31 protein-coding genes and 3 pseudogenes are annotated in these 42,167 nt (G+C 66.8%); 11 read left to right on the forward strand and 23 right to left on the reverse strand.

Features of this window, described 5'->3' with window-relative positions; all coding sequences use genetic code 11:
- The 5 genes from ACFWAY_RS40725 to ACFWAY_RS40745 all read right to left on the reverse strand — a co-directional run.
- Positions 1 to 233 (reverse strand): transposase (locus tag ACFWAY_RS40725; RefSeq protein WP_378514528.1); only part of this gene is annotated, 233 nt, incomplete at its 3' end.
- 564 nt (positions 234 to 797) lie between these two features.
- A complete protein-coding gene (locus ACFWAY_RS40730; RefSeq protein ID WP_378514529.1) occupies positions 798 to 1,727 on the reverse strand; it encodes an FHA domain-containing protein in 930 nt (309 codons plus the stop codon).
- 45 nt (positions 1,728 to 1,772) lie between these two features.
- Complete coding sequence (locus tag ACFWAY_RS40735; protein ID WP_378514530.1) at positions 1,773 to 2,549, reverse strand: glycosyltransferase family 4 protein; 777 nt, start codon at positions 2,547 to 2,549, stop codon at positions 1,773 to 1,775.
- A 167-nt stretch (positions 2,550 to 2,716) separates the two neighbouring features.
- Positions 2,717 to 3,409, reverse strand: coding sequence for an aquaporin (locus ACFWAY_RS40740; protein ID WP_378514531.1), 693 nt, complete (start codon positions 3,407 to 3,409; stop codon positions 2,717 to 2,719).
- A gap of 244 nt (positions 3,410 to 3,653) precedes the next feature.
- Positions 3,654 to 4,292 carry an HD domain-containing protein gene (locus ACFWAY_RS40745; RefSeq protein ID WP_378514532.1) on the reverse strand — a complete coding sequence of 213 codons (639 nt, stop codon included), beginning with the start codon at positions 4,290 to 4,292 and terminating at the stop codon, positions 3,654 to 3,656.
- Between the two features lie 275 nt (positions 4,293 to 4,567).
- Between ACFWAY_RS40745 and ACFWAY_RS40750 the strand changes: the two genes are divergently transcribed.
- Positions 4,568 to 5,044, forward strand: coding sequence for a cupin domain-containing protein (locus ACFWAY_RS40750; RefSeq protein ID WP_378514533.1), 477 nt, complete (start codon positions 4,568 to 4,570; stop codon positions 5,042 to 5,044).
- 63 nt (positions 5,045 to 5,107) lie between these two features.
- On the opposite strand, the gene ACFWAY_RS40755 is transcribed toward ACFWAY_RS40750, so the two are convergent.
- From ACFWAY_RS40755 to ACFWAY_RS40770, 4 genes are all read right to left on the reverse strand, one after another.
- Positions 5,108 to 5,599 (reverse strand): Dps family protein, encoded by a 492-nt coding sequence (locus ACFWAY_RS40755; protein WP_378514534.1) that lies wholly within the window; start codon positions 5,597 to 5,599, stop codon positions 5,108 to 5,110.
- 227 nt (positions 5,600 to 5,826) lie between these two features.
- Entirely contained in the window at positions 5,827 to 7,281 is a 1,455-nt protein-coding gene (locus ACFWAY_RS40760; protein WP_378514535.1) for a catalase, read from the reverse strand.
- Positions 7,282 to 7,342: 61 nt separating this feature from the next.
- A complete protein-coding gene (locus ACFWAY_RS40765; protein ID WP_378514556.1) occupies positions 7,343 to 7,960 on the reverse strand; it encodes an MIP/aquaporin family protein in 618 nt (205 codons plus the stop codon).
- 216 nt (positions 7,961 to 8,176) lie between these two features.
- Positions 8,177 to 8,413 carry a hypothetical protein gene (locus ACFWAY_RS40770; protein ID WP_378514536.1) on the reverse strand — a complete coding sequence of 79 codons (237 nt, stop codon included), beginning with the start codon at positions 8,411 to 8,413 and terminating at the stop codon, positions 8,177 to 8,179.
- A gap of 234 nt (positions 8,414 to 8,647) precedes the next feature.
- Here ACFWAY_RS40770 and ACFWAY_RS40775 point away from each other — a divergent pair, with 234 nt between their 5' ends.
- A complete protein-coding gene (locus ACFWAY_RS40775) occupies positions 8,648 to 9,580 on the forward strand; it encodes an NAD(P)-dependent oxidoreductase (protein WP_378514537.1) in 933 nt (310 codons plus the stop codon).
- Between the two features lie 50 nt (positions 9,581 to 9,630).
- Positions 9,631 to 10,563, forward strand: coding sequence for a LysR family transcriptional regulator (locus ACFWAY_RS40780; RefSeq protein ID WP_378514538.1), 933 nt, complete (start codon positions 9,631 to 9,633; stop codon positions 10,561 to 10,563).
- An 11-nt stretch (positions 10,564 to 10,574) separates the two neighbouring features.
- On the opposite strand, the gene ACFWAY_RS40785 is transcribed toward ACFWAY_RS40780, so the two are convergent.
- The gene (locus ACFWAY_RS40785) at positions 10,575 to 12,164 is read right to left on the reverse strand and encodes a FadD7 family fatty acid--CoA ligase (protein ID WP_378514539.1); all 1,590 of its coding nucleotides are present in this window, start codon (positions 12,162 to 12,164) and stop codon (positions 10,575 to 10,577) included.
- Between the two features lie 309 nt (positions 12,165 to 12,473).
- On the opposite strand from ACFWAY_RS40785, the gene ACFWAY_RS40790 reads away from it, so the two are divergent.
- Both ACFWAY_RS40790 and ACFWAY_RS40795 read left to right on the forward strand, forming a co-directional pair.
- The gene (locus ACFWAY_RS40790; protein ID WP_378514540.1) at positions 12,474 to 13,322 is read left to right on the forward strand and encodes a YoaK family protein; all 849 of its coding nucleotides are present in this window, start codon (positions 12,474 to 12,476) and stop codon (positions 13,320 to 13,322) included.
- Positions 13,323 to 13,522: 200 nt separating this feature from the next.
- On the forward strand, positions 13,523 to 15,028 hold the full coding sequence (locus ACFWAY_RS40795; RefSeq protein WP_378514541.1) for a protein kinase: 1,506 nt from the start codon (positions 13,523 to 13,525) through the stop codon (positions 15,026 to 15,028).
- On the opposite strand, the gene ACFWAY_RS40800 is transcribed toward ACFWAY_RS40795, so the two are convergent.
- A complete protein-coding gene (locus tag ACFWAY_RS40800; RefSeq protein ID WP_378514542.1) occupies positions 15,006 to 15,437 on the reverse strand; it encodes a response regulator transcription factor in 432 nt (143 codons plus the stop codon). The genes ACFWAY_RS40795 and ACFWAY_RS40800 overlap by 23 nt on opposite strands.
- 263 nt (positions 15,438 to 15,700) lie before the next feature.
- Between ACFWAY_RS40800 and ACFWAY_RS40805 the strand changes: the two genes are divergently transcribed.
- The 4 genes and pseudogenes from ACFWAY_RS40805 to ACFWAY_RS40820 all read left to right on the forward strand — a co-directional run bounded on the left by ACFWAY_RS40805 (position 15,701) and on the right by ACFWAY_RS40820 (position 20,094).
- Complete coding sequence (locus ACFWAY_RS40805) at positions 15,701 to 16,675, forward strand: aldo/keto reductase (RefSeq protein WP_378514543.1); 975 nt, start codon at positions 15,701 to 15,703, stop codon at positions 16,673 to 16,675.
- Positions 16,557 to 17,588 (forward strand): annotated as a pseudogene (locus ACFWAY_RS40810) (NAD(P)-dependent oxidoreductase); the annotation flags it as partial. The gene ACFWAY_RS40805 and the pseudogene ACFWAY_RS40810, both read left to right, overlap by 119 nt.
- Position 17,589: 1 nt before the next feature.
- The gene (locus ACFWAY_RS40815) at positions 17,590 to 18,330 is read left to right on the forward strand and encodes a VIT family protein (RefSeq protein WP_378514544.1); all 741 of its coding nucleotides are present in this window, start codon (positions 17,590 to 17,592) and stop codon (positions 18,328 to 18,330) included.
- Between the two features lie 264 nt (positions 18,331 to 18,594).
- On the forward strand, positions 18,595 to 20,094 hold the full coding sequence (locus ACFWAY_RS40820) for a DUF4118 domain-containing protein (protein WP_378514545.1): 1,500 nt from the start codon (positions 18,595 to 18,597) through the stop codon (positions 20,092 to 20,094).
- Between the two features lie 82 nt (positions 20,095 to 20,176).
- Here ACFWAY_RS40820 and ACFWAY_RS40825 read toward each other — a convergent pair.
- From ACFWAY_RS40825 to ACFWAY_RS40855, 7 genes and pseudogenes are all read right to left on the reverse strand, one after another.
- Positions 20,177 to 21,839 (reverse strand): annotated as a pseudogene (locus ACFWAY_RS40825) (molybdopterin dinucleotide binding domain-containing protein); the annotation flags it as partial.
- A 31-nt stretch (positions 21,840 to 21,870) separates the two neighbouring features.
- Entirely contained in the window at positions 21,871 to 22,905 is a 1,035-nt protein-coding gene (locus ACFWAY_RS40830) for an IS630 family transposase (RefSeq protein WP_378514546.1), read from the reverse strand.
- 52 nt (positions 22,906 to 22,957) lie between these two features.
- Positions 22,958 to 23,686: pseudogene (locus ACFWAY_RS40835) on the reverse strand (molybdopterin-dependent oxidoreductase); the annotation flags it as partial.
- Positions 23,687 to 23,899: 213 nt separating this feature from the next.
- Entirely contained in the window at positions 23,900 to 25,153 is a 1,254-nt protein-coding gene (frc, locus tag ACFWAY_RS40840) for a formyl-CoA transferase (protein WP_378514547.1), read from the reverse strand.
- A 35-nt stretch (positions 25,154 to 25,188) separates the two neighbouring features.
- Positions 25,189 to 26,922 (reverse strand): oxalyl-CoA decarboxylase, encoded by a 1,734-nt coding sequence (oxc, locus tag ACFWAY_RS40845; protein ID WP_378514548.1) that lies wholly within the window; start codon positions 26,920 to 26,922, stop codon positions 25,189 to 25,191.
- A gap of 164 nt (positions 26,923 to 27,086) precedes the next feature.
- The gene (locus tag ACFWAY_RS40850; RefSeq protein ID WP_378514549.1) at positions 27,087 to 28,697 is read right to left on the reverse strand and encodes an MFS transporter; all 1,611 of its coding nucleotides are present in this window, start codon (positions 28,695 to 28,697) and stop codon (positions 27,087 to 27,089) included.
- A 356-nt stretch (positions 28,698 to 29,053) separates the two neighbouring features.
- A protein-coding gene (locus ACFWAY_RS40855; RefSeq protein ID WP_378514557.1) for an IS5 family transposase occupies positions 29,054 to 29,951 on the reverse strand; the annotation gives its coding sequence in 2 pieces (ribosomal slippage) (positions 29,054 to 29,611 and positions 29,613 to 29,951; 897 coding nt in all).
- Between the two features lie 761 nt (positions 29,952 to 30,712).
- Between ACFWAY_RS40855 and ACFWAY_RS40860 the strand changes: the two genes are divergently transcribed.
- Positions 30,713 to 32,779: a GAF domain-containing protein gene (locus ACFWAY_RS40860; protein WP_378514550.1), complete on the forward strand. Its 2,067-nt coding sequence runs from the start codon at positions 30,713 to 30,715 to the stop codon at positions 32,777 to 32,779.
- A 373-nt stretch (positions 32,780 to 33,152) separates the two neighbouring features.
- Here the strand turns inward: ACFWAY_RS40860 and ACFWAY_RS40865 are convergent, their stop codons facing one another.
- From ACFWAY_RS40865 to ACFWAY_RS40885, 5 genes are all read right to left on the reverse strand, one after another.
- Positions 33,153 to 33,593, reverse strand: a complete 441-nt coding sequence (locus ACFWAY_RS40865; protein ID WP_378514551.1) for a nuclear transport factor 2 family protein — start codon at positions 33,591 to 33,593, stop codon at positions 33,153 to 33,155.
- Positions 33,594 to 34,079: 486 nt separating this feature from the next.
- Entirely contained in the window at positions 34,080 to 34,397 is a 318-nt protein-coding gene (locus ACFWAY_RS40870) for a DDE-type integrase/transposase/recombinase (protein WP_378514558.1), read from the reverse strand.
- A 482-nt stretch (positions 34,398 to 34,879) separates the two neighbouring features.
- Positions 34,880 to 35,962 (reverse strand): Atu2307/SP_0267 family LLM class monooxygenase, encoded by a 1,083-nt coding sequence (locus ACFWAY_RS40875; RefSeq protein ID WP_378514552.1) that lies wholly within the window; start codon positions 35,960 to 35,962, stop codon positions 34,880 to 34,882.
- A gap of 46 nt (positions 35,963 to 36,008) precedes the next feature.
- A complete protein-coding gene (locus ACFWAY_RS40880) occupies positions 36,009 to 36,674 on the reverse strand; it encodes an NADPH-dependent F420 reductase (RefSeq protein ID WP_378514553.1) in 666 nt (221 codons plus the stop codon).
- The gene (locus ACFWAY_RS40885; protein ID WP_378514554.1) at positions 36,671 to 37,066 is read right to left on the reverse strand and encodes a MarR family winged helix-turn-helix transcriptional regulator; all 396 of its coding nucleotides are present in this window, start codon (positions 37,064 to 37,066) and stop codon (positions 36,671 to 36,673) included. Before ACFWAY_RS40885 ends, ACFWAY_RS40880 begins: the two co-directional genes overlap by 4 nt.
- 1,184 nt (positions 37,067 to 38,250) lie before the next feature.
- Here ACFWAY_RS40885 and ACFWAY_RS40890 point away from each other — a divergent pair.
- A complete protein-coding gene (locus tag ACFWAY_RS40890) occupies positions 38,251 to 41,742 on the forward strand; it encodes a protein kinase (RefSeq protein ID WP_378514555.1) in 3,492 nt (1,163 codons plus the stop codon).
- Positions 41,743 to 42,167: the final 425 nt, after the last annotated feature.

Consider the following 42,167-nt stretch of genomic DNA (forward strand, 5'->3'; position numbering starts at 1 on the left):
TCTCCCAACCGCGCCATCCCGTCCTCGGCGAACCGTGCCCTCCAGTTCGCCACCGATCCCGGCGATACCGACAACGCCTGCGCGATAGCCGTGTTGGCCATGCCCTCGGCCGCCATCAACAACGCCTTGGCCCGCACCACCTCCCGATGCGCACCCGACTGCGAGCGCGCCAACGACTCGAGCACAACGCGCTGCCCATCGGAAATCTCCAAAGCGGGTACCGGATTCCTCATGTACGGATTCTATCGAATCGATCAAGAATTATTTGCGAGACACACCACTAGCTGTCGCAATAGCCATGTATCGTCGTTCAATCGGCCGTCGCGGGGGCGTCATGAAAGTTCTAAATACCGGGTTAGGCAATGCAATTGATGTGTGGACAGCGATAGGATGTTGGGGGTCCTTGCTTTCCGATGCCGAGCGGCGGGCCGTGACCGCGCCGTTCGATCGGACGGCAGCGAGTGGGGCGGTGAGTCGAAGAATGAGATTCTTCGTAGCATTTCGGCTGAAACTGCCCTTCGGCATGCACTCGTCCCAAATCGGTACAGTTTCTCCGTTTTTCCGGTTTCAGAGTTGAGGCGGCGCCGACAAGGTTCGGGCGACCGGCATCACCACCTGTACGGCCCCCGTGACCGCATCCAGCGCTCTTCGCGCACCGGTCGCCGTGGTTCTCGATGTCGTCGAGGGTGTCGCTGGTGTCCGCGAGATGAGCGTGGCCGGTAGCGCCAGTGGACCGCAGGCGCCCGCACCGAGGACTGATGTGCGGGCGGCGGGTCCGACGATCGAGAGCTGGCACCCTAGCGTCGAGGCGCCCGTAGCGCGGAGGCGCGTGCGATTGCCTTCGTCGCCAGTGCCAGGGGGTCCTCACCGCAGAGTGCGTGCGTCGGCAGGTAGCCGTGGTCGAGTAGCAGGGATCCAAGAGCCTCGAATAGTGTTGCCATGCCCTCGATCACGACGCTGCCGATGAGCGGGTACCGGGTGCCTGCGGGCGTCGATGCCGGGAGCGGGTCCACTGTGATTGCCTTGCTCAGCTCCCGCACCGTGTTGATGTATATGTTCGCGAGGTCGGCGAAGGGGAGTGCGACGGGCAGAGCGCCGGCCGCTTGGGCCTCCAGCATGATCATCATCGACCGGGACAGTTTCTCGAGTAGGTCACCCGTCGAGGTCAGTGTGAACGCGTAGTAGTCACGATCTGCGGCGCTGTCAGGCATCGACTGGCGAACGCGATCGGCCAGGTCGCGCGCCTCCTGCTCGAGCCGTTCGTCGGTATACCGAAGTTGATTGTTCTCGGACGCGGCACCGTCCAGGGCGGACAGATATGCGAGGGCCACGTCCTCGTCGAAGATGAGGCGGTGTTTCGCCAGTGCTGTGATGAAGGCCCGTACCTGCGGCGTGCCGGGACCGGGGTGGTGCTGGCCGGCGAAGGTGACCGCCGTGACACCGATTTGAATGATGTCACCCGATCGGAGCCGTCTCCGTCCGGCCAGTCGTTCGCCGTTGACGAAGGTGCCGTTGCGGGACAATCCGTCGTCGATGACCGACCAGTGTGTGCCTATCCACTCGATGGCCGCGTGCAGCCGGGACACCGTACGATCCCACGTCAACGCCAGGTCGGATCGGTGAGAGCGCCCTACCGTCACCCGCCGGACGTCGGCGGACAATGTCAGCTGACGGTCACACCCCTCCCCGTCGGTGTAGCAGAGGCGGGCTCCATCAATGCGGTTCATCACTACTGCGCTCGGCCGTGGATGAGTCCGGCCGCTTCATGTCCTTTACGCATGTCCGGTATGCCCGGTCATTCCGTGGTCGAAGTGTCGCTGCCTCATGTGCTGAAAGTGGTGGGGGTGGGCGACCTCCCGGGCACGAGCGGCCATGCCGTCACGGAGCGCGGGTGTGGTGAGGAGCCGCAGTATCGCCTGGGTCATCCCGTGCACGTCCCCGCGCCGGTAGACCAGTCCCGCGCTGGTGGGTACGACCAGCCCTACGGTGTCCGGATGCTCGGGGGTGACCACCGCCCGGCCGGCGGCGAGTACTTCCAGCAGTCTCATCGCGCCCGAAGTGGTGCTGGGCACCACGAGATCGGCGGCGGCGAGTAATTCCGGCCAGCGTTGCCCGGATGAGTCCTCGACCAGGTGCATCCCGTTCCCGCCGTCGTGGGGGATGGCCCGCCGCATGGCGCCGCACCTCGATCCAGTCCCGACGAGGACGAGTTGCGCCTCACATTGCCGCCGGACCACGGTGAATGCGGCGGCCAGCTGCTCGGCGTGCTCCAGGTCGTCGAACGGGCCGACCGCGACGACGGTCGGGAGGTCCGCGAGCCCGACCAGCGCCCGCGCGGCCTTCGGATCCAGCGGCGAGGACCGTCGCTGTATTCCCGGTGGGACGGTGGTGACCGGTCCCCGAGGTGTGTGGCCACCGATGACCGCGGTCAGCTCCGCGGTCGCTGCAGTGACGCCGGCGGCGGTGACAACACGGGCCGGGTCGGGCGGGCGGTCTTCTCGCTGGATGCCGGCCTCGGTGGTTGTGGGATCGGGTTGCGTGGTGGTCATTGCCCTGCCTCCTGTGGTGGGGTCGAACCCGGCCGGGTTCGGTGCGCCGGGCACGGGTGGTCACTGCTCGGCTCTGTCATTCCTCGCGGCACCGCGGCACCGCGGCACCGCGGCACCGCGGCACCGCGGGACCGCGGCGCGCGGAACGTCGGGGTCCGCCTCGGTATTCACCGGTCGGTGACGGCTCGCAGTACGGATTGGCCGGGGCTGCGGTGCCGAAGCCGAGACCCGTTCCCGTGAGGGGCCGACGGAGAATCATGTGTCGGCGGGTTGAGGGTGAGGAGGGCGAATCCGGCGGCGGTGCCTGCGCCGGCACCGAGGGCGACCGCGGGGTGGAACGAGCCACCGGAGATGGCGCCGACCGCGAACGCACTCGCCACCACGGTGAACCCAATCGCCAGACCGGAGAACGAGTGGTCCGGCTGGGTGCGGGTGGCTACTTCGAGCACGAGGCAGCAGAGGACGAAGATGAACACCAGTTCCACCACCGACCCGGCCGCCGGGGTGTGACCGGTCATGGTCATCGCCGCCACCGCGAGCAACCCGGCGCCGAGCTGTGCGATCCAGTAACCGGCGGCATCACGCAGGCCGATGCGGTGGCGCGCCAGCGCCACCATCGTCGCGGCGGGATTGCACTGGCCTGCGGAACGGTGCCCCCCGGTGTAGATCATCACCATCAGGACCGCCCCGAGGGCGAGTGGGGGAAGCGGGCTGCCGCTGCCTTCGGCGGCGCCGACGGCGAACACCAGGAAGAACGTGCCGATCGACTCGACCGCATACCCGATACTCGGCCGTGGGGCGGGGGCCGCGGTGGCCTCTTCGCCGGTGATGGCCTCGGTGGACTGTCGGGATGGGATCATGTCCGCACTCCTGCAATTGCTTTTCAGGGACTTCCAGAATCGCCGTACGGGGGGCCGATGTCGTCACCGCTGATGCCCATCTGCGCTACCGGTCAGCCCCACCCCTCGTGTACCTGCCAGCTGCAACCGCCCCGGTCCACGCGACCGGTACCGGCATGGTGCGCAGCGTCCGCTGGGCCGCCGAGCCCCGAGCGGCCGGAACGTCTCGCACCCGTGGCACCCGGGTCTTCTCGCCGGGATCGGCCTATTCGGTCCAGCTCGAGTTCTGGATTACCTCGACGAAATCGATGTGGCGGTAGCCCGGAACGAAGTGCTCGAGAACATCGGCGTTGACGGTGCCGAAGGTGCTGTCCGGGCGATGCTGGAAGCCGTCGGTGAAGGCCCGAAGGATCTCCCGTTTGAAGTTGGGCCGCGGGTGCACCCGAGTGACCTCCGCGATGAGTTCCTCGGGCAGGTCGTCTCGTCCGATTCCGAGGACGTCGGTCTCCACTCCCGCTGTGACCAGCGCAATCTCCGGCTCGAGCCGGTACGGCACCTCCGGGGTGGTGTGCAGTGCGATCGCCTCCCACACCGTGCGGACGTCGGCTGCGTCGATGCCGTGCGCGGTGAGGAACCGCTCCGCTTCGTCGGCGCCGTCGAGTTCGAATCGCTGGGTGTCGCCGCGGAACTTCTCCGTCAGGCCGAGATCGTGGAACATCGCGCCCACGTAGAGCAGTTCGGGATCGGCTGTCCGCCCGAGCCGCCGACCCTGGAGCGATCCAAACAGGAAGACGCGCCGCGAATGGTGAAAGAGCAGCGGCGGGGCCGCTTCCCGCACCAGTTCGGTAGCTTCGTTCGCCAGGGGCGAATCGGGAATTACGACGCCGGCGATAACTTCAGTCATGACGACCTCCTGGGTTTGTTGGTCACACAGTTCTTCTGGTTTTTGCGTCGACGAGCGCCGCCGGTTCCCGGCCACACCCTCCACCGATCTAGAGGCCCCACCGTTCCCTGGTGGAGTGATCGCAGAACGTGACGCGGATCTGGCACGATCCTCGGGACTCAGCGGCCGCGTATCGAACATGCTGCGGCGCGCCCGAGGCGGGGTTTTATCCGGCATACCGCGGCGGGTAAACTCGGAAACGGCTACATCTTCGTAGACGCATGAGGCCGAGGATCATGAGCAGCGGTGACGAGTTCCATCCAGACTTGCAGGCGAGCAGCGACGAGTACGTCGATTCGTCGCTCCGTACGCGGGTACACCACATCAAAGCTTCCGAGCTGAGCTCCGAGACGGCCCAGACCGCGGGCATGCAGAGATTCGCCGCGATCACTGGAAGCTCGGTCGGGTCGGAGAAGATCTGGATGGGGGAGACCGTGGTGTCGCCGGAGACGATGTCGGACAACCACCATCATGGCGAGTCCGAAACGGCGATCTTCGTGCGGAGCGGACACCCGCAGTTCGTGTTCCACGACGTCGCCGGCGAAGTGCGGATCGCCACGAGCCCCGGCGACTACATCTTCGTCCCGCCGTACGTTCCGCATCGCGAAGAGAATCCGGACTCCGACACTCCCGCGGTGATCGTGATCGCACGCAGCACTCAAGAGGCCATTGTGGTAAATCTTCCTCAGCTGTACGCACTTTCGGAATCGTAGTCCGCGAACCACCTACCGGTGGGTTCGATTCCCTGACCCTTCTTGGGTGGCCACCGGTGCCCCTCAGATCTTCCGGTTCTCGGATTTGAGCATCCACGCGGCCTTCTCCAGGTCGTTGACGATGCTGTGCAATAGGTCGGCGCTGGAGGGATCGGCGGCGTCGACCTCGTCGTGGACCGAGCGGATGGTGTCGACTGCGGCGTAGATTCGGGAGGTGACGAGGTCGACCGTGTCGGTGGTGCTGAGGTCGGCCGGGGGTAGGGCGGGCAGCGTCGTGGACGCTGTGACGGTGTCGGATCGTCCGTCGGGGACCGCGTCGAGGGCGCGCATGCGTTCGGCGATGGTGTCGCTTGCTTCGCGTGCGGTGCCGACGATGTCGTCGAGTTGGAGGTGCAGGTCGCGGAAGTTGGTGCCGACGAGATTCCAGTGGGCCTGCTTGCCCTGCAGGTGCAGTTCGATGAGATCGACGAGGATTCTCTGCAGGTTGTGCGGCAGGCTGGGCGGGGCACTGAACTCTCGCACCTCAGTGTCGGGCCGGCGGTGTGATGTGGTCATGACGTTTCCTTTCTGGGTGCAGGCTGTCTGCTACGGCGGTGCACCATGTTTTTGGTTGACATGTGCGCCGCGCGTGATTCGTGGGCACTGGTGTTCTGGCGCGGCTCGGTACGATCGCGTTGCGCGCCAGGGCTTGTGGTGGGGGTAGTGCCTTGCTCGGTGGATCGGCTTTCGGGCGGCGGGTCAGCTGTGGTGACGACGCCGATCCGTTGTCGGTCCGATCGGGGCTATTTTCCGCGGACGCCCTTCTCGACCTGGTCGCCGAGATCCTTGTCGACGTTGCGCCAGTACTCGAAGGCGCGGTGCAGGACCGGCTCGGTGACGCCGTCCTGGAGGTGGCCGACGATGTTGTTCACCAGCCGCTCTCGCTCGGCGTCGTCGAAGACGTCGCGGACGAGGGTGCCGGCTTGTCCCCAGTCGTCGTCCTCGGTTCGGAGGGTGTAGGCGGTGCGCACCATGTCGCCGTCGGTGTGCCAGCCGGCGGGTTCGCCGTAACGCGCGGTGTCGGCTTTCGGTCCGCCCTTGGAGTTCGGCGCATACACCGGGTCCGAGACGGTGTGGTACCGCATCGCGCCGTCCTTGCTGTAACTGTGTACCGGCGTGGTGGGTGCATTCACCGGCAGTTGGTTGTAGTTCGCGCCGATCCGGGCGCGGTGCGCGTCGGGGTAGGCGAACATCCGGCCCAGCAGCATCTTGTCCGGGCTCGCCCCGATGCCGGGTACGAGGTTGCTGGGCTCGACGGCCAACTGCTCGATCTGGGAGTGGTAATCGGTTGGGTTTCTGTCGAGGGTCATCCGGCCGACGTCGATGAGCGGGTAGTCGGTGTGCGGCCACACCTTGGTCAGGTCGAACGGGTTGAACCGGTAGGTCTTGGCGTCCTCGAATGGCATGATCTGCACCTTCAGCCGCCAGCGGGGGTGGTCGCCCCGCTCGATCGCTTCGAACAGGTCGCGGGTGTGGTAGTCCCCGTCCGTGGAGGCCAGTGTGTCGGCCTCGGCCTGCGTGAGGCACTCGATGCCCTGGTCGCTGATGAAGTGGTATTTCACCCAGAACCTCTCGCCCGCCGCGTTGACCCACATGTAGGTGTGGCTGGAGTACCCGTTCATGTGCCGCCAGGTGCGGGGAATTCCGCGGTCACCCATCAGCCAGGTCACCTGGTGCGCCGACTCGGGCGAGAGGGTCCAGAAGTCCCATTGCATGTCGTGGTCGCGCAGGTTGTTGTCGGCGCGGCGCTTCTGGGAGCGGATGAAGTGCTGGAATTTCAGCGGGTCGCGAAGGAAGAACACCGGGGTGTTGTTGCCGACCATGTCGTAATTACCGTCGTTGGTGTAGAACTTGAGGGCGAAGCCGCGCGGGTCACGCCAGGTGTCGGGGCTGCCGCGCTCGCCGGCCACCGTGGAGAACCTGATCACCAGGTCGGTGGTGACGCCCGGCTGGAACAGTGCGGCCTTGGTGTAGGCGCTGACGTCGTGGGTCACCTCGAAGCGGCCGAAGGCGCCGCTGCCCTTGGCATGTGGTTGGCGCTCCGGGACGCGTTCGCGGTTGAACTGCGCGATCTGCTCGATCAGGTAGTGATCGTGCAGCAGGATCGGTCCGTCCGGGCCGACGGTGAGCGAGTGCTCGTCGCTCTCCACCGGGATGCCGGCATCCGTTGTCGTCGGTGTGAACTCGGTGTTGGTCATTATCGTGCCTCTCGGCTGGTTGTGGAACGGGAACTTGGGATGGGACGCTGTCGCGGGGCGGTCATCGGTCGTCGGGGTTGATGGCGAGGAAGGCGGCGCCGGCGGCGGCGCCGGCGACGAGTTGGGCTGCCAGGTACACCCACAGGGTCGGCCAGGCGAACAGTCCCATTACCGCTGCGCCGACCGTGACCGCCGGGTTGAACGCCCCACCGGAGATTCCGCCGACCGCGAATGCCCCTGCCACGACGGTGAATCCGATCGCCAGCCCGTAGAAGGAGTTGTCCGGGTGGCTCTTGCTGGTGGCGACGTTGAGCATCACGTAGCACAGGGCGAAGGTGAACAACAGCTCTACTACGAACGCGGCCACCAGGGTGTGACCGGACAGGTGCAGCGTCGCCGAGAGGGTGGGCTGCGCCGGATCGACGACCTCGCGGACCGCCACCGCGGCGAGCAGCCCGGCCACGAGTTGGGCGACCCAGTATCCGGCGGCGTCATGGACGCCGATTCGGTGGCGTACCAGCACGGCCAATGTCACGGCCGGGTTGTAGTGCCCACCGGAGACGTGGCCCCCGGCGTAGATCATCACCATCAGGGCCGCACCGATTGCCAACGGGGCGAACGGGCTGCCGCTGCCGGCGGCCGTCCCCACCGTGAACACCAGAAAGAACGTTCCGATCAGCTCGACCGTGTATGCCGATAGTGCCCGGCGGGCGGCGCTCGCCCCGCCGTCCCCCGATGCGGCACGGGCGGGGACTTCGCTGGTTTCTTGGGATGTGACCACGTCAAGGCTCCTCGAATTACTCTGCGGGACTATCAGAATCGACTGTCAGTGAATCGTTGCCGTGCCCGGCGTGTCTGCCGGTTACCACCCGAGGTGATCACAGAAGGCCCCATGTCAGTGACCGAAGTACGGACGGCCGGGTTCAGAAGGTCCGGACGGCCAGGGCCAGGCCCACGGGAAGCCGGTGCCCGCCACATCCGTGACAGGTCCGGTAGAGCCGGGGACGACTCGGGCCGCCGGCACCGCCCCGCCGTTGAGCGTTGGCACGGCGGCGGCGGTGCCGGCGCCGAGGACGGTCAAAGCTGCGAGTGCGGCCGCGGCAACCGCCGCGCGGACAGTGGTCCTCTTCATCGTTCTCACCTTTCCTATCCCGAATTGCGCGGCCTGCTGCCGAGCGTGTGATGGTGGGTGTGTCACTGAGCGAGGTCGGCTGAGGTCCGATCGATCAATTGAGTCAATCGTTCGCCACACCGGGCGCGACGTCTGCACCGCCAGCAGGACACCTCGGGTGCAGCTAGCAGGAATCACGATCTTCCAGGTAGCGGCGATCACGCGGCCGGTCGGTGTGGGAGAGGCTGTGGTGGTGTGACCGGCGGAGACCGCCGCCCAGAATTCGATACGACAGCGACACAGGAGGCCGCGATGGACATCGCCGTGTTGGGCATGGGACGGATGGGGCGTGCGCTCGCGGGGAGGCTGGTCGAGGGCGGACACCGGGTGACGGTGTGGAACCGGTCGGCGGGCAAGGCCGGAGAGATCGTGTCCGCCGGCGCCAGACAAGCGCAGACCATTGCCGAAGCGGTGGACCGTGTCGATGTGGTGGTCACCATGCTGGCCGACGACGCCGCAATCAGGGCCGTGGCGTTCGGGGAGCTTCGGTCGTCGATCGGTGCGCAGACCATCTATGTCGACTGCTCGACGGTGTCACGAAGGCTCAGTGGGGAACTCGCCGAGGTGTTCTCCGCTCGGTTCCTCGCCATGCCCGTTGTCGGTGGCCCCGCCGCGGTGAGGGCGGGGCAGGCGACCTTCCTCGTCGGCGGCGACGCCGGCGTCGTGGACCGTATGGGCCCGGTGATCTCGTCGCTGACCGACAACGTCCGGCGATACGACACGGCGCCGTTGGCCGTCACTGCCAAGTTGGCGACCAACCTCTTGCTGCTCTCGGAGGTGGTCGCCCTGGCCGAGTCGTTCGCCGTGGGGCGTTCGGGAGGCCTGCGGGACGACCAGCTGCGGGAGCTGCTCGGCACCAGCCCCCTGATGGCGCCCGGGCTGAAGAATCGGTTCGAGGGTGTGCTGACCGGCTCACAGGACGGGTGGTGGACCACGGTGCTCGGCGCCAAGGACGCCGGCTTGGCGCTCGACATCGCCCGCGACGCCGGCCTCGAGCTTCCGGCGGCCGCGGTGGTGCGGCACCTCTACGACACGGCGGCATCGTCCGGGCTGGGGGGCGCCGACATCGCCGCCGTCACCGAGCTCTACCGCGGCCCGGCACCCACCACTGCGCCCCAGGGGCGCTGAGCCAAGCGATTCGGTCCCGTTGGGGCTGCGCGCGGAAGAAGGAGTGGCACATGCTGTTTCGGCAGTTGGAGTACTTTGTGGCGGTGGCGCGCGAGAGACACTTCGCGCGCGCGGCGGACGCCTGTTATGTGTCGCAACCCGCGCTCTCGGCGTCGGTCGCGAAGCTGGAGCGGGAGCTGAACGTCACCCTGATCAACCGGGCACACGACTATCAGGGCCTGACCCCGGAGGGCGAACGACTCGTGGGGTGGGCCAAGCGGATCCTCGCCGAGCAAGAGGCGTTCAAGGCCGAGGTGGCCGCTGTGCAGTCGGGTATCGCGGGGCGGCTGCGGCTGGGCACCGAACCCACGGCCTCGACGACCTTGTCGCTTCCCGTGGCCGCGTTCTGTTCGGCGCATCCGCGGGCCACGGTGCTGGTCGACTCCCGGGTGTCGACGACGGAGTTGCGTCGCCGGTTGCTCGACTTCGACCTCGACGCTGCGATCGCTCATTTCGCTCCCGAGGACCGGGCGGGCTTGCAGGTGGTGCCGCTGTATCAGGAGAGGTACGTCGTGCTGGCCTCCGCTGACCAGCCGATGCCCGAGGGCCCCGACATGACCTGGGCGGAGGCGGCGCAGCTACCGCTGGCGTTGCTGACGCCCGACATGCGGATTCGTCAGGTCATCGACCGCGCCTTCGCGGAAGCCGGCGTCGTGGTGGCCCCGCAGGTGGAGACGGACTCGGTCGCCTCCCTCTATGCGCACGTGGGCCTCGGCGACTGGGCGAGCATCGTGCCCCACACCTGGTTGCGGGCCATGCCGGTGATCGGCAGGACCAGAGCCGTCCGCCTGGTCGCCCCGGACGCTCGGGCGCAGATCTCGGTGGCGACCCACGCGGCCACGCCCGGTTCGGTGACGGCCCGGGCGTTCGTGACCGCATCACAGGGCCTGTCGCTGGACGAGTTCTTCGACCAGCCACTGCCGACTGAGTCCCTCGTCGGGTGACACTCCTTGCGTCAGTGTGCGAACTGGTCCTGCACGGCTCGCCGGTCGAGTCCGCCCTTTGCAGTGTGAGGCAGAGCAGTAACCACCTCGACACGGTCGGGTATTTCGAAGGGGGCGAGCAGAGTGCGGCAGTGCCGCAGAATCTCCTCCGCCCCGACGCCCCCTCGGGGTGCGACCACGGCGGCACCGACGCGTTCCCCGTAGGTGGCGTCGGGTATGGCGAACACGGCCGCCTCGGTGACACCGCTACACCCGGCGAGAGTGGCCTCGACGTGCTCGGGCGAAATCTTCTCGCCACCGCGGTTGACGAGGTTCTTGATGCGCCCGGTCACAAACAGGTACCCGTCCTCGTCCAGTGAGCCCAGGTCACCCGTGCGAAACCACCCGTCGACGAAACTGTGCGCGGTCTCGGTAGGGTCGGCGAGATACCCGCGGGCGACCGTCGGACCGTGCACCCACACCTCGCCCACGGTGCCCGCTGGGCACCTCTGCCCGCCGGGGTCGACGACGCGAAGATCCACCCCGGTTGCCCGGCCCACCGATCCGAGCTTCGCGAGCCCGCGCCGGGGCAGCGGCTCGCTGGTCGCCTGGTGCGTGGTTTCGGTCATCCCGTAGGCCGACAGCACTGGCGCTCCGAACGTGCGCCCCATCGCCTGCGCCGTGGCGGTATTGAGCGGGGCGCTGCAGCTGCGCACGAACCTCAACGGCACGGCCTGTGGGCCCGGGTATTCGCGCGCCGACCGCTGCACAAGGATCTCATGGATGGTGGGAACCGCGGTGAACCACGTGGCGGCTGCGGCCTGCATGTCGTCCCAGAACGTGTGCGCCGAGAACCGTCCCCGCTCCGGTAGCAGCACGCATCCTCCGCTGGCCAGGGAGGCCAGCAGCACCGCGAGCAAACCGTGACCGTGGAACAACGGCATGACTGCGACCGTCGCGTCCTCTGGGCCGAGCTCGTAGTTCGCGCAGATGCCCCGCACGGAGGCCGCCACGTTGGTGTGCGTCAGCGGGACCATTTTGGCCCGGTTGGTGCTGCCCGAGGTGAACAGGACGAGGGCGTCGTGGTCCGAGAGTTCGGATGCCGTCCCCGGAGGGTGTGGCACGACACCCGAGCCGGTTTCGAGGGTGGCGGTCGCGTTGCCGCCGACGGGGATGTTCACACGGAGTTCCCAGGTGGGGATGTCGAACTGTGCGACCGGAGCGGCGTCGACCGCGGGTGGGCCGGTGAGGATTGCCTGTGCCCCCAGCCCCTCGAGCCGGGCGGACATCTGTGGGCGGGGAAGTGTGGGGTCCATCGGAGCGAGCACCAGCCCCGCGCGGGCGGCCCCCAGGAGCGCGACGACGAACTCGGCAGTGTTGGCGCAGACAAGGCCAACCGCCTCTCCGCGGCGCAGCCCTGTGCTGCCCAGATGTGCGGCCATGTCGTCGACCACGGCGGCGAGGGCACCATAGGACACGGGTATCCGATCGCCGGTGACCACCAGCGCCCGCGCGTCCGGACGATCACGCACGTACTGATCGAGCACATCGAACAGTCCCGAAATCGCCGGGCGCCGATACCGATTCGACTCGCCAACGGATCCACCGGACGGATCGGCCATGACAACCACCTCCTTGCATACTTTCACTGCAGTCACTACCTGTGAGCGTGTAGCAGCGCGGTGGGCACGTCCAATACCTGCTGGCGAACGTTCGATAACCGGAATTTATCGACGGCTGCCGCCTCGCCACCCACAACTACTGGGCCTGGATGTGGGCGGGTATGGACACATTCCGGCTGGCCGGAGGAGCGAATGGGTGTCAGCCGTGACGACACGGGGGCGCCGAAACGAGATTCTGCTGTCAGGGCACTCACGACGACCGGAACGCCGAGGACTGCCATCACCCATCGACAGAACGGACAGACGAGCATGACCAAGACAGCGGGATGTGCCGGCGTGCCCACCAATGCTGCGTCGCAACCGATCGGTGCACACGTAACGGCAACCACACAGGACGTCGAAGCCGAAACGACCGAGAACGGCCTCCACCGTCGCGACGTGCTGCTCGTAGCGTTGACAGTCGCGTCGGGAGCGGTCGACGCCATCAGCTATTTCGGCTTGGGAAAGATATTCTCGGCGTTCATGACCGGGAACATGGTGTTCCTGGGGTTCGGAATAGCGAACCTCGAGGGACCCTGCGTGCCTGTCGTTCTCGCGCTGTCGATCTACGCTGCGGGGGCCTATCTGGGCTGGCGGATCACGACTTGGCGCTCCCCGGAATCTGGTGTGTGGCCCCGACGTATGTCGGTGTTGTTAGCCCTGGTGGCGATCGCCGAGGCAGGGTTCCTCACCGTGTGGGTTGCCACGGCCGGGCAACCGTCGACTGCCATCACCGATGTTCTCATCGTCCTGTTCTCGCTGGCTATGGGGATCCAGACCGCAGCGGTCCGATCTCTCGGCGTCCAGGGGGTGTTCACGACAGCCGGGACCTTCACGTTGGTCGCGTTCGCCGAGACTCTCGCAGGATCGCGGCCGAGGTCCGAGATTCCGCGCCTGGTCGGCGTGCTCGTGGGGTTGGTCGCAGGCGCGATAGGGGGAGGGCTGCTGGTCGTGCACGCGCGCAGCTACGCCCCTGTACTGCCGCTGGTGATCACTGTCCTGGTGATCGTGGCGGGGCGGGCTGCCATCCAGGCGTCGTCGCGACGCTCGGCTCGCCGCACGGAACATCGCCGGCAGGAGCGGGTTGTTCTGGGACAACCCGGCCGCGATTCGAGCTGAACAGGACTGACTTGATGATCGCGGCGGCCAGTTTTGCGTCATACTTGTTCATAGGGCTCTGCCGTCGTGACGGGACCGTCGAGACCCCCCCAGCTTTCGCTTGGAACCACGAGGAGTGGAGGGTCGCCCTTCATCGCTTCGAGAGGTGAGTGCATGGGTGCGCGATTGCGAACATCGAGTACCGGGCTTTGAGGTCGCCGATGGCCGAGTTGGATCCACCGGACTTTCGGGGTAATCCCGCGCCACTGATCGCGGCGGATCTGGCTGCGGCCGGGTTCGACGATGCTCACGAGGTCGGGCGGGGCGGCTTCGGAACCGTCTACCGGTGCCGGCAGCGCTCACTCGTTTTTCAGGTCGGCGTCACCGAGTCGGGTCTGCCCTACATCGTGATGCAATATCACCCGCACGATTCCCTGGCCGCATTGATCCGCACAGCGGGCCCACTGCGGTGGCAGGACACCCTGCACCTGGGGGTCAAGATGGCCGGCGCTCTCGAAACGGCGCACCGCCTCGCCACTCTCCACCGCGATATCAAGCCCGCGAATATCCTGCTCACCGACTATGGCGATCCGCAGCTCACCGACTTCGGGATTGCCCGAATCGCCGGGGGCTTCGAGACCACCACCGGTGTCATCACGGGTTCACCCGCGTTCACCGCACCCGAGGTACTCGAGGGCCGGGCCCCGACGCCGGCGTCGGATGTCTACAGTCTCGGCGCCACGCTGTTTTGCGCCGTCACCGGGCACGCGGCCTTCGAGCGCCGCGTCGGTGAGCAGGTGGTCACCCAGTTCCTGCGCACCACCGACGCACCCCATCCGGATCTGGAGCGAAGACACCTTCCCGCCGACGTTCGGTCCGCCATCGAGCATGCGATGGCGACCAGTCCTCGGGGGCGGCCCGGGACCGCCGCCGAACTCGGGGACGAGCTCAGACAAGCCCAGCGCCGTCACGGCCTGACCGTCGACGACATGGCCGTGCCCGCACGCATCGGCGCGGATCATGCCGACGGCGGGCAGCAGACTTCCCGGTTGGAAGGTGGTGAGAGTCCGGTGACCACTCAGCTGCGGGTGATTCTGGTCGACGACGACGTCCTGCTCCGCGAGGGCGTGGCCAGCCTGCTGACACGCTCGGGGTTCGACGTCGTGGGGCAGGCCGGCGACGCCGTCCAACTCCTCGACCTGGTCCGCGCCACGGCGGCGGACCTGGTGGTGGTCGACGTGCGGATGCCGCCGACGCATACCACCGAGGGGCTGGACGCGGCCCGGGTGGTCCGTGAGGAGTTCCCCGAGGTCGGCATCCTGGTCCTGTCAGCGCACGCCGACGTCGAGAATGCGATGGAACTGCTGGCCAGTGGCCGCGGGATCGGTTACCTCCTCAAGAGCCGGGTCACCGACGTGGAGGATTTCGTCGACACCCTGCAGCGAATTGCCAAGGGGGCATCGGTGGTCGACCCGGCACTGGTGCAGGAGTTGGTCTCCGCCCAACGGCGCGACGATCCGCTGGCCGTGCTCAGCGTGCGGGAGCGGGAGGTGCTGGCGTTGATGGCGGAGGGACGTTCCAACGCGGGCATCGCCCGCCGTTTATGGGTCGCGGAGGGCACCGTCGAGAAGCATGTACGCAGCATTCTCACCAAGTTGAGCCTGCCGGGGACCGGTGACGATCACCGCCGGGTTCTGGCGGTGATCACCTTCCTGGAGGCCCGCTGACCGGCACGGCGGGATCGTCGTCGTCGCCGTCTCGGCTAGCGAGCAGGTCGTAGATGGCGCCGGCCGACAGGGCGGACTTGGACAGGAATCCCACCGCCGGGCTGGCGTCGATCAGGTCGGCGAGGTCCTGTTCGTCGTGGGTGGAGATCAGGATCACCGGTGACGGTGCACATCGCCCGTCGTGGTGAAGCTGCTCGGCGAGCGTGAAGCCGCTCTCCCCAGCGAGGTTCACATCGACCAGTGTGACGTCCGGTCGCAGTTCCTCGACACCCCGGAGCGCCTCGGCGCTCGTCGACGCCACGCCGACGACGGTGATCCCCTCCAGTTCGAGGAGATTCCGAGCGGCGTCACGGAAACCCGGGCTGTCATCGACGATGAAGCAGCGCAACAGCGTAATTCGCGGAACCATGATGTCAGTGTGCCCCAGCGCGCGACCGGTACACATCCCCGCTAGCGGGAATTCTGTGCGGCCACAGCGCAGCACCGAGGCATCCGGCCCCACCCGATCGGATCCGCCGCCGCCAGAGACCCCGCCGGGACCAGATTTCAGGAGCCGACGATAGACGTATTCCCGCTAGCAGGAAGGGCCGCTTGGGGGCTGGCCGTGGCGACAACAACTCGCCGACGCGCAATCGTGGAAGAGACGATGTTCACCGAAACTTGGAGAGCGACATGAAGACCACGACATTGGGACGAAGCGGGCTGCACGTCTCGCGCATTGCCTTCGGCACCTGGCAGCTCGGCGGTGAATGGGGCCGGTTCGACGAGGACGCGGCGATCGCGGCGATCCACCGTGCCCGCGAGCTGGGGGTCAATTTCTTCGACACCGCGCAGGCCTATGGTTTCGGGGAGTCCGAGCGGATCCTCGGCAAGGCACTTCGCCGTGAACTGAGCACCGAGCGTGACGAGCTCGTGATCGCCACGAAGGGCGGTCTGCGCAGGACCGACTCGGGGCTGGTCCGCGACGCGAGCCCCGGCTGGTTGCGGCGGGGGGTGGATGCCAGCCTGACGGCGCTGGGGGTCGATCACATCGACCTCTACCAGGTGCATTGGCCCGACCCGGCGGTGCCGGTCGCGGAGACGGCGGGTGCGCTGGCCGAGCTCCTCGCCGCCGGCAAGATCGGGCACGTCGGGGTGTCCAACTACACCGCCGCACAGATCGCGGAGTTCTCCGAAACTCTCCCGGTGGAGACGGTGCAGCCGCCGTATCACCTGTTCCGCCGGGAGATCGAGGACGACCTGCTGCCCGCCTGCCGGGCACACGACATCGGTGTGCTGGTGTACGGGCCGTTGGCGCACGGCCTGTTGACCGGAACCCTCACCGCGCACACCGTATTCGCCGCTGACGACTGGCGCGGCACGAGCAACGTTTTCACCGGCGACACCTACCGGCGCAATCTGGCGACGGTATCCGCACTGGAGAGGTTCGCCGCCGCACGACACATGACCGTCAGCCAGTTGGCGATTGCCTGGACGCTGGCGAATCCGGCCGTGCACGTCGCGATCGTCGGTGCCCGGCAGGCGGCCCATGTCCAGGACAGCCTCGGGGCCACCGAGGTGTGGCTCAGCGCTACGGACCTCGCCGAGATCGACACCATCATGGCGCCGGCCACGCCGGTCGCCGGGCCCTCCCCGGAGGGCATGTGATGCGCGACTTTTCGCGAAATATCGCGGTGTTGGGCACCGGAACGATGGGTGCCCCGATCGCACGCAATCTGATACGCGCCGGCTACCGGGTGAGGGTGTGGAATCGCACCACCGCGAAGGCCGCGGAGTTGGCCGCGGAGGGGCGCACCTCGCGTCCAGTCCTGCGGTCGCCACCGACGGCGCCGACGTGGTGATCACCATGCTCAGCGACGGCGCCGCCGTCGAAGAGGTGATGACCGGCCCTGCGGGCGCGTTATCCACCCTCTCTTCGGATGCGGTGTGGATCCAGATGAGCACCGTCGGCGTCGAATCCTGCACCCGTCTCGCGGACCTCGCGGCCCGGAACGGCGTCGTCTTCGTCGACGCCCCGGTCTCCGGAAGCACCGCCCCGGCCGCGGCGGGGGACCTGGTCGTCCTCGCCTCCGGTGCACGCCCGGTCCGGTCCCGGGTGCAGCCGATCTTCGAGGTCCTCGGCCGGCGGACGCTGTGGCTCGAGCGTGCCGGTGACGGCAGCCGGCTCAAACTCGCTCTCAACAACTGGCTCGCGGTGCTGGTCGAGGGAATGGCCGAAACCCTCACGCTCAGTGACGCTCTCGGAATTGACCCCGAGCGGTTCCTGGATGCCGTAACCGGGGGTCCGATGGCGTCGGACTACGCGATGAGTAAAGGCGCGGCGATGCTCGGAGCCGACTTCACCCCGGGCTTCCCGTTGCGGCTCGCCGTCAAGGACGCCGAACTCGTCTCCAAGGCCGCGCACCAGCTCGGGGTGGAAGTGGCCCTCACCAAGGCGCTGCTGCCGCGCTGGCACGACGCTGTCGCCGAGGGTCATGGAGACGACGATGTCTCCTCGGCGGTCACCGCCCCCGCGACCACCACCTCAGCCGCCAGGCGAGGAACGACGGCCGGAGCGTGACGTGACCCGCACCGAACGCGCCGACTTCCGAGGCGAGGCAACGCATCCTGCGACGGAGCCACACGACCCCCACCTGGCGGGCCGCCTGAATTGGCTGCGCGCCGGGGTGCTCGGGGCCAACGACGGGATCGTGTCCACCGCGGGTCTGGTAGTGGGTGTGGCTGCGGCCACGACGGCTACCTCGGCGATCTTCACCGCTGGATTCGCCGGCCTCGTCGCCGGCGCGGTCTCGATGGCGCTCGGCGAGTATGTCTCGGTGAGTGCGCAACGCGACACGCAGCGGGTGCTGCTGCAGCAGGAACGACGGGAGCTCGAGGAGACCCCCGCCGACGAGCTCGACGAGTTGGCGGGGTTGTACGCGGCGAAGGGACTGAGCGCGCACACCGCGCGGGAGGTGGCCGAGGAACTCACCGAACACGACGCCTTCGCCGCGCATGTCGACGTGGAGCTCGGCATCGACCCCGACGATCTGCCCAACCCCTGGCAGGCCGCCCTGTCGTCGGCGGTCGCGTTCACCCTCGGTGCGGTGATTCCGTTGATCGCGATTCTGCTGCCCCCGGTCGGACTCCGTGTCCCCGTGGCGTTCTTTTCGGTGTTGGTCGCGCTCGCGTTGACCGGGACGGTCAGCGCCGTCCTGGGCGGTGCCCGGAAGACACGCGCGGTGCTGCGCGTGATTCTCGGTGGAGCGGTCGCGATGGGCGTCACCTACGCCGTCGGTCAGATCGCCGGAACCACACTCTGACAAGCCCGTGCCCGGAGTTTGCCAGGTCCGCGCATGTTTCGTCGACCGTGCTCATGCCGTCCGCCGCACGGGTCGACTAAATAACGTCCTCCCGGCCGGGTTACGATGGGACACGACATCGAGGCCTCCTCCAGGCCGATCAAAGATCGATGTGAGCTCTGCGGCATGATGCGGAAACGACGGTCACCGGTGCGCGGCGGGCCAGCGAGCACGTCAGGTCCGCCTTCTGCACGTCGCAACGGCGATGTGCGACCACCTCCATCCGTGCGCGCGCGGTTGCTGTCGTGGTTGATGCGCCCGGCCGCCCCGCGCCTCGCGCTCGGGCTCGCGGTTGCAGCGTCTTTCATTGCGGCGGAGTCACTTCTCGTCGTGTTGCTCGAGCAGATCGCCCCCAACGAGGCTTTCGGTGTGGTCTATCTGCTCGGCGTGCTGGTGGTCTCGATGGTGTGGGGACTCGGGCTGGCGGTGGTGATGTCGGTTGCCAGCGCCATCGCCTTCGACTACTTCCGCAATTGGCCCGAGGGATTTCTTGCGGCCGGCGCCCAGAACTGGGTGGCCATTGCCGTGTTTCTGGTCGTCGCGCTGTCGGCCAACACCCTGGCCGGGGTGGCACGATCGCATGCCGACCAGCTCCGCGCGCTCGCGGAGCAACAAGCGGCGTTGCGGCGGGTGGCGACGCTGGTCGCGCGTGTCGCGACGTCGTCGGAGGTGTTCACGGCGGTGACGGAGGAGCTGGCCCGGGTACTGGGTGTGTTCAACACGGCCCTGTTCCGCTTCGAACCCGACGATGTGTCCACCCTCCTCGCGTCCCGCACCGAGCCGGGCGTGCAGCAGACACCGGTCGGCACACGCCATCCGGTCGAGGGCGAAAACGTCGTGGCGATGGTGTCACGCACCGGCCGCGCCGCCCGGATGGACAGCCACGACAATGCTGCCGGTGTTGCCGCCGCGTACATACGCAAGCTGGGCGTCCGGTCGGGGGTCGGGGCGCCGATCGTCGTCGACGGCCGCCTGTGGGGCGCGGCCACGGCCGGATCCACGCGACGCGAGCCCCTGCCACCCGACACCGAGGCGCGCATCGCCGACTTCGCGGACCTCGTCGCGACCGCGATCGCGAACGCCGAGACCCGCGCCCAACTCACCGCGTCCCGCGCCCGGATCGTCGCGGCCGCCGACGAGGCCCGGCGCCGTCTCGAACGCGATCTGCACGACGGGGCGCAACAGCGCCTCGTCTCGCTGGGGCTCGCGCTCCGCACGGTCCAGGCGTCGGTGCCGTCCGCACAGGCCGGGGTCAAGGAGCAGATTTCCGACGTGGTGCAGGGGCTGGTCGGTGTTTCGGCTGATCTGCAAGAGATTTCGCGGGGGATTCATCCGGCGATCCGGTCCAAAGGTGGACTCGGCCCGGCGCTCGAGGCGCTGGCGCGCCGTTCCGCGGTCCCGGTCGATCTCGACGTGGACCTGGACCTGGATGCGCGAGTGCCGGAGTCGACTGAAGTGGCCGCGTATTACGTTGTGGCAGAGTCGCTGACGAACGCGGCCAAGCACGCACGCGCGTCCGAAGTGAACGTGCGCGTCAGGACCGACGGTGGGAACCTCGAGCTCTCGATCCGAGACGACGGAGTCGGCGGAGCCGACCCAGCCAAAGGGTCCGGACTCACCGGTCTGCGAGACCGCGTCGAAGCCCTCGGCGGCCAGATCGAGATCGCGAGTCACGCCGGAAACGGGACGTCGCTTCTCGTCACGATCCCGTTCGCAGACGAGTAACCGCAAAGTGGTGGAACCGGTCTGGGATGTGTCGCCGCGGCCCGGCGGACCCCAGCCCAGCCCAGCGGAATTAGCAGACGGATCAGGAGCCACCTTCGGTGGGTGTACCCGTGGGAATGGTTGCCGGTCCGGTGACGGCCGGGGTGACCTCGACGATGAGCTGTTTGGTCAGCGGTTGGCCGCTCTGCTCACTGTGGTCCGCGATCGCGCACAGCACGTTCAGCTCGGGCATGTAGCCGATCACGCTGCCGGGTGGGGTGTTGTAGGCCACGGCACGGTAGCCGTACACCGAGCGGGTGCTGCCGTCACGGGCGAAGCTGGTGATGTCGATCAGGTCGAACTCGTCCAGTCCCCGTTCGCGCATGTCGTCGGCGTTCATGAACAGCGCCGTGCGCAGGTTCTTCACCCCGCGGTAGCGGTCGTTGTCGGAGTAGATGGTGGTGTTCCACTGGTCATGGGAACGCACGGTGCCCAGGGTCAACCGTCCCGGGGGCGGCACCACATCGGGCATCGGTGCGCAGGAGAACTCGGCCGCCCCGGACGGGGTGAGGAAGACCCGCTCGCGCGCGGGTTGCCGGATCCGAAAACCGAGCGGCAGTCGTACGCGGCGGTTGAAGTCCTCGAAGCCGTCGAGAACCTTGGCCATGACGTCGCGGATCCGGTCGTAGCTCTGGGTGTAGGACTTCCACGGTGTGGCGGAGGCCGGCAGCGTCGCCCGGGCCATGCCGGCGAGGATCGCGCACTCGGACTTCAGGTGCGGTGACGCGGGGGTCTTCATCCCGAATGACAGGTGCACCATACTCATCGAATCCTCGACGGTGACGCCCTGCTCGCCGGTCTGCTGCACGTCCTTCTCGGCGCCCCAGACAGGGCAGGATCAGTGCCCGACGGCCGTGTATCAGATGGCTGCGGTTGAGTTTGGTACTGACCTGAACGGTGAGCTCGCAGTTGCGCAGCGCGGCGAACGTCGTCGCCGTGTCCGGTGTGGCCAGGCTGAAGTTCCCGCCCATGCTGACGAACACCTTTACCTCGCCGGTGAGCATCGCCTCAATCGTGCCGATGGTGTCCAGGCCGTGCTCACGCGGTGGCGTGATCGAGCAGACCTGTTCGAGCCGGTCCAGCAGCAGCGTGGGTGGGCGGTGGTCGATGCCGCAGGTGCGGTTGCCCTGGACGTTGCTGTGGCCGCGGACCGGTGAGGGGCCGGCCCCTTCACGGCCCAGGTTGCCACGCAGCAGGAGCAGGTTCACGATTTCGCGGACGGTGTCGACTCCGTGTTCCTGCTGGGTCAATCCCAGACACCACGCAACCACTGTGCGGTCGGCACCCAGATATACCTTGGCCAGTTCGCGGATCGCCTTTTCCTCGACACCCGACTGGTGCACGATCTCGGCCCAGCCGGTCGCCTCGACGAGCGATCGGTAGGCCTCGAAACCGGTCGTGTAGCGCTGCAGGAACTCCCGGTCGATGGCCTTGGGGTCGGTCTCGGCGCGTTCGAGAACGATCTTCGCGACTCCGCGCAGCAACGCCAGGTCCCCGCCGATGCGGGGCTGCACGTTCATGGTGCCGGTTTTGGTGGCGTGCAGGGTACCCATCGCGAGGAAGTCGTGCGGCACGATCGTGCGGCGGCTGGCGGCCTCGATCAGCGGGTTGATGTGCACGATCTGCGCGCCGCGCCGGTGCGCCTCGGCCAGCGAGGTCAGCATCCGGGGCGCGTTGGATGCGGCATTGACCCCCATCACCAGCAGTTACTAAGGCGAGCGTAAGTATGTCGACTGATTATGCGGCTGCGCGGATGTAGGCGAGGTGGGGGTCGGCGAAGAAGCCGCGGACGAGGTGCGGCATGCGTTGCAGCCGCCGCAGAGCCCGGGTGCACAGGGTCTTGAACTGGTCGGGCCCGGTGATGCCGGATCGGCCGATGCGGTCGTGTTTGACGTTCTTCCATACCCATTCGTCCGGGTTGAGTTGCGGCGAGTAGGCGGGGATGCGGAACAGGGTCAGTCGGCCGCCCGTGGAGTCGGCGAAGGCGGTGACGGCCTTGGACCGGTGGACGGGATGCCCGTCGAGGATCAAGAACACCGGCCCGTCGTTGTCGCGGAGCAGGCGTTTGCAGAAGTCGATGAACTTCGCTGCGGTGAGGGTGCCATCGATGATCGAGAACCGCAGAGCACCTTTGGCGCTGATCGCGGAGATCATGTTCACCGAGAACCGGGCCCCGGTCACCGCAACGACCGGGGTGCGCCCGACCGGCGCCCAGGTGGTGCCGGCGTGGTAGTCGCTGCGCACGGATGCCTCGTCGGTGAAGTAGATCGTCGCTTTCGCCTTCTTCGCCTGTTTCTGGATCTTCGGGAACGTCGCGCTCTTCCACTGCTCGACGGCCTCGGGGTCGGCCTGATACGCCCGGTAGAGGGGTTTCTGCGGGGACAATCCCATCGCTTTGAGCCACCGGCCGACGGTGACCTCGGACATGGTGACCCCGAACTCGCGGCCTATCACCTCGCGAATCATGTTCCGCGTCCACAGGGCGAACTCGAACTCGAGCTGACGCGGATCGGTGCCGACGATGATCGAATACAGCCGCGCCAGCTGATCGCCGGTCAGGGTGGGCGGTCGGCCGGGCACCGGTTTCGCTTCGAGCGCCTCCCAGCCCCCGGCGCGGAACTTCGCGACCCACCCGTAGACGGTCTTGCGGTGCAGCCCCAACGTCTCGGCGACCTGTTCGGGGTGCGCCCCGGCCTGAACCTGCTCCACCGCACGCCTTCTCAACACCGCAAGGGTTGCATGGTCGAGTTTGCGGCCATCGTTATCTCGCACACCGTGATTCAATCAGACACAAGGCCAATAGTCGACATACTTACGCACTAATTAGTAGGTCTGCCTTCGCCCAATCGTCCAGGTCGCAGGTGCCCTTGCCGGTCCCCAACGACGCCGTCAGCGCGCGGCCGCTGGCCTCGTGGCACATGTTCGAGCAGTCCGGCAGGTTGTTGGTGCCGAACTCGCGCACCCACAGTTGGTATAGGAACGTCGCCTCGTTGCTGAGCCGGCCGGAGGTGTAAAACGACGCCTGATGAGGGCTGTCCAACCCCTGGAGCGTGGAGCCGACCACCTCGAAGGCCTCCGACCAGGAGATCGGCACGTACTTGTCCGACTCACGGTCATAGATCATCGGCTCGGTCAGCCGGCCCCGGTCCTCGAGCGCGAAATCCGTCCATCCCATCAGTTCGGTCACGGTGTGGCCGGCGAAGAACTCACGGTCGACCTTCTTGCGGGTCATTTCCCAGGTGACGTGCTTGATACCGTTCTCACAGATGTCGAGGTGCAGGCCCTTGCGGTCATCGGGCCATGCGCACCCCGGGCAGTCGAAGCCCCCGTCCTCGTGGTTCATCCGCTGGATCGCACGTGGGCCGGCAAGCGGCTCCCGCGTCTGCGCCAATACCTTTGCCACGCTGCGAGCCGCGCCCCACCCGGCGGACGGGTGGTGATAGTCCTCCTGGGAGAATTCGCCACCGGCGTTCGGACCGCGCCCCACTGCGGGACGGCCCGGTGCACCCTGCCCGAGTAGGTCACCGGCATCGGGGGTGTTGTTGTCCGTCATCGGGATGTCCTTTCTCCGCGTTCGACCGGCGACCGCACACAGGAGTCGGGGAGAGGTCGCCGAGCCGCAGGGGTTCCTCGAGCGGGGGTCATTTCCTGGCGCTCCCAGCTTCGCAGGCCGGATGTCGTCGTGGCCAGCGGGCATCTGCACGCACCGGCCCTCGGCGAGGAACTTGTCCACGCAGCCCACGGGTTCGACGGCTGCCCGGCGAGGTCAGATGACCTGGTTGGCGCGCATCTCGGCGATGGCGTCGGTGTCGTAGCCGAGGTCGGCGAGGATCTCGTCGGTGTGTTCGCCGAGCAGCGGTGCGCCGGTGATCGCGGGGGTGAAGTCGGAGAACTTGATCGGGGACCCGACGGTCAGGTAGCTGCCGCGTTCCTTCTGTTCGACCTCGACGACGGTGCCGCTCTTGCGGAGTGCGGGGTCGTCGGCGATTTCCTTCATGCTGAGCACGGGCGCGCAGGGCACCTCGAACGTGCGCAGCATGTCGACCGCCTGGTATTTGGTCTTGTCCGAGAGCCATTTCTCGATCTCGTCGAAGATGTCGAACATGTGCGGTTGACGGGCGGCGGCGGTGTTGTAGGCGGGGTCGTCGATCCACTCGGGCCTGCCGACGGCCCGGCAGGTCCGCGCCCAGTTCTGTTCCTGGATCGTGAAGTAGATGTACGCGTTCGGGTCGGTCTGCCAGCCCTTGCATTTGAGCACCCAGCCGGGCTGGCCGCCACCGCCGGCGTTGCCGCCGCGGGGCACCGCGTCGGTGAACGTGCCGTCCGGGTACTGCGGGTATTCCTCGAGGTAGCCGACGCTCGCGAGGCGCTGCTGGTCGCGCAGCTTGACCCGGCACAGGTTGAGCACGGCGTCCTGCATCGACACCGAGACCTTCTGACCCACCCCGGTCTTCTCGCGGGCCAGGAGCGCGGTGAGGATCCCGATCAGCAGGTGCATCCCACTGTTGCTGTCGCCGAGGGCCGCGCCGCTGATCGTCGGTGGACCGTCCCAGAATCCGGTGGTCGACGCGGCGCCGCCGGCGCACTGGGCCACATTCTCGTAGACCTTGAGGTCCGACCATGGCGAGTCGTCGTTGAATCCCTTGACGGAGCCGAAAACGAGCCGGGGGTTGAGCTCGTGGATGTGCTCCCAGGACAGGCCCATGCGGTCCATGGCTCCCGGCGCGAAGTTCTCGACGAGCACGTCGGCGTCACGGATGAGCTTCTCCATGACCTCCTTGCCTTCGGGGGTCTTGGTGTTGATGGCGAGGGACCGTTTGTTGCTGTTGAGCATGGTGAAGTACAGGGCGTCGACGTCGGGGAGGTCGCGTAACTGCTGGCGGGTGATGTCTCCGCCGGTGACGCGCTCGACCTTCAGGACGTCGGCGCCGAACCAGGCGAGCATCTGGGTGCATGCCGGGCCGGCCTGGACGCCGGTGAAGTCGATCACCTTGATTCCGGTGAGTGGCTGGATGGTCATGATGGGTTTCCGTTCTCGTAGAGGGATGTTGGTGTTCATCGATGCCCGACGCCGGTCGGGTTGAGGTGGGTGAGGTGGCCGCTTTCGGTTCCGTCGCGGGGATCGATCACGCAGTCGACGAGGGCGGGGCGGCCCGAGGCCAGCGCGTCGGTGAGGGCGGCGGTGAGCTCGGCGGGCGTGGTCGCCCGGTAGCCGGTGCCGCCGAACGCCTCGATCAGGCGGTCGTGGTGGGCGCGGCACATCAAGGTGGTGGGGGACGGGTCTGCGGAGGCGGTATTGACCCCGTCGCCGCGGTAGACGCCGCCGTTGTTGAGGACGAGGACGACGACGGGCAGCCGGTAGCGGCAGATGGTCTCGAGCTCCATGCCGCTGAACCCGAACGCGCTGTCGCCTTCGATGGCGACCACCGGGGAGCCGCTCTCGACGGCGGCGGCGATCGCATAGCCCATTCCGATCCCCATCACACCCCAGGTGCCGCTGTCGAGCCGATGCCGGGGCACGTGCATGTCGATCACGTTGCGGGCGATATCGAGCGCGTTGGCACCTTCGTTGACGACATAGGCGTGGGGGTGCACGCGCAGCACGTCGCGTACCGCCCGCAGCGCCCCGTGGAACTGCATGGGGTGCGGATCGGCGTCGAGGCGCTGCGTCATCTTGGCGGAGTTCTGCGCCGAGCGCGCCGCGAGCTCCTGTCGCCACACCGCCGGGGCCGTGATACGCCCGGGCTCGATCCGCTCGACGAATGCTCCCATCACCGACCCGATGTCACCGACGAGCGGTGCCGCGATGGGCTGGTTGCTGTCCAGTTCGGCGGGTTCGATGTCGACCTGGATGAACGTGGTCTCGGGGTTGAACTGCGGCGGCTCACCGTGCCCGAGCAGCCAATTCAGCCGCGCTCCGACGAGCATCACCACATCGGCCCGGCGCAGCGCCAGCGACCGGGCGGCCGCGGCCGACTGCGGGTGATTGTCGGGCAGCAGACCCTTGGCCATCGACATCGGCAGGAACGGCAGGCCGGTGGTGTCGATGAACTCCCGGATCTGCTCGTCCGCCTGCGCGTACGCGGCGCCCTTGCCGAACACGACCAGCGGACGCTGGGCATCGGCGAGCATGGCGATCGCGCGGTCCACCGCCTCGGGTGCGGGCAGCTGACGCGGTGCCGGGTCGATCACCCGCCGCAGCGACGCAGCACCCGCCGCCGCGTCGACGACCTCGCCGAGTACGGCCGCGGGTATGTCCAGGTAGACACCGCCGGGACGCCCGGACACCGCGGTTCGGATCGCCCGGGCGATGCCGCGGCCGATGTCTTCGACCCGGTTCACCCGGTACGCGGCCTTGGCGAACCGTTCGGCCGCCGCCAGCTGGTCGAGCTCCTCGTAGTCGCCTCGCTTGAGATCGACGATGTGCCGCTCACTGGACCCGGAGATCTGAACCATCGGGAAACAGTTCGTGGTGGCGTTGGCGAGCGCGACGAGCCCGTTGAGGAATCCCGGGGCGGACACCGTCAGGCAGATCCCCGGCTTCCTGGTCAGGAACCCGGCGGCCGCCGCTGCATGCCCGGCGTCACTCTCGTGCCGGAAGCCGATGTAACGCATGCCCGACGCCTGCGCGATGCGGGCCAGGTCGGTGATCGGGATGCCGACCACCCCGTAGATGGTCCGGATGTCGTTGAGCGCGAGTGCGCCGACGACCAGGTGGTATCCGTCGGTGTGCTCAGACGTGGCCTCGGCGAGGGTCGTCGTGGCGGCCAGTGTGGCATTGGTGGTCATGGTTGAAGATTCCTCTCGTGCGGTTATGATTATGTGCGCCTTCATCTCCCACACTCGGCGCCGCGCGCTGCCGCGTCCAAGACCTGTTACCGACCGGACAATAATCGTTGGCTATCAAGGGTTCCCGGTCCAATCCCGGTGATCGCGGCCATCACTGTTTTTCATCAGACGGCGGCGACAGCGGTGCCGGCGTCTTTCCCGCGCCGAGCGAACAAGGCCAGCACCGCGCCGACGCCGGCGGCGGCCGCCGCGACGATCATCGCGGTGTGCAGGCCGGCCATGAACGCGGCGTGGCTGCCTTGGGTGATCGCGTACGACAGTTGGCTCGGCGTCCCCGCAGTCGGCGCGACGCCCTGAGCGACCAACTCTTTGGCCGCCGCCAGCGTGGCGGCGACGGGCTGCGGGGTACCCGCGCCGGTGAGTTCCGCGACGAGGACCGAACCGACACGGCTGGTGAGGATGGAGCCGAGGATCGTGGTACCCATGACGCCGCCGAGTTGGACCGCGGTGCTTTGCAGACCGCCGGCCACCCCGGCGTCGTCGACACTGGCATTGCCCACGATGGCATCGGACGCCGCCGTCAGCACCAGGCCGATGCCCGCGCCCAACAGCACGAACGCCGGCCAGAGGGCCCGATAACCGGACCCTGCTTCCAGGAAGGTCAGCGAGAACAGGGCGGCCGCGACGCTGGCCAGTCCGGCAACCATGGCCGGACGCGGCCCGAACTTCTTGGTGACAAACCCGCTGAGCGGTGCCACCACCATCAGCGTGACGCTCAGCGGTAGCGTGCGCACACCGGCTGCCACCGGACTGTAGCCCTGCACATTTTGCAGGTACAGCGTCATGAAGAACAGCGCACCGAAGAGCGCGAAGAAGTTGATGGTGACCACCGCGGTGCCGATCGCCAGGGACCGGTTCGCGAACAGGTGCATCGGTAGCAGTGGTTCGTTGGTGCGAAGTTCGATCATCACGAATACTGCGATGGCCACCAGGCCCGCCAGGATTACGCCGACCGTTTCGCTGGCCAGCCAGCCCCAGTTCTGAGCCTTGATCAGGCCGAACACGATCAAGAACAGCCCGCCGCTCAGCGTAATGATCCCGGGCACATCGAGCCGCTGCGCGATCTTGCTCTTGCGCTCGGTGATCGCGAGCCCGCCGATCAATAATGCGGCGGCGGCGATCGGGGCGTTGATGAAGAAGACCGCTTGCCAACCGACGTGCTCGACCAGCAGGCCTCCGACGATCGGTCCGGCCGCGATCGACACGCCGGACGCGGCACCCCATATTCCGACCGCGGTATTGAGTTTCTCCCGCGGGAATGCGCCGCGCACGATGGCCAGAGTGTTGGGCATCAGGAGCGCCCCGAAGACGCCCTGCACTGCACGCAAGGCGATGACCCCGCCGACGGTGCCGATCAGGCCGATGCCCACCGACATTGCCGCGAAGCCGACGACGCCGATCAGGAACACCCGGCGGCGGCCGAATCGGTCGCCCAGTTTCCCGCCGAAGATCAGCAGGGCAGCCAACGCCAGCAGGTACGCATCGGTGATCCACTGCAGATCGGCCAGCGACGCGTGCAGGTCGATGGCGATGCGTGGATTGGCGATCGCGACGACCGACGCGTCCAGGCCCACCATGATGACGCCGATCGACACTCCGGCCAGGGTCCACCACGGGTTGCCGCGCACACCGGTGCGCCGGGAAGCCCGGTACCGGGCAGCGTCGATCCGTGCATCATGTGAAGCACCGGTACCGACGCGAGTGTCGTGCGACACCGGCCTGAACTTTTTGGATGGGAGCGTTGCCATAGCTCCTAGAATCGCGTTTCCACCATCGGTTGTCGTTGACGTTGACACCCATTACCGCTTGCCGCCAGCAGCAGAATTGGTGTACCCGCCAGCTTCAATAGCGACACTCGCGAAACCCGGGGCCGTAGAAGGATTAAGGTGAGCAGCCTTGAGTGCATGATGGCCGAACAGCGCCCACTGTGCGACCGGGCTACACCTTGCATGGAGCGCGCACACGGGAGTCCCGGCCAGATCGGTAGCGTATATGGCAGTCAATAGTCCAGTAGCACTGTGCATTACGGCCTGCGTGGTCGTCGCCGCGGCGACGGGCGCGCCGACCTGCACTAGGGCATGTCTCCCAATAGTTTGAGCCATTCGACGATGCCGGCGAGGAGGAATCCGGCCCGGTAGGTCAGGGCAAGCTTGTCATACCGGGTTGCCACCGCTCGCCACTGTTTTGCCTTGTTGAAGGCCTTTTCCACCACGTTGCGGCCCTTGTACGCCTCGGCATCGAAGTTCGGTGGACGCCCACCCGCGCTGCCCTTGTTCTTGCGGTTGGCCACCTGATCGGACTTCTCGGGAATGACCGCCTTGATGCCCTTGCTGCGTAGCAGCTCTCGATTGGCCTTGGATGTGTACGCCTTGTCGGCACGGACCTCGTCCGGGCGCGTGCGGGGTGCGCCGCCACCGATGCGCGGCACGCAGATTCCCTCCAGGAGCGGGCCGAACATCGGGCTGTCGCCGGCCTGGCCAGGACCCACCAACACCGACAACGGACGTCCGTCGCCATCGCACGCCAGGTGAACTTTGCTGGTCAACCCGCCGCGGGACCGGCCGATGCCGTGATCGGCCGGTTCGTCAAGCAGATTCGTGTAATTCGGTAGATCCCCCTGTGTCACGCGCGGCGTTGGCGCCGTGCTGGTGCACCCGCACCACGGTGGAATCCACCGACACCGCCCAATCCAGGTCGCCACCGGCATCGGCCATCGCGGCCAGGGCCATGAGTACCCGGTCCCACGTTCCATCCCCCGCGTAGCGTCGATGCCGTTTCCACACCGTCTTCCAGGGGCCGAAATACGCAGGTAGATCCCGCCACGGGAGCCCGGTACGCAGCCGGTAGAGCATCCCCTCCACCACGAGCCGGTTATTCTGGAACTTCCGCCCCCGCAGCCCATCCGAACTGGGTAACAGCAGCGCAAGCAACGCCCACTGCTTCTCGGTCAACACCTGATATCGATCCATCACCTCTGTCACAGCAAACATGTTGCCGCACGAAACCCCAAATCATTGGGAGACACGCCCTAGTACTGGTAATCCGTGTCCGGCTACAGGCTAGGCCGCGCGGCGTTGCAGGCTGACCGGCAGCAAGCATTCCGGGTGGCAGGGTTCATTCGACTCTTGGAGCGTATGCGGATCGGAAACGATTCCGAGGGTGTGCCGCCACGCGGGTGAATCCGCGCGATATCACTCCGTTGATGGAGATCCTGGCTTCAAGTTCTCGAGACAGACTTCGAGCGACGTCCCGACGAGACAACTCCGGAACTTGCTGGTCGCGTGAGTCCTCGACCACAGTGGTGGCATGTCCTACAGAAGGATCGTCTAACACGGACGATTGCACGCGATGGAATGAGTAACAGGGGTCGGGTGGCGACGCCCCACTCGGCGGCACCGGCCACGAACCGAGCCGAATTCGAAATCATGCTTGCGACATTGGAACGTGTCTGGTCTGGATCGATGCGTGCGAGGACGGCGCCGTTCAGGTAGTTGCGGTGAATCCCGCGGTGCCGAAAGGGTAACTCGGCGATCGTTTCGCCGCAGCGGGTACCCTGCCGCCCCGCTATGATGCAGATGGCCTTGTTCAGGTCCGCAACATGGTGTGAGCTGGCGTGATGACGCGGAAGTGGTTACCGCTGCCCGGCTGGTCGTTGCCCAGGCCAGGGGCGACGTCGGCGGGCGGCCATTCCGATGCGGCACCAGATGCGCGACCGCTGCGTGCTCGTTTGATGCCGCTGTTGGTGCGCCCAACGGCTCCTCCGCTATGGCTCGGGCTCGTGGTCGCCGCGTCGTTGATCGTGGTGGAGAGCTTCTTGGTACTTCTGCTCGAGTACCTCGCCCCTGGGAACACCTTCGGTGCGGTCTTCCTGCTGGGTGTCCTGGTGGTCTCCGCTGGGTGGGGGTTCGGGCTGGCGGTGATGACGACGCTGGCGAGTGCCCTTGTCTATCTGTACTTCCATCTCGAGACCGCGGGGGGTGTGCTCCCCGTCAGGGCCGAGGACTGGGTGGCTATCGTGATCTTTCTGCCCATCGCGCTCTTGGCCAACATTCTCGCGGGCCAGGCCCGGTTGCGCGCCGCCGAGGCAGATCACCGCCGCCGCGAGGCCGAGGCAAGCCGAGACGAGCTCAGCGTGCTCGCAGACCAGCAGGCCGCATTGCGGCGGGTGGCAACCCTGGTGGCGCGCGGGGCGACCCCGTCGGAGGTGTTCGCGGCGGTGGCCGGCGAATTGGCACGCTGCCTGCATGTGGTCAACGCCGGGCTGCTCCGCTATGAGGCCGACGGTACGGCGATCGTGGTGGCCGTTCAGTACGAGCCGGGGATAACGACGATGCCCGTCACCGGCGAGCGCATTCCGTTGGCGGGAGACAACGTCGGAGCGCGGGTGCTGCACACCGGCCGCGCCGCCCGGATCGACAGCCACGAAGATGCGTCCGGTCCAGAGGCCGCCCGCATACGGGCCGAGGGCATCCATTCGATAGTGGGAGTCCCGATCATCGTCGACGGCCGATTATGGGGTTCGGCAATCGTCGGATCGAGGCGCCCCGAGCCGATGCCGCCGGACACCGAGGCACGCATCGCCGACTTCGCCGATCTCGTCGGGACCGCCATTGCCAACGCGGCCACCCGCGCCGAACTGCAGGCCAGCCGCGACGAGCTTGCTGTGCTCGCCGAGCAGCAGGCGGCGCTGCGGCGGGTGGCGACGCTGGTAGCGCGGGGGGTCAGCCCGTCGGAGGTGTTCTCGGTGGTGGCAGACGAGATGGCCCGTTGCCTGCATTCGGCCAACGCGTCGGTGAGCAGCTTCGAAAATGGCATGGTGACAGTTGTCGCCGTGGCTGCCCTCACTCCCGGGATCAAGCGGGCACCGCGTGCCGGCGAACGCCACACCTTGTTGGAAGGCGACAACATCGCCTCGAGGGTGTTTCACACCGGCCGGGCCGCACGCCTGGACGGCGTGGAGCTTCAGAATGCTCCGGGGTCCATTGCCGCACGGCTTCGGAAAATGGGCCTGCGTTCCACGGCGGCAGTCCCGATCATCGTCGACGAACGGGTCTGGGGAATGGCGGCCGTCGGCTCGTTGCGACCGGAGCCGCTACCCACGGATACCGAGGCGCGCATGAGCGACTTCGCCGACCTTGTCGCGACCGCGATCGCCAACGCCGCCACCCGCGCCGAACTCATCGCCTCGCGGGCCCGGATTGTTGCGGCCGCCGACGAGACCCGCCGCCGCCTCGAGCGCGATTTGCACGACGGGGCTCAACAGCGGCTGGTCTCGCTCGGGCTCGAGCTACGCGTGGCCGAGGCTTTGACACCACCCGAACGGAATGACCTCAAGGAGCAGCTGTCTCACATTGTGTCGGGGTTGACCGGCGTGTCGGAGGATCTCCGCGAGTTCTCGCGCTGGATCCATCCGGCGATACTGTCGAAGGGCGGTCTGGGCTCTGCCATTCGGACGCTCGCTCGCCGCTCGGCCGTCCCTGTCACCGTTGACGTCGCCGTTGACCGGCGGTTGCCCGAATCTGCCGAAGTCGCCGCCTACTATGTGATTTCCGAAACTCTCACCAACGTCGCCAAGCACGCCCACGCCTCCGAGGTGAATGTGTCCGCACGAGCCGAGGAGGACACTCTCGATCTCGTGATCGCTGATGACGGCGTTGGGGGCGCCGACTCCCGCAACGGGTCAGGACTGATCGGCCTCATGGACCGCGTCGAGGCGCTCGGCGGACACTTGGAGATCACGAGTCCAGTCGGAAGCGGGACGTCGCTGCACGTCACCATCCCGCTCGAGCCGGTCTGATTCTGCAGCACGCGGATTGCTCTGGGTGTCTTCGCGGGTCCGGTTCTGGCGTTGTTCTCTGCCGGCGGTGATTCTGGGGCAGCGCTATTTCGATGTTCCGCGGCGGCGGGCCGGAGCCACCGCGACGCGGTGACGCTGCGGGTGCGGGCGACGCCGAGTATCAACCTGCCATCGCCAGGAACGTCAGCCCTGATCGGCTGCCCACCGTGCTGGCATCGCGATGCCAGCACCACCGCCGACAGAAGCCCGCAGAGCATGGGGCACATGATCAGCCGAAAGGCGACCGTCCGTGTTTTGTTGTTTTGTTGCGAGATGGTCCGGCGGCACCCCCCTTTGCTCGCCGCTGACACGTAGGGGATGTCGGGGTGGGAGGTCAGTGTGGTGGCCAGCCCAGGGCGTCGAACACAGCGATCGGGTCGAGGTAGTCCCGCCAGTGCGAGATCTCCCCGTCGTGGAGTGTGAGTACGGAGATGTATCGGTTGGCGTATCGATGTCCGGTGCCGACCGCGTGGCCCTCGGAGGCGTACTCGAGCACCACGACTCCGGTGGTCGGATCGTGGTGGACGGCCAGATCGAAGCAGCGGTCGAGAACGATTGTGGTGCCGTAGGGGCGGTATAGCTCGGCGACGGCGGAACGGCCCTCGATGTGCCGCGGGTACCCGGGGACGGTGATCACGTAGTCGACGATGATGCCTTCTGCGAGGAGGTCGAAGAAGTGACCGGGCGGAACCAGTCCATGCAGACCCTGTTCGATGATCCGAAAGAACGGCTCCAGCGCGGCGAAATCCGCGAGGTCGGCAATGGGCGCCTTCACGATGTCGAGTCTACTTTCACGCCGGAGCGGTCGTGGACGCGAATTCGGCGAAGCTGATCGGTGCCACACCGGTGGCAGAGAGCGCATCCGCCGTTGGCTGGGAGCGAAGACCGTGGGCGATCGTCTCGCGGCGAGACGACGATCTCCCCTAGCGGACAATGACTGTGCCCGCGAGCACCTTTCGCTGCGTCCTCGGTGCAGATCCGCGTGTCTCCGAATACCAGGTCCGACAGGCCGTCGACGGAGCGGGGATTTTTGCGGTCGGCGACACCGACGTCGATCCGCTTAGGCGTTGGCGGTCGTCGCGGCGTTGCGCCGACGGGGTTTGTCTCTTTCTTCTGTTGACCATCGCTAGCGACGGCTCATGCCTTCGGGGCCGGTCGGCAAGTGGCCCTCGGGTGATCCAAAATCCCCCTCGGGGGGCGTTGTCAAGTTGATTGGGGACCGCTGTTTTCGGGCGTAGGAGGGTGACATGCGGGGCGGTGTTCAGGCCGCTGAGAGCAGTTCGGTGACCTGATTCCACAGTTGGAATCGGGAACGGATCTCGGTTCGGTAGTCGGCGGCGGTCATGCGGTGCAGGGGCGGCCGCAAATGTGGGGAGATCCGGCTGAACACCGCCAGGAACCGTTGCGCGAAGCCGACCGAGCGGAAGCCCTTCATCGACCGTTCTCGTTGCCGGGTCGGTTGATGCGAGTTCTCGGCCCGATTGTTTAGATATTTCGATTTGCCGGTGCTCCACCGACGACCTGGTGTTGTGGTGTGCGCCCGGGTAGCTGGACAGTTGGTCGGTGACCAGAACCCCAGGTGCTCGGCCCTGCTTCCTCAGGATTTTCCGGAAGTACTTGTGGCGGGCAGTCGATCAGCACGGGAATGTTCTCGACATCCGGGCCTGGACCGCGATCCTGTCGTCCTTGGCGTGCAACAATGCGCTCATCTGTTCGTCGTGACGTTCAGGCTCCGCCTGGGCCTCGTGTTCACTCTCGGTGCGTTCGGCTTTGGCCTTGCGTACTTCACGCCACGCCGCGATGCGCAGGGCCGAAGTACGAGGTCTTCGCGTTGGTCGAAGCCAGCCGAAATCGGCTGGGCCATAGTCTTTCTCGCTTCGGATGCAGCTTCGTGTAGCAAGTACGACGATGGCGGTGCATGTCGGGGCACAACCGGGCAGTCGAGCCTGAGAGGCAACGGCAAACCTGGAAGTCGCTTTCTGTCGCTGTCCTCGAAGGGGTGCCCTCATCGGCGGTGCCCGACGGTGGTGAATGTCGATGAGCGCGGCCACCGGTGTGCGATCACGCCAGGAGTTCGCGGACGCGGGGGACGACGTGGGTGCCGTAGAGCTCGATGTTGGTCATGAGTGCCTGGTGGGACAGACCCCCCATGCCGTATTTCAGGTCGAAGCGGGTCGCGCCGAGGGTGGTGAGATTTTGCGCGATCTTCTGGGCGACGGTTTCTGGGGATCCGACGTAGAGCGCGCCGTGGGGACCGATCTCGTGCAGGAAGGACTCCTTGGTCGGGACGGCGAATCCGCGGGTCTTGCTGACACTGCGGATGACCTCCAGGTAGCGCGGCCAGAACTCTTCGCGGGCCTGTTCGTCGGTGTCGGCGATGTGACCGGGCGAGTGCACTCCGACCGGGAGGGCGGCGCGCCCGAAGCGTTGCAGGGCCTGTTGGAAGAGCTGGGAGAAGGGTGTGAATCGCGCCGGGGTGCCGCCGATGATCGCGAGCATCAGCGAGAAGCCGTAGCGTGCGGCGCGGATGACCGATTGGGGACTGCCGCCGACCCCGATCCATACCGGGAACGGTCCGGATTCGGTGTGCGGCACGACGTCCTGGTTGTATAGCGATGCGCGGGTCTTGCCCTGCCAGGTGACCGGTCCGCCGTCGAGCAGTTCGGCGAAGAGGTTGGTCTTCTCTTCGAAGAGGTCCTCGTAGTCGGCCAGGTCGTACCCGAACAGCGGGAACGAGTCGATGCTCGAGCCTCGTCCGAGGATGACTTCTGCGCGACCGCCGGAGACGGCGTGGAGCGTGGAGTAGCGCTGAAACACCCGGACCGGGTCATCGGAGCTCAACACGGTGACTGCCGACCCGACGTGGATGCGGGTGGTGCGTGCCGCGATCGCGGCGAGCGCCACGTCGGCGGCGGACAACGGGAAGTCGTCGGTGTGGTGTTCACCGATCCCGAAGAAGCCGACGCCGACCTGGTCGGCGAGGACGCCTTGTTCGACGACGTTCCGGATTGTCTGTGCATGTGAGAGTGGGCGGTCGTTATCGTCGTGGGTGACATCGCCGAAGGTGTCGAGGCCGAAGACGAGTGGGAACTGCACCGGTTCGTCGGCGGCGGCTCGTACATGGTCTGAAGGTGCTGTGGTCACGTCGAATCTCTATCTGGTGTGAGTGGGTAAGGGCGCGTGGCTGCTCTTATGCGGCTTCGGCGCGCAGGGCCAGTTCGAACTCGGTACGGCGCAGCGATACCCCGAAGGCGGGGCCGCCGGGTTGGAGGCGGCGGCCGGCGCGCAGGCTGTCCAGCCGGACGGTGTCGTAGCCGATGCGCTCGATGACGTCCGCCGCCACGTCCACCGCGCCTGCGTCGTCGCCGGCGACGCCGAGCGCGCGGCGTTCCCGGGATCCCACAGGTCGGCGGTCGTCTTCGAGTTCGTGGTAGCCGATGTGGTTGAGGGTCTTGACGATCGTCGACCGGGAAAGCCGATGCTGAACGATCTCGCTGCTGCAGTACCGGCGGTCGTCGAACATCGCCTGAACGCCGTCGATGGGCGGCCAGTAGTTCATCGTGTCGACGACGAGCTTGTCCGCCACCACGCCAGGGTCGAAGGCCGCGAACTTGTGGAGCGGGATCGCCAGCACCACCAGGTCGGAGCCCTCGACGGCGTCGGCGGCCCACCGCGGCTCGGCTCCCGGTGCCAGCACCTGGGTGATGAGTGCGATCTTCTCGGGGTCCCCGGAGGCCGCGATCGACACGTGATAGCCGGCGGCGATCGCGACCCGCGCGATCACTGGGCCGACGTGCCCCGCACCGAGCACGGCGATCCTCGGAAACCGCAGAGGCGACACCGTTGCACCGGTCATGAACGGCCCTCCCCGCCAGAAGCGACGGTCGATTCGGGGTGGAGATGGTGCTGCAGCGCCTGCAGGATGTCGGCGAGCGCCTCGAACTGCTCGGGCGTCAAGGCGTCAGCGAAGTGCGTTTTGATGGCCCTCATATGAGGCGCGGTCGAACGCCGGAACACCCCCGCTCCGTCTTCGGTGAGCGAGACTTCCGCGCCGCGGCTGTCGGTCGCGCACTCGTCGCGGCGGATCAGACCGCGACGCTCCATCCGTCCGAGGTGATGCGACAGCCGGCTTCGCTCCCAATCGATGGTCGCCGCCAGCTCCGATGATCGCAGCCGCATGCCGTCAGCTTCACGCAGCGCGAGCAGCACCTGATAGTCGGCCGGTGAAAGATTCGTCTCCTGCAGCAACTTCGTCCCCAGGATTCTCCGAAGCTCGCCGGTCGTGTCGAGCAGCGACCGCCAAATCGCGAGCTCCTCCGCAGTGATCCGCCGCCGCCCTGCCGCCGCGCCGGTAGCTCGGTTGCCCTCTCTCACGATCCGCACCTCATCTCATTGATACGTCAATCATAGCGCGTATGATTGACGTATCAATATTGATACGTCAATCACCGGCGAGATGGCGATGGTGAGTGGTGTCGACAGTGTCGGGGATATGACCGAAGGTAGTGATGGCAACGTTTTCGGCGAGTCACCGAACATCCGCGGACTTGTCGCGGAGAGGGACCGGTTGTCGTGCAGGCGCAACGCACGGAGTGACGGAGCGGGATCGGGCGCCCGGGGGAGGGACGCACGCCGGATCCGAGGGAATGCCGTCGGCCGGGGCCTGGGCATCTGTTCGGTGGTCGCCACGCCCGGGGCCGGTGGGGCCCTCGGACCTCCGCGCGCACGCGCTGGTCCGGCGCGCCCCGCCACAGACCCACCGGGGGTGCCGGGGATGCGGGTGCGCTGGCCTGACACGAGCTACTGGAAACGCTGGACACACGCCGCGTGACAATGAGTCCGCGTTCGTGGGCGTAACCGCTTGTTTCGCGCTCGAAGGCATCGCCGTCGATGCCTCTTCTCAATGACTGAGTTCAGGGGCGGCGGCGGATACGCCGTTTTGAGCAGCATCTGTCACAACATTTACGCAGCGTCGCTCACAAAACAGCAGGACCTCGCACGGTTTGCTCTGCAGGTCGAAGTCGGAGGTCGTCGACGTGCGTTTTCGTCAGGGCCGGTGAGAGAAACTGCCGATGGGAGCGGTTCGCGGAAGCCGTGAAATGGTCGGCGCCGCCTCGCCAGGCGCCTGGGCCGCAGTGGGTACCGGTTGGGCGGAGTTCACGCGTCCCCCTGTCCGGCGCCGCAGTGGCTGTTTCCGGCGTCCTGGCATCGACGACCTGCGTATCCGGCGTCGCGGGACTCGCGGAGGTTGGTTTTCGGCTGCTGCTGCTACCGCCGGGTCGGCGCCTCCCGATGTCGACAATCTTTCGTCGGCGACCGGTGAGGCCGACGGTCCTAGAATGGGGTTATCGCATCGTGAGGAGACCTCATGGGCAGCTGGACAGCCTGGACGCGGCGGATCGATGAACCGGTCACGGCGCGCTGAGGTCGCCATGCCGGACAACGCAGACAACTCAGTGGAGAGCACCCAACGTCAGGTCGATGCCGACATCGTTGCCGAGTTGGCGGCCGAAGGTTTCGAGGACGCGCGAATTGCCGGCCGCGGCGGCTTCGGCATCGTCTACCGATGTCGGCAGCCGGCTCTCGATCGGGTGGTCGCGGTCAAGGTCCTCAGTTCCGATCTCGACCATGTGGATCGAGCACGTTTCCTGCGTGAGCAGCAGGCGATGGGCAGATTGTCCGGGCATCCGAACATCGTTCACGTCCTGCAGGCCGGAATTACCTACACCGGACGCCCGTACATCGTGATGCCGTTTCATCGCCGCGACTCCCTCGACTCGTGGATCACCAAGCATGGGGCTTTGACGGTGGCCGAGGCGTTGGCGGCGGGTGTGAAGCTCGCCGGCGCTCTCGAGACTGCGCACCGCGGGGGAGTAGTGCATCGCGACATCAAACCGGCCAACATTCTGCTGACCGAGTACGGCGAACCGCAGTTGACCGACTTCGGCATCGCCCGGATCACCGGAGGGGAGGAGACCACCCAGGGGGTGGTGGCCGGATCGCCGTCGTATACCGCTCCGGAGTTGCTCAGCGGCGCCGATGCCTCGACCGTCACCGACGTCTACGGGCTCGGTGCGACGTTGTTCACCGCGCTCGCGGGCCGGCCGGCGTATGCCCGGCGCCGGGGGGAGCAGGTTTTCGCGCAGCTTCTGCGCATCGGCACGGATCCGCTGCCCAATCTTCGAGACGAGGGAATCCCCGACGCGGTGTGCACGGTAGTCGAGGCGGCGATGGCCCGCGATCCGGCGGATCGGCCCGGCACGGCGGCCGAGTTGGGGGCCGCGCTGCGCGGGGCGGGGGAACAGCTCGGCTTCGCGATGGCGGTCATCCCGCTTCCGATCGCCGGTGACGACGATCGCCCCTTCCGCGCGTCGGACGAGATTCCCGCGCGCGGTGTGTCGGAATACCTTCGACACCGGCCGAGCGCCCTGACAGGGGTCGAGCAGCCGCCGCCGCCGAGTGCGTCCACCAAGTACCGTCCGCCGGTCACCCCTGGTGCGACGGTGGCGCGCACGCACCTGCTCGAACGCCTACACCGGAGCGGTCGTCCTCGTCTCGTGCTCATTCACGCACCCGCGGGGTTCGGTAAGAGCACACTCGCCGCCCAGCGCCTCGAGGCACTGCGGGGGGAGGAAGTGGTGACGGCGTGGCTGACGATCGACAACGACGACAACACGCTCATCTGGTTCCTCAGCCACCTGATCGAGGCCATCGCTGTGGCGCAACCGGGATTCGGCCGGGAACTGGTCCGGGAACTCGAGATCCACGGCTCTGGCCGCGTTAGGTCTGTGCTCACCTCGTTGATCGACAGGCTTCACTCGGCAGACCAGCACGTCGCTCTGGTCATCGATGACTGGCACCGGGTGACGAGCGAAGACACGCGGTCCGCGCTGGCGTTCCTCCTCGAGCACGGCTGCCACCATCTCCACCTGATCGTCACCAGCCGTACCCGGCTCGGTCTTCCCCTCAGCAAAATGGGAGTTCGCAACGAGCTGGTCGAAATAGACTCCGCAACATTGCGTTTCGATGTCCATGAGTCTGCGCAGCTGCTCGTCGACCGCACCGGGCTCGACCTGGAAGAACCCGATATCGTCGAGCTCGAACAGTCGACGGACGGGTGGGCGGCGGCACTGCAACTGGTTTCGCTGGCATTGCGCGATCACCCGCATCCGCGGGAGCTGATCAACCACCTGTCCGGTGGGAATCGGGCGATCGGGGTGTACCTCGCCGAGAATGTCCTCGACAGTCTCGATGCTCGCACACTCGACTTCCTCCTCGCCACCTCGATCACCGAGAAGACGAGCGGGGGTCTGGCGCGCGCGCTCACCGGCAACCTGGAGGGGCAAGCCACGCTCGAGGACGTCGAGGCACGTGACCTGTTCTTGCGACGCCTCGACGACGAGGGGGAGTGGTTCCGCTATCACCACCTGTTCGCCGAGTTCCTCCACCGCCGCCTCGAGCGTGAGGACCCCGCTCGGCTGGTTGATCTCCATCGGCGAGCGGGCCGATGGTTCGCGGGCCGGCACCTTCTCAGCCAGGCAGTCGACCACTACCTCCTCGCGGGCGACGAGGACGACGCTGTCGCGCTCGTCGAGGATGTTGCGATGGACCTGCTCGAGCAGTCGCAGATGGGAACTCTTCTCGGCCTCGCCGGGAAACTGCCGGCGAAGAAGGCCTCCCATCACCCCCGTCTGCAGATCACGATCGCGTGGGCGCACGCACTCCTGCACCGCCCACGCGACGCCGAACGATTTCTTGCGGTCGCGGAGACAGCACTGGGCACCGGAGTCGACGACAGCGCTACCGAAGATCTGCGCGTCGAGGCCGCCTTCATCCGGGCGACGGTCACCGTCTTCGACGACGAACTCGATGGGCTCGACGAGGCAGTGGAGGGATGTTTGGCACGGGCAAGCACTCTGCGACCATGGGTTTTGGGCGGAGCTGCCGACCTCGCGTCCTTCCATGCGATACACCGCTTCGACTTCGACGAGGCCTTGCGATGGCAGAAATGGGCGCTTCCGTTCCACCAACAGTCCAGCGGCCCCTTCAGCGTCATCTACGGATACTGCATGGCGGGGATCGCCGCGCGCGAACAACTCGATCTCTCGGCCGCGGAGGCGAGTTTCCGGCATGCCATGGAGGTGGCAACAGAGGCGGAGGATGGTGTGGGTTACGGTGCACGGCGCACCGCTGCCCTGCTCGGCGACCTTCTCTACGATCAGGGGCACCTCGCCGACGCCGACCGTCTCCTCGACCGCAGTCACACATTCGGCGCGGAGGGCGGCACGGTCGACTTCATGCTCGCCACCTACGGGACGGGTGCGCGACTGAAAAGCGTGCTCGGGCAGCGGGAGGCGGCGAAGGCGCGTCTCGACGAGGGCGGCCGGTTGGCGCAACGACTGCGGTTGCCGCGATTGGCAGCTTGCGTCGCGAACGAACGGATCCGGGCCGGGTTCGGATGGCCCGGGTCGGGCAACCCGGACATCGCCGGCGAGAGATGCCATCATCACGACCGGGACAACGGAATCGCGATCATGACCGCAGAGCTGGAGGAGGACTCGGCGATCCGCGCGGCCCTCATCGCACGGACTGACGGACAGGATCTCGGCACCGTGTGCGAGAGGGCACACGCGCTCGTCGAGTCGATCGATCGACGGGCCCGTCCGCGGGCGTTCCTCAATGCTGCCTTGTTGCAGGTGGAGACCCTGGCCGTCGCAGGGCGCGACGAGGCCGCGCTGACGGCACTGGTGCCGCTCGCCGAACAGTGCGCTCGACTCGGTCTGTTCCGGCCGATGCTCGACGCCGGACCAGCGGTGACCGAGTTGGCAAGAAATCTTCGGACACATCTCCATGAACGCTCAGCCGCTACCGTCTCCGTCGGCTTGGACGAGTATCTCGCCGATCTGGAGAAACAGCCGACCTGACCAATGCGGTGTCAATGACGGGTGCAGTGCCGTGCAAACGCCGAATCTTCAGTCCCCGTTCCGGCGGGGGCGCTCGAGCGCCGCGCCAACCTCGAAAATCCGTCCTGCAGCAGGATCGCGATTCCGGACAGCGTGCTCGTTGTCGATTCCTTCCCGGCCGTGCTGATCCTTGCTCTCGGCATCGACCTATTGCGGCCCAATGCGAACCTGGAGCCCTCTTCTCCAGAGACAAGTGGTCGGTCAGTGGCGCAACATAATTCGTGAGGCGCCTGCTCGGATGACGGTTAGTCCGAAGTTGCGGTAGCTCTCGGCGGAGATTGCATGATCGACCTGAGAAGACGACGGAAATCGATTCGGAAATGTAGCCACTAATACTGCGTGTCGTTGCGGTGTCTCAACCGATAATCGATCTAACATGAAGACAT

The sequence above is a fragment of the Rhodococcus sp. NPDC059968 genome (genome assembly GCF_042738615.1).
Taxonomy (GTDB): domain Bacteria; phylum Actinomycetota; class Actinomycetes; order Mycobacteriales; family Mycobacteriaceae; genus Rhodococcus_F.

Excerpts from the sequence above, each read along its gene's own strand:
- ACFWAY_RS40730 (WP_378514529.1), bottom strand. The coding sequence starts at position 1,727 with ATGAACCGCATTGATGGAGCCCGCCTCTGCTACACCGACGGGGAGGGG.
- ACFWAY_RS40735 (WP_378514530.1), bottom strand. The coding sequence starts at position 2,549 with ATGACCACCACGCAACCCGATCCCACAACCACCGAGGCCGGCATCCAG.
- ACFWAY_RS40740 (WP_378514531.1), bottom strand. The coding sequence starts at position 3,409 with ATGATCCCATCCCGACAGTCCACCGAGGCCATCACCGGCGAAGAGGCC.
- ACFWAY_RS40745 (WP_378514532.1), bottom strand. The coding sequence starts at position 4,292 with ATGACTGAAGTTATCGCCGGCGTCGTAATTCCCGATTCGCCCCTGGCG.
- ACFWAY_RS40750 (WP_378514533.1), top strand. The coding sequence starts at position 4,568 with ATGAGCAGCGGTGACGAGTTCCATCCAGACTTGCAGGCGAGCAGCGAC.
- ACFWAY_RS40755 (WP_378514534.1), bottom strand. The coding sequence starts at position 5,599 with ATGACCACATCACACCGCCGGCCCGACACTGAGGTGCGAGAGTTCAGT.
- ACFWAY_RS40760 (WP_378514535.1), bottom strand. The coding sequence starts at position 7,281 with ATGACCAACACCGAGTTCACACCGACGACAACGGATGCCGGCATCCCG.
- ACFWAY_RS40770 (WP_378514536.1), bottom strand. The coding sequence starts at position 8,413 with ATGAAGAGGACCACTGTCCGCGCGGCGGTTGCCGCGGCCGCACTCGCA.
- ACFWAY_RS40780 (WP_378514538.1), top strand. The coding sequence starts at position 9,631 with ATGCTGTTTCGGCAGTTGGAGTACTTTGTGGCGGTGGCGCGCGAGAGA.
- ACFWAY_RS40785 (WP_378514539.1), bottom strand. The coding sequence starts at position 12,164 with ATGGCCGATCCGTCCGGTGGATCCGTTGGCGAGTCGAATCGGTATCGG.
- ACFWAY_RS40790 (WP_378514540.1), top strand. The coding sequence starts at position 12,474 with ATGACCAAGACAGCGGGATGTGCCGGCGTGCCCACCAATGCTGCGTCG.
- ACFWAY_RS40795 (WP_378514541.1), top strand. The coding sequence starts at position 13,523 with ATGGCCGAGTTGGATCCACCGGACTTTCGGGGTAATCCCGCGCCACTG.
- ACFWAY_RS40800 (WP_378514542.1), bottom strand. The coding sequence starts at position 15,437 with ATGGTTCCGCGAATTACGCTGTTGCGCTGCTTCATCGTCGATGACAGC.
- ACFWAY_RS40805 (WP_378514543.1), top strand. The coding sequence starts at position 15,701 with ATGAAGACCACGACATTGGGACGAAGCGGGCTGCACGTCTCGCGCATT.
- frc (WP_378514547.1), bottom strand. The coding sequence starts at position 25,153 with ATGACCATCCAGCCACTCACCGGAATCAAGGTGATCGACTTCACCGGC.
- oxc (WP_378514548.1), bottom strand. The coding sequence starts at position 26,922 with ATGACCACCAATGCCACACTGGCCGCCACGACGACCCTCGCCGAGGCC.
- ACFWAY_RS40860 (WP_378514550.1), top strand. The coding sequence starts at position 30,713 with ATGCCGCTGTTGGTGCGCCCAACGGCTCCTCCGCTATGGCTCGGGCTC.
- ACFWAY_RS40880 (WP_378514553.1), bottom strand. The coding sequence starts at position 36,674 with ATGACCGGTGCAACGGTGTCGCCTCTGCGGTTTCCGAGGATCGCCGTG.
- ACFWAY_RS40890 (WP_378514555.1), top strand. The coding sequence starts at position 38,251 with ATGCCGGACAACGCAGACAACTCAGTGGAGAGCACCCAACGTCAGGTC.